Source organism: Cupriavidus sp. MPR-AND1C, assembly GCF_058809705.1.
Map to the genome: position 1 here is coordinate 1 of NZ_JBXASU010000034.1, position 55877 is coordinate 55877.

The window sequence follows — 55877 nt, forward strand, 5'->3', positions numbered from 1 at the left end:
CCGCTGCCGTGCAAGCTGCTCCGGCCGAGCCGGTGGCTCCGGTGCGGCTCACGCCGCCCAAGCCGCCGGCGGCCGGCGAAGATGGCACGCCGCCGGTGTTCACCGGCGCGTGGCCGGCACTGGCTGCCAGCCTGCCGCTCAAGGGCCTTGCGCAGCAACTGGCCTACCAGAGCGAGCTTGTCCAGGTCGTGGGCCGTACCTTCCACCTGCGCGCGCCGGTGGCGCCCATTACCGAGGCCGGCGTCGTCGAACGCCTGCAGCAGACGCTGGCCGAGCACCTCGGCGCCGAAGTGCGGGTGCAGTGCGAGATTGGCGCGGTGGCCGATACCGCCGCCGCCGCGGATGCGCAGGCGCGCGCCGAGCGCCAGCGCGAAGCGGAGGCCACCATCGAGGGGGATCCCTTCGTGCAGGGTCTGCTGCGCGAGTTCGGTGGCACGATCCTGGAGGGATCGATCCAGCCGCGCGCTGCCTGACCTCTTGTTTCGCCAGGCCGCCGGCGCCCATGACGCGCGGCGGCCCGTAACTTCTATCCAAACGCTAATCAGGAGCACTCCATGATGAAGGGCCAACTGGCCGGGCTGATGAAGCAAGCCCAGCAGATGCAGGAAAACATGAAGAAGATGCAGGAGCAGCTTGCCCTGATCGAGGTCGAGGGCCAGTCCGGCGCCGGCCTGGTCAAGGTGGTGATGACCTGCAAGAACGACGTCAAGCGCGTCTCCATCGACCCCAGCCTGCTCGCCGAAGGTGAAGACAAGGAACTGCTGGAAGACCTGGTCGCCGCTGCGTTCAACGACGCCGTGCGCAAGGCCGAGGCCACCTCGCAGGAAAAGATGGGCTCGATGACCTCCGGCCTGCCGTTGCCCCCGGGCTTCAAGCTGCCGTTCTGAGCCTGACACGGAGCCCGCATGATTCTCGAATCCGCAGTGCTGCCGGTGCGCCCCGGCCAGGAAGCCGCCTTTGAAGCGGCCTTCGGGCAGGCGCGTCATATCATCGCGGGCATGCCGGGCTTTCTTGGGCTTGAGTTGCATCGCGGCATCGAGCAGCCATCGGAGTACCTGCTGACAGTGCGCTGGCGCACGCTGGAAGACCACACCGAGGGTTTTCGCGGCTCGCCGGAATACCAGCAGTGGAAAGCCTTGCTGCATCATTTCTATGAGCCGTTTCCCGCCGTGCTGCATCACTTGCCGGTGGTGAGCATGACTGCATCCGGGGGGGCGGCATGAAGGGTGCCCCCCCGACCTCGCTGCAGGCGCTGATCGAGGCGCTGCGGGTCTTGCCGGGCGTGGGGCCGAAGTCCGCCCAGCGCATGGCTTACCACCTGCTGCAGCACGACCGCGAGGGTGCCCGCAAGCTGGGCGACGCCTTGCGCGGTGCGGCCGACGGCATCAAGCATTGTTCGCGCTGCAATACCTTCACCGAGCAGGAAATCTGCTCGACCTGCCTGGACGAGCGGCGCGACGCCTCGCTGCTGTGCGTGGTGGAGACGCCGTCCGACCAGATCATGATCGAGCAGACGCTGACCTACCGCGGCCAGTATTTTGTGCTGATGGGCCGGCTCTCGCCGCTTGACGGCATCGGCCCGCGCGAAATCCACCTGGACCGGTTGCTGGCGCGCGCCACCGACCCCGCCATGGGCGGCCCGGTGACGGAGGTGATCGTCGCCACCAATTTCACGAGCGAAGGCGAGGCCACGGCGCACTATGTTGGCGAGATGCTGAAAGCGCGCGGCCTCAAGGTGTCGCGCCTGGCGCGCGGCGTGCCAGTGGGCGGCGAGCTCGAGTACGTCGATGCCGGCACCATTGCCCGCGCGGTGATGGACCGGCGCACGGTGTAGCCGTGCCCGATCGCATTGCCATGCCCGGGTCCGTGCGCAGGGCCGCAACCGCATGAATCTCGCCCGTTTCGACCTTGTCACGCTTGGCCTGTTCGTGGCCGTGGCCCGCCAGGGCAGCATTTCCGCCGGCGCGCGCCAGTCTCACCTGGCGGTGGCGGCTGCCAGCAAGCGCATTTCCGACCTGGAGGCCGCCGTTGGCGCGCCGCTGTTCTTTCGCCATGCGGCCGGGGTGCAGCTGACCGAGGCCGGGCAGGCCTGCTTCCATCATGCGCTGACCATCCTGCAGGACGTGGAGCGCATGGCCGGCGTGATGTCGGACTACGCCAGCGGCGTGCGCGGCCAGGTGCGTGTGTGCGCCAATACCTCGGCCATCACGCAGTTCCTGCCCGACGACCTGGCGACCTTCATGGCGCTGCATCCCACCATCCGCATCGAGCTCGAAGAGCAGAACAGCAGCGAGATCGTGGCCGCGCTGGTGGAAAACCGCGCGGACGTGGGCATCTTTGCCGACCGCACGCCCAGCGCGGGCCTGGTCACGGTGGAGTACCGGCAGGACGAACTGGTGCTGGTTACGCCGCCGGGCCATCCGCTGTCCGAGCGCGGACCCGTGCGCTATGCGGACACGCTGGAGTATGACTTCGTCAGTTTGCCGCAGGTCACCTCGCTGGCGGCTCGCTTGCTGGAGGAAAGCAGCCGGCTGGACCGGCCTTTCCGCTTGCGCATCCAGGTGCGCAGCTTCGACGCCATGTGCCGCATGGTGATGGCTGGGTTGGGCGTGGGTGTGCTGCCGCGCATCGCGGCCGAGCCGCATGTGCAGTCGATGGGTTTGTCGCTGGTGGGGCTGCAAGATGCGTGGGCCCGCCGCACGCTGCTGATCGGCATGCGTGACCCCGCGGGGCTGACGGTGTCCGCGCGGCTGCTCATCACCCATCTCTGCGGCGACCGCGCGCCGTTCTGAAGCCCTGGCGGGCTTTGTCGTGGCTCGGTCGGGGCTTTCGCGTTCCGAGAAGGCCCGCTTCTCCGAATGCCGATTCCGCCAGCCGCCCGGCTGGGGCACACTGCGTCGAAACAAGGCGCGCTGCCAGCTGCGCCTGCCGCGGCGCTTCCCAACGGCATGCGCCTGCTGTAACCCACACCGCACGGAGACACCCCCGCCATGGCGCGACAGATCCTTGAAGGCATTCGGGTCCTCGAACTCGGGCAACTGATTGCCGGCCCCTTCGCCGCCAAGACCCTCGCCGATTTCGGCGCCCACGTGGTCAAGGTGGAGCCGCCCGGACACGGCGACCCGCTGCGCAAATGGCGCATGCTTTACGAGGACACCTCCGTCTGGTGGGAAGCGCAATCGCGCAACAAGCAATCCATCTGCATCGACCTGCGCAATCCGGAGGGGCAGGCCGTGGTGCGCAAGCTGGCCGCCGAGGCTGACGTGCTGATCGAGAACTTCCGTCCGGGCACCATGGAAAAATGGGGCCTGGGCTATGAAGCGCTGCGCGCGGAAAACCCCGGCCTGATCATGGTGCGCGTGTCCGGCTACGGCCAGACCGGCCCGAAGAAGGACGAGCCGGGCTTTGCGGCGGTGGCCGAGGCCATGGGCGGCCTGCGCTACCTCACGGGCGAGCCGGGCCGTGCCCCGGTGCGCGCCGGCCTGTCGCTAGGCGACACCATTGCTGGGCTGCATGGCGCGCTCGGCGTGCTGCTGGCGCTGTACGAGCGCGATGCGCGCGGCGGTGAAGGGCAGGTGATCGACGTGGCGCTGTACGAGTCGCTGTTCAACCTGAGCGAAAGCCTGCTGCCGGAGTATTCGGCGTTTGGTGCCGTGCGCCAGCCGGCTGGCGGCGCCTTGCCTGGCATCGCGCCGTCCAACGCCTATCCCTGCGCCAGTGGCGAGTACGTGCTGGTGGCCGCCAACGGAGACGCCATTTTCAAGCGCCTGATGCACGCGATCGGCCGCGCCGACCTGGGCGACGACCCGGCGCTCGCGCGCAACGACGGCCGCGTGAAACGCGTCGACGAGATCGATGCCGCCATCACCGCGTGGACCCGCACGCAAAGCGTGGAAGACGCGCTGGTGGTGCTCAAGCAGGCCGAAGTGCCATCCGGGCGCATCTACACCGTCAAGGACATCTCGGAAGACCCGCACTACCGTGCGCGCGGCGTGATCGAGAGCGTGACCGCGGCCAGCGGCCTGAGCGTCGAAGTGCCGGGCATCATCCCCAAGCTTTCGGCCAGCCCAGGCGCCATCCACGACCGTGCGCCCACGCTGGGCGAACACACGGACAGCGTGCTGGCGGCGGCCGGCTTCGACGCTGCCACCATCGCTGACATGCGCGCACGCGGGGTGGTGGCATGAACGCGTCATCCATGCTGCGCGGCCCGGCCCGCATCGAGATCAACGAAGTCGCACCGCGCGACGGCCTGCAGATCGAGCCGGCCGTGGTGCCGACCGATGCCAAGGTCGCCTTCCTCGACGCCTTGTCCGCCTGTGGCTTTGCACGCATCGAAGCCACGTCGTTTACCTCGGCCAAGGCCATCCCCGCGTTGGCCGATGCCGAGGCGGTCATGCTCCGCATGCAGCGCGGCGCGGGCGTGCGCTACACCGCGCTGGTGCCGAACCTGCGCGGCCTGGAGCGCGCGTTGTCGTGCCGGCCCGATGAGCTCAACCTGGTGATGTCGGCCAGCGAGACGCATAACCGCGCCAACCTGCGCATGACGCGCGCCCAGTCGCAAGCGCAGTTGCTGGCCATGATCGAGGCGGCTAACGCGGCAGGTGTGCCGGTCAATGTTTCGCTGTCCACCGTGTTCGGCTGCCCCTTCGAGGGCGAGGTCGATGCCGATGCCGTGATGGCGCTGGCCGAGTCCTTCGCCCATGCCGGCGCGGCCGGTATCACGCTATGCGACACCACCGGCATGGCGTATCCCACGCAGGTGGCGGCGCTGTGCGAGCGTTTCCAGCGAAGCCTGCCGCAGGCGGGCCTCACCATTCACCTGCACAACACCCGCGGCATGGGCCTGGCCAACGCGCTGGCCGCCTGGCAGACAGGCGTGACCCGCTTCGATGCCGCCGCCGGCGGTCTCGGCGGTTGCCCCTTTGCGCCCGGCGCCAGCGGCAACGTCAGCACCGAAGAGCTGGTGCATATGTTCGATGCCATGGGCGTGGACACCGGCGTAGACCTGGCGCGCCTGCTCGACGTGGTGGCGGGCTTGCCCGCGTTGGTCCAGCGTGACACCGACAGCCAGTTGCTGCGCGCGGGCACGCGCCTGCGCATGCACCAGGCGCCGGCCTGGCTGGCCGAGCATTTCGTCGGGCAGGGCTGACACCGGGGCTGATGCCAGGGCTGACAGCGGGCCCGCCGCAAGAATCCCGAAAGACGGGTGCGCACCGCACGGCGAGAGCTGGCGGGCGCTGAACAGAAAACCAAAATCAACAAGCACCAAGCAGGAGACACTTCATGCCTCGCAATCCGGCATCCGCCATCGCACGTCCCCAATCGTTCCAGTGTGCATCCGGCGCGCGCCGCAAGACGCTCGCCGCCGCCGTGGCGCTGGCTGCCGCCGGCCTGGCCGGCACCGCCGCATGGGCGCAGGACGGCGCCTACCCGACGCGCCCGGTCACGTTGGTGGTGTCCGCCGCTGCCGGCGGCACGACCGACCTGGCCGCGCGCATGATCTCCGAGCCCCTGTCCAAGGCCCTCGGGCAGCCGGTGGTAGTGGACAACCGCCCCGGTGGCTCGGGCGGCATTGCCGCGCAGACGGTGGCGCGCGCCAAGCCGGATGGCTACACCCTGATGGTGCAGTACTCGGGCTACCAGGTCATCTCGCCGCTGCTGGTGAAGAACGCGTGGGACCCTGTGAAGGATTTCTCCCCGGTCGCCAACATCCTCTCGGCGCCGCAGGTGCTGGTGGTGCGCCCGAGCTTGCCGGTGAAGACGCTCAAGGAACTGGTGGCCTATGCCAAGGCCAACCCCGACAAGCTCAACTACGCGTCGTCGGGCAACGGCTCGCTGCAGCATGTTTCCACCGAATTGCTGAACCAGATGGCCGGCATCCGGATCACCCATGTCCCATACAAAGGCACCGGCCCGGCCATGACCGACCTGCTGGGCGGTTCGGTGGATCTCACCATCACCACGCCGCCGCCCCTGATGGGGCATATCGCGGGCGGCAAGCTGCGAGCGCTGGTGGTCACCAGCAAGCAGCGCCTGCCCAGCCTGAAGGACGTTCCCTCCGCGCCGGAAGCGGGCTACCCCGATCTCGATGTGTCGTCCTGGTTCGCCATGTACGCGCCGGCCGGCACGCCCAAGCCGATCATCGACAAGCTCGCCGACGAGATCGAGCGCATCATGCAGACCGAGGCTTTCCGCAAGAAGGCTGAGGAGCTCGGCGCCGAGGCGAAGTTCATGGGCCCGCAGCAACTCGCGACCTATCAGCGCAACGAGCTGGTCCGCTGGGCCAAGGTCATCAAGGCGGCCGACATCCACGCGGAATGATGCCTGCGCCCAGGGCGCAGACAGTAAGCCGGCCGAAAGGCTCGCACTGTATCTTCGATGCCCACACGCTGGCGCGGACGCCGGCGTGGCATAGGTGTTGATCCCGATGCGGCCCTTTGCGGCATCGGCTAGCATCGCAACTTGCCGCTGCGCGGCACTACGCAAGCCGTAGCACATGCGGCATGCATCAGCGCGAGACGTGCAGTTGACGGGTAATCAGGTAGGAGAGAAAAATGTATAACAAGAAATTCTGGAAGCAGGCGCTGCTCGCGCTGGCGCTGTTCCTTGCGGGCTGGTTCACCTTTGGCGGCTACGCCCAGGCACAGGGCAAGCCCGAGAAGACCAAGGTCACCATCGCCGTGGGCGGCAAGAACCTGTTCTATTACCTGCCGCTGACCATTGCCGAGCGCCTCGGCTACTTCAAGGATGAAGGGCTCGACGTCGAGATCGTCGACTTCGCCGGCGGTGCCAAGGCGCTGCAGGCCGTGGTGGGCGGCAGCGCCGATGTGGTTTCCGGCGCCTACGAGCACACTATCAACCTGCAGGCCAAGGGCCAGCAGTACCAGGAATTCGTGCTGCAGGGCCGCGCCCCGCAGATCGTGCTGGTGGTCTCCAACAAGACCATGCCCAACTTCAAGTCGGTGGCCGATCTCAAGGGCAAGAAGATCGGCGTGACCGCGCCGGGTTCCTCCACCAACATGATGGCCAACTTCGTGCTGGCAAAAGCCGGCCTGAAGGCATCGGACGTCTCCTTCATCGGTGTCGGCGCCAGCGCTGGCGCGGTGGCGGCCATGCGCTCCGGCCAGATCGACGCGATGGCCAACCTCGATCCGGTGGTGTCGATGCTGACCCAGAAGAACGAAGTGCACATCGCCTCTGACACCCGCACGCTGAAGGACACCCAGGCTGTCTTCGGCGGCAATATGCCGTCGGGTTGCCTGTACGCGTCCACCGCCTTTATCCAGCAGAACCCGAACACCACGCAGGCCATGACCAACGCCATGGTGCGCGCGCTCAAGTGGCTGCAGAAGGCAGGCCCGTCGGACATCGTCAAGACCGTGCCGGAAAGCTACCTGCTGGGCGACCGCGCGCTGTACCTGTCCGCCTGGGAAAAGGTCAAGGAAGCCATCTCGCCGGACGGCACCATGCCGGCCGACGGTCCCAAGACCGCGCTCAACACGTTGCAACAGTTCGACCCGGACCTGAAGGGCAAGGCCATCAAGCTGGAAAACACCTTCACCAACACCTTCGTGCAGAAGGCGAACGCCAAGTACAAGTAAGGCATCGCCTGCGCCCCGGGTGCCGGCGGCCCGCTGCGTGCAGCGGGCCTTTGCATTGGCGCTTGCCGATGCCATCCATGGCATCCGGCGCGCCGTCCTGAACCTGTTCCCACGTCATTACTATCGCGCGGAGCCAGCGTGCCTGCATTCGCACCCGTTGCGCCATTCAGCACCGTATCCGCCAAGAGCCTGCCATGAGCACTCCCGCACTTTCCCTCGACAACGTCACCTGCACCTTCGTCTCCCGCGACGACCGTAGCCAGCGCTATACCGCCGTCAAGGAGACCACCCTGGACATCCAGCCCGGCGAGTTCGTCTCCGTGGTGGGGCCGACCGGCTGCGGCAAGTCCACCTTGCTGAATGTGGGGGCCGGCTTGCTGCAGCCTTCGATCGGCGAGGTACGGGTGTTCGGCGAGCCGCTGCGCGGCATCAACACCCGCGCCGGCTACATGTTCCAGGCCGAGGCCCTGATGCCGTGGCGCAGCGCGCTCGACAACGTCATTGCCGGGCTTGAGTTCCGCGGCATGGCGCGTGCCCAAGCGCAGCGGGAGGGCGAGGCCTGGCTGCGCCGCGTCGGCCTGGGCGGGTTTGGCGACCGCTATCCGCACCAGCTCTCCGGCGGCATGCGCAAGCGCGTGAGCCTGGCCCAGACGCTGATACTGGATCCGGACATCATCCTGATGGACGAGCCATTCTCCGCGCTCGACATCCAGACCCGCCAGTTGATGGAAAACGAGGTGCTGGAGTTGTGGGCGGCCAAGCGCAAGGCAGTACTGTTCATCACCCACGATCTTGACGAGGCCATCGCCATGAGCGATCGCGTGGTGGTGCTGTCGGCCGGTCCCGGCACGCACCCGATCGGCGAGTTCGCCATCGATCTGCCGCGTCCGCGCGACGTGGCCGAGATCCGCAACCATCCCCGCTTCATCGAGCTGCACGCGGCCATCTGGGACGTGCTGCGCGAGGAAGTCCTCAAGGGCTACGCGCAGCAGCGCAAAGTGGCCTGAGATGGCACGGCGCGCTTCGTTCCCATTCAATCCGGTCTGATTTCAATTCGAGTTTCGATTCCCATGGCTTTCCGTCCCGACTCCAAGGGCATGCTGCGATTCTGGCAGCTGCTCGTCCTCGTTGTGATCCTCGGTGCCTGGCATGCCGCCACGCGCTCGCAGCAGGTCGCCTTCTTCTTCGGTGAGCCGCTGATGGTGGCCCAGCGCATCTGGAACTGGTTCGTGGTCGAGCGCGACATCTACGTCCACCTCGGCGTGACCCTGATCGAGACGCTGCTGGCCTTCGGCATCGGCACGGCCGCGGGCCTCGGCGTTGGACTGTGGCTGGCGCTCAGCCCGCTCACCTCGGCCATCCTCGACCCCTATATCAAGGCGATGAACTCGATGCCGCGCGTGATCCTGGCGCCGATTTTCGCCGTCTGGTTTGGCCTGGGCATCTGGTCAAAGGTGGCGCTGGCAGTGACGCTGGTGTTCTTCATCGTGTTCTTCAACGTCTACCAGGGCGTCAAGGAAGTCAGCCCCGTGGTGCTGGCCAATGTGCGCATGCTGGGCGCGAACCGCAAGCAGCTGCTGCGCCATGTCTACCTGCCGAGCGCGACCAGCTGGGTATTTTCCTCATTGCATACGTCAGTTGGCCTGGCCTTCGTGGGCGCGGTGGTGGGCGAGTACCTGGGCTCGGCGCGTGGCGTCGGCTACCTGATCCTGCAGGCCGAGGGCACCTTCGACATCAACACCGTGTTTGCGGGCATCGTGGTGCTGACCGCGGCGGCGCTGATGCTGGATACGCTGGTCGGCAGCGTAGAGAAGCGGCTGATGAAGTGGCAGCCCAAGAGCGGGGAGACCGAGCGGCTGTAAGCCAGCTGTCGGCCTGGAGTCCGGACGATGGCGAGAGCGAGCCGGAGCACGGTGGAAGTTGGTTGAAATTATTGTTTTACAATAATATTTGTTTGTAAAGCAATCATTTCTACATAGAATCACGGCTTGCTCACCGTCGCCGGAGTTGCCATGCATCCCCCTGTTTCCTCACGCATCGTCGGTGTCAGCCAGCGCCTGGCTGCGCTGAGCCTGCTGGTGGTGGTCATGCTGTTGCTCAACGCTGCCAGTTGGCTGGTGCCGGTGGTTGCGCGCCCCGGTGGCCTTCGCTTTGGCCTGAGCGAGCGGATCGTGTCGCGGCTTGCGCTGGACCTGGTCAGCGACCTGGAGCAGGAACACCGCCAGTTCGTCTAAACCAGCGTGATGCCCAATGCTGAGCGCGGCGCGCACGCCACGCGCCGCCGGCAGTGGCTGATCGTGGTGGCACTGGTGCTGGTGGCGCATGGGCTGGTGCTGGGTCCTGTGCCCTGGCCGGCACGGCAGGCCTCGCTCTCGTTGCCTCGGCAGGGCGAGCAGGACCGGCGGGCCATGCAGTGGGTGGCTGTGTTGCCGTTCACCAGGCCGCCCACGCCCGCTGCCACCGCCAAGCCCGCTGCATCCTCCCGCAAGTCGCAGGCCTTGTCTGCGCCTCGGCCTGAGCGCGCGTCCGCTGTTGCGGATCGCGCCGCGCTGGCAACAAGGCCTGGCCGGGAGCCGGTCGCAGCGATGGCTTTGCCGCCCGGGGCGGGCGCACCTTTCAACCGTTCGAGCGCGGCCGGTGTGCCCATGCTGCCGCTGGCACCGATGCGTTCCGCAGATCCGGCATCTGCCAACAGCGTGGCGCGGGACAACATCGCCCGCAGTCGTCAGCGGGGCGAGGCCGTTTTCGAGCGCGCTGCCTCTGACGCGATGGCCTCGCCTGCGCAGCGGCTTGCCGCGGGCGTGGCCGCGGCCGCGCAGGGCGAAGCGCTTGTCGAGTCTCAGGTGGGCACGAATCGCACCGCGCGCGTGCGCAGCGCGGCAGGGACTTACTGCTTGCGCATGAAGGATCCAAGCCTGAAGGTCGATCCGTTTCGACAGGAGCTGGCGCTGCCGGCCAATTGCCCGCCTTAGAGGCCATTTCAAAAAGATCCTGGCGTCGTTGCGCAGCCTTGGCCGATCCAGTTGCACTGTCTGCGGCCGCGCGCCTGGCCAGAACCGCTTCGCTTCATTTTGAAACCTCTTGATGGTTCCGCCAGCTTTGGCGCGACGCGAGCCCGGCCCCGGCGCCCGCCACCGCGGTCACCGCAAAGCGCACGCTGACGGTCAGGCCGCCGCCGGGGGTATCCTCAAGCGCTACCGTGGCGCCATGGGCGCGCGCGATCTGGCGCACGATCGGCAGGCCCAGGCCGCTGCCGTCCTGCTCCGAGGTGGATTCGCCGCGATAGAAGCGCTGGAATACCTTGTCGCGTTCGCCGGCGGCAACGCCCGGGCCGCTATCCACCACTTGCAACAACGGCTGGTTCTCCGGACCCGCCACGCGGACCGTCACCTGCGCGCCGGGGCCGGCATAGCGGATCGCGTTATCCACGAGGTTGCCGGTCAACTCCCGCAGCAGTTCCGCTTGCCCCAAGACTTGCACCGGCGCATCGGCTTCGAAGCCCAGGTCGACCTGGCCGGCCCGCGCCACCGGTGTCCATTCGAGGGCCACGTCCCTGGCCAGCGTATCTAGGCGCAAAGGCAGCAATGCCGGCGCGTAGCCGCTGTCCGGTTCCAGGCGCGATAGCGAAAGCAGTTGCTGCACGCCCTTGGCGGCGTGGCGCACGGTATCGTGCAGCGGCCTTACGTGGCGAAGGATGCGGTCGCCATCGCGCTCGCGCAGCGCCAGTTCCGACTGCGCCTGCATGATGGCCAGCGGGGTCTTCAACTGGTGGGCGGCATCGGCAAAGAAGCGCTTGCGGGCCAGCAACATGCGATGCAGGCGTGCGACGTACTGGTTGATTGCCTCGACCAGGGGCTTCATTTCGGCGGGCAGGTCTTTTTGCTCCAGCGGCGCCAGGTCGTCGGCGCCGCGTTCGGCCACCGCGGCGCTGAGCCGGTGCAGTGGCCGCAGGCCGCGCCGCACGCCGAACCACACGATGCCCAGCGCCAGCGTGACCAGTACCATTTCCTGTTGCAGCGAGCCGGCCAGGATCTCGTGCGCCAGCGACTGGCGCGGCTCGATGGTCTCGCCGACCAGCACCCAGACCAGCCGCGCCTGCCCCGACGGCATGTCGCGCACCGGCAGCGGCTGCGCTGCCATGCGCACCGGCTCGCCGCGGAAAACGGCGTCGTAGAAGACGGTCTTGTAGAGCGGCTGCTTTGGCGCGGCCGGCATCGGCAGGTCGTCGTAGCCGGTCAGCGTGGCGCCGTGCTCGTCGCGAATCACATAGTAGATCCGGCTGCCGGCCTCGGACTCGAAGATTTCCAGCGCCAGGTAAGGCACGTCGATGGCGAGGCGGCCCTCATGCAGGCGGATGCCTTCGCGCATCGATTTGAGCGAGGCTTCCAGCGTGCGGTCGAACGCCACGTGGGCGGCGTCCATCGCACGGTGATAGGTCATCCATGCGTCCATTGCCAGCAGGGCGAGCAACGGCAGCAGCAGCCAGAGTGACAGTTGCAGGCGCAGGTTCGGGACTCTCATCGGGCAGCCGGCGTGGCCATGTTCGCTTGCGCGCCGGCATCGAGCAGGTAGCCCAGCCCGCGCAGGGTCACGATGGCCACGCCGCTGCCTTCGAGCTTCTTGCGCAGGCGGTGCACGTAGATTTCGATGGCGTCCGGGTTGACCGATTCGTCGATGCCGAAAATCTTCTCCGACATGGCTTCCTTGTTGACAGCGCGTCCGTCGCGCAGCATCAGCACCTCAAGCACGGCGCGCTCGCGCCGGGTCAGCGCCAGGGGCTCGCCGCCCAGCACGAAGGCGCGGCTGACGCCGTCATAGCACAGCGGGCCACATTGCAGTTGCGTGCTCTCGTGACCAAAGCTGCGGCGTATCAGCGCGCGCGCGCGGGCCTCCAGCTCAGACAGGTCGAACGGCTTGGACAGGTAGTCGTCCGCACCAAGGTTGAGCCCCTTCACACGGTCTTCGACCGAGCCGTGCGCGGTCAGGATCAGCACGGGCATGGCATTGCGCCGTTGCCGCAGGCGCCGCAGCACCTCCAGGCCATCGAGCTTGGGCAAGCCCAGGTCGAGGATGACCAGCGCGTAGTCCTGGGTCGAGAGCAGGTGATCGGCTGCGCGGCCATCGTGCATGCAGTCCACGGCGAAGCCCGCCTGGCTGAGCGCCTCGACCAGGGCATTCGCCAGCATCACATTGTCTTCAACGAGCAGGATTCGCATTCTCTTGGCGGGCAGGGCGCCCAGGTGAAATCGGTAAAAGCGGGGAGGGCCGCGAACGCGGGCCGCGCTGAGAAATACAGGTATCCGGCCCGACTTTGAAGCTAGGGAAACCCCCAACCCCGAACGCGGGCGCGGCGATGAAATCCGTCGAATTTCGAAAGCGAACTGAAAGTGCGCCTGCCATACCATGCGTGCCATCCCGGGCGCCTGCCCGGACATCACCACAACAATCACACGTCACAAATCACAAGAGGAGACAGCATGAAGCTGAAATCGATCGCGCTGGCGGCAGTCGGCATGAGCCTGGCCGGTGGCGCTGCGGCGCAATCCAGCGTGACCCTGTACGGCATCATGGATGCCGGCATCGAATACGCCAGCCATGCCGGCCCGAATGGTTCCGTGCTCAAGATGACCTCGGGCGGCAAGAACACATCGCGCTGGGGCATGCGCGGCAGCGAGGACCTTGGTGGTGGGCTCAAGGCACTGTTCCAGCTGGAGAGCGGCATCGCCATCGATACAGGCCGGCTGGATTCCGACGGCACGCTGTTCGATCGGCGCGCCATTGTTGGCTTGTCCGGCAAGTACGGCCAGGTGGTACTGGGCCGCACCTTCACCACCACCTACGATTTCATGCTGCCGTTCGACCCGATGGGCTACGCGCCGAATTACTCGTGGGCGACCTCGGCGACCGCTACCGGCGACCGCAAGGATGGCCTGTTCTCGCGCGCGTCCAACGCGATCCGCTACGACGGCACTTTTGGTGGCGTGAAGCTGGGCGCCACGGTGGCACTGGGCGAAGTGGCCGGCAGCTTCAAGCGTTCGTCCAAGTACGATCTCGGCGTGGGCTACAGTGCCGGCGGCTTTGCCGCGGCCGCCACCTGGGACCGCCAGAACGGCGCAGGCACCAGCACCACGCCCGCCGATGTCACGGACTACATTCAGGGCATCCACGCTGGCGCCAGCTATGACTTCGGCGACCTGAAGCTTTACGCGGGCTACCGCAACTACAAGCGGACCTTCACCACGGCAGCCGCGTCTCACCGCAGCGATATGTACTGGGGCGGCGCGTCGTATGACTTCACGCCGGCGTTCACGTTGTATGGCGCGGTCTACAAGCAGAATATCAAGGGCGGCAGCGATGCCGATCCGATCCTGTTCTCGATGCGCGCGCAGTACGCGCTGTCAAAGCGCACCACGGCTTACCTGTCGGGCGGCTATGCCAAGGCGCGCAACGGGCAGAATGTGAGCTTGTCCCGGGACTTCATCGGCTATGCAAACAATCAGGTGGGGGTGACCGCCGGCTTGCAGCATCGCTTCTGATGCGCGCGGTGGTGGTTGCGTGAAACGCCTCTGAGCAAAAAAAAAGCGCCTGGTGCTACGGCCCCAGGCGCTTTTTCTGCTCCTGCACGGCGCCAGAGGCGCGCAACGTCAGGGCACGATGACGATCTTGCCGGTGACCTTGCGGGCTTCCATGTCTTTCAGGGCTTGCGGCGCCTGCTCCAGCGGATAGCGCGCGGAGATATGCGGGCGGATCTTGCCTTCCTTCATCCAGCCCAGCATCTGCGCCATGTTGGCTTGGTTGGCCTTGGGCTCGCGCCGCGCGAAGTCACCCCAGAACACGCCCACCAGCGAGGCCCCCTTGAGCAGCGCCAGGTTCAGCGGGAGCTTGGGGATTTCGCCATTGGCGAAGCCCACCACCAGGTAGCGGCCGCGCCAGCCGATCGAGCGGAAAGCCGGCTCGGCGTAGATGCCGCCCACCGGGTCATAGATCACGTCGGGGCCGCGGCCATCGGTCAGCGCCTTCACGCGTTCGCGCAGGTCTTCGGTGCTGTAGTTGATCAGCGCATCGGCGCCATGGTCCTTGCAGACCGCGAGCTTTTCGTCGGTGGAGGCGGCAGCGATCACGCGCGCGCCGATGGCCTTGCCGATTTCGATGGCCGCCAAGCCCACGCCGCCAGCAGCGCCGAGCACCAGCATGGTCTGGCCCGCCTTGAGCTCACCGCGGTCGATCACCGCGTGGTGCGAGGTGCCGTAGGTGAGGGTGAAGGCCGCAGCGGTCTCGAAGTCGATGCCCGGCGGCATCGGCACCACGGCGGCGGCGGGGGCCTTGGCCTGCGAGGCGAATGCGCCGTTGCCCAGGTAGGCGATGACATTGTCGCCGGGTTTGACGTGCGTCACGCCCTCGCCCACCGCGTTGACCACGCCGGCCAGTTCCGAGCCGGGTGAGAAGGGCAGTTGCGGCTTGGCCTGGTATTTGTTCTGGATGATGAGGACGTCGGGGAAATTCACGCCAGCCGCCTTCACGTCGATGACGACTTCGCCCGCGCCGGGCACCAGGTCAGGCAGGGTTTCGAGCACCAGCGAATCAGGCGGGCCCCAGGCTTTGCAAAGTACGGCTTTCATCATGTCTCCGGTGATATGTTCGATGCCCGGCAGAAGACGGCGCAAAAGGGTGCATGCGCGGTGCACGCGTGGTCCATGCCAGTTGCGCCAGGCAGGCCCGGGCAAGTGTAGCGCAAAAATAGCACGATCGTTCTGTTACAAGCTGGCGAGGCGCCGGCGGGTACTGGTTTTGCGGCAGGATTTGCACTGCGGACAGGCCGCTTGCGGCAGCCTTGTCAGGTACAATCCCGGCCATGCATATCCTCCTCGCAAACGATGACGGTTACCTGGCGCCGGGGCTAGCCGCGCTACATGCCGCGCTGGCGCCGCTGGCGCGCATCACGGTGATTGCACCCGAGCAAAATCACAGCGGTGCTTCCAACTCGCTGACCTTGCAGCGGCCACTGTCCATCTATGAAGCCCGGGAGGGCGTGCAGAAAGGGTTCCGCTTCGTCAACGGCACGCCGACCGATTGCGTGCATATCGCGCTGACCGGCCTGCTGGACGAGAAACCCGACCTGGTGGTGTCCGGCATCAACCAGGGCCAGAACATGGGCGAGGACGTACTGTATTCCGGTACCGTCGCCGCCGCCATCGAGGGCTTCCTGCTCGGCATTCCCTCAATCGCCTTTTCGCAGGTGGACAAGGGCTGGACCCATCTTGACGCCGCCGCGCGCGTGGCACGCGACATCGTCGAGCGCTATATCGCCAGGCCCTCGGCCGAGCCGTTCCTGCTCAACGTCAATATTCCCAGCCTGCCGTTTGAACACCTCAAAGGCTACCGTGCCACCCGGCTCGGCAAGCGCCATCCGTCCCAGCCGGTGATCACGCAGGTCAACCCGCGCGGCGATACCAACTATTGGATCGGCCCCGCCGGCGACGCGCGCGATGCGAGCGAGGGCACGGATTTCCATGCCACGGGCGAAGGCTTCGTGTCGCTGACCCCTTTGCAGCTGGACCTGACTCATCGCGGGCAGCTCGAGCAGATCAACCAGTGGCTGGCATAAGCTCTTGCCCGCGTAGTAGCCGGCCGTCATGAGTTCCGTCCCGCGTCGCCCAAAATTTCCCCTGTCGCTGGACGCGGTGGTCGAGCGCAAGCCCGCGCCGGCGCGTACCGCTGGCATGCCTGCCGTGGGCGGCGCGCGCGGCGCGGCGATGGCCGCCAAATCGCGCGCGGCCAAGGCGCCTGCTGCGCCCACCCCGGCAGCGAGCGCCGTGCAGGCGCGCGCCAGTGCCGCCACGGCGGGCGGTGGCGGCATGGCCTCGGAACGCGCGCGTGGCGCGCTGGCGGCGCGGCTGCGCGCGGCCGGCATCCGCGACGACCGCGTGCTCGACGCGATTGCCACCATCCCGCGCCACCTGTTTGTCGAGCCCGGCCTGTCGTCGCAGGCGTATGAAGATGCGGCGTTGCCGATCGGCCACCAGCAGACCATCTCCAAACCGTCGGTGGTGGCTCGCATGATCGAGCTGCTGCGCGATGGGCTCGGCGCGGATGAGCCGCTGGAGCGTGTGCTGGAAATCGGCACCGGCTGCGGCTATCAGGCGGCCGTGCTGAGCCTGGTGGCGCGGGAAGTGTTCTCCATCGAGCGGATTCGTCCGCTGCACGAACAAGCCAAGGCGAACTTGCGGCCGCTGCGGGTGCCAAACCTGCGCCTGCATTATGGCGATGGCATGCTGGGTTTACCCCAGGCTGCGCCGTTTTCGTCGATTATCCTGGCGGCAGCCGGCATGGAGGTGCCTCAGGCATTGCTGGAGCAGCTTGCCATCGGCGGGCGGCTGATCGCGCCAGTGGCGGTGCCTCCCTCCGCCGGCGGGCCAGGGCAGACCGTCACGCAGCAATTATTGTTGATCGAGCGGCGTAACCGGCATCGATTTCACCGGACCGCGCTTGAAGCCGTTTTCTTTGTGCCATTAAAATCGGGCACTATCTGAGTCGAACTATGCACAATATCGTGAACACGGAACGTTTCGCCCGCGCCGGGCAGCTCGCTACCGCCTCCTTGCTGCTGGCCTTGCTGGCCGCCTGCGCCTCCTCGCCCATGCCGGCGCCCGTGGTGGATCGCACCTCCGGAGCCGGCGTCGCCGGTGTCGTCCCGCTGGAGCCCGCGCCGCCTGGGTACTATCGCGTCAAGCGAGGCGATACGCTTTATCGAATCGCGCTCGAGAACGGCCAGTCCTATCGCGAGGTCGCGGCCTGGAATTCGCTGGCCAACGCCAACCAGATCGAAGTGGGTCAATTGTTGCGTGTGGCGCCTCCTGGTGCCGACGTCAACGCGGGCACCGGCGTAGCCACCATGCCGGTGACGCCGGGCGGCGTGCAGGGTCAGCCGATCGACCAGGCGCGTCCTGTGCCCACGCCGGTTCCGCCGACAGCCACGGCTGGCGGGGCTTCCACGCCCGTGGCGGCGGCCTCCGCGCCGGCCGCCGACGGCTCGGTCAAGCTGGCTTGGCCGGTCACCGGCCAGTTGATCGGGCGTTTCGACGAAAAAGGCAACAAGGGCATCGATATTGCCGGCAAAAAGGGCGATCCGGTGCAAGCAGCCGACGATGGCCGCGTGATTCACGTTGGCCCCTTGCGCGGCTACGGGAATCTTGTCATCATCAAACACAACGATACATATCTCACTGCGTACGGCCACAACGACAAGGTGCTGGTGACGGAGCAGGCAACGGTCCGCAAGGGACAAAAGATTGCAGAGATGGGTAACAGTGACACCGATCGTGTGAAGCTGCATTTCGAGGTACGCAAGAACGGGAAACCAGTCGATCCGATGCGGTATCTGCCGCCACAGTGAGGGTTCATGCCACGCCAGAAAACTGTCTCCACCGGAAGCACCAGCCGCGCTCGGCATCCCAAGCAGCCGGAGTTGCCGCAGTCCACTGGCGTGGCGCAAGCCGATGCCGATGCAGATTCCGAGGCCTACGGCCAGGACCCGGCCGCCGACCTGGTGCCGCTTACCGATGAGCCCATCACCACGGGTACGGCGGTCGGCCTGCGCGAGGCCGACCTGATGGTCGAGGAAGTCGAGCGCCAGGCCCGCGACGAGGACGAAGAAGAGTCCGAGGACGAAGAAGAGGGCGAGGCCGCAGCCGAGCCAGCCGCGCCCGATCACGACGACTTCCGCACCGTGCTGCACACCGAACTGGCAGCCGACACCGTCCAGCACTACCTGAATCGCATCAGCATCAAGCCGCTGCTGTCCGCGCCGGAGGAACTGCATTTTTCCACCCTGGCCAAGGGCGGCGATTTCTCGGCGCGGCAGGTCATGATCGAGCGCAACCTGCGGCTGGTGGTCAGCATCGCCAAGGGCTATCTCAATCGCGGCGTGCCGCTGCTGGACCTGATCGAGGAAGGCAATCTCGGCCTGATGCACGCCATCGAGAAATTCGACCCCTCCCGCGGATTCCGTTTCTCGACCTACGCCACATGGTGGATCCGCCAGAGCATCGAGCGCGCCATCATGAACCAGGCGCGCACCGTGCGCCTGCCGGTCCACGTCATCCGCGAACTCAACCAGGTGCTGCGCGCCAAGCGTCATCTGGAGAAGGGCGGCACCGACGGCCGCGATGCCAGCCTGGAAGACATTGCCCACCTGCTGGGCAAGACCCCTGACGAAATACAAGACGTGCTCGCGCTCAACGAGCACACCACCTCGCTCGACACGCCATTCGATCTCGATCCCGGATCCAGCCTGCTTGATTTCCTCTCGGACGAGCACAACGCCGCGCCCGACCAGGAAGTCGCCCACCGCGAGCTGGAAAACCTGATGAAACAATGGTTGGCGCGTTTGTCCGAAAAGCACCGCTATGTTGTCGAGCGCCGCTTCGGGCTTAATCACATCGAGCCGGCCACGCTGGAAGAACTTGCCGAGGAAATGGGGCTGACGCGCGAGCGTGTGCGCCAGATCCAGCAAGAGGCGCTGGTCAAGCTCAAACGCCATTTTGCTTCGCAAGGCGTGCGCAAGGACGCTGTTCTATGACACCTGTGCTGGTATTCGACATCGAGACGATTCCCGATGTCGATGGTTTGCGTCGTCTGCACGACCATCCCGATTCCATGACCGATGCCGAGGTCGCCGAACACGCTTTCGCGGCCCGCCGCGAGAAAAACGGCACCGATTTCCTGCCACACTACCTGCAGCGCATCGCGGCCATTTCCTGCGTGCTGCGCCGCAACCAGCGCGACGGCACTCCGGTTTTTCACGTGGGCTCGCTTGGCACGCTGGAAGATGGCGAGGCGGTGCTGATCCAGAAGTTCTATGACCTGGTGGCGCGCTATTCGCCCCAGATGGTGTCGTGGAACGGTGGCGGCTTCGACCTGCCCGTGCTGCATTACCGCGGGCTGGTGCATGGCATCGTGGCGCCGCGCTACTGGGAAATGGGCGAGGGCAGCGAGTCCGACAGCCGCGAATTCAAGTGGAACAACTACATCAGTCGTTACCACATGCGGCACCTGGACCTGATGGACCTGTTGGCGATGTACCAGCCGCGTGCCAGTGCACCGCTGGACGATCTCGCCAAGCTGTGCGGCTTTCCCGGCAAGATGGGCATGGACGGCAGCAAGGTCTGGCAGGCCTACCGGGATGGCCAGTTGCCCGCGATCCGCGATTACTGCGAGACCGACGTCGTCAATACTTACCTGGTGTACTGCCGCTTTCAGTTGATGCGCGGCGGCCTGACGCCGAAGCAGTTCGATACCGAAATCGAATTCGTGCAGGAGTCGCTCGCCGAGTTGCCGGGCTCCCAGTGGATCCCGTACCTCCAGGCTTTCCGCGTCAAGCCGGTGTATGCCGGCGGCGATGACGACGAAGAGCCGGAAATCTAAGCGCCCCTGCGTTACAGGCCCTTATTCGTCCGCCAGCGACAGGTAGATCGGCTGGTGGTCGGATGCCCGAGTTTCGCCATCCACCTCGCAGCACAGCACGCGCGGCAGCAGGTCCTCCGTCAGGAATGCGAAGTCACAGGCAAACGGCGCCTGCGGCCATTGCTCCCTGTCATACAAGGCGCAAGTTGGCGCGTGGGGCTTGCCGGGGTGGGTATGCGTCCAGGCGTCGTGCCAGCCGATGATGCCGGTTTCGTGGCAACCGTCGTATGGCGCCAACATGCGCAGGTAAGCAATATCGTCCGGCGCGCCGTTGAAATCGCCACACAGCACGGCGGAAGCGGGCCGCGCTTCGGGCGTGAAGGGGCCGGGGCCGCTCTCGCGCAGGCCGGGTTGGCTGGCGTGCTCGCATGCCTCGCGGTGCCAGGCGCGCAGCGCGTCGGTCTGGGCAGCGCGCTGATGCGTCGAGTAATACTCCAGGTGGGTGCAGATCACACGCAGGCGACGCTCTCCCGCCATTACCGTCGCTTCCAGCGCCACGCGCGGCATCGACGGGACGGTCGGATCGGCGGGCCAGGGCAGGGCGTGGCGAAACACTTCGAGCAAGGGCAGGCGGGTGGCCATGAGATTGCCGAACTGGCGTGGCGCGCCGTCCATGGTGAAACGGTCCACCGCTGGCGCGTAGAGGATCCGGTAGCCGGGCAACAGCGCCGTCAGCTCGGCCACCTGGTCGGGCCCAGGCTCGCCTGCGAGCTCGGAGTAGCCGCGCGTTACCTCCTGCAGGCAGATGACATCGGCGTCGGCGATCGCGTGCAGCGTCCTGACGGTGCGGGCCAGGTCGACGCGCCCGTCGGCGCCACGACCCCACTGGATGTTCCAGGAAATCAGTTCCATGTCGCCCCCTGCTCGGTTGCCGCGGCGCGCGGTGCCGGTGTTCTGTGCCGGGAGTGCCACGCGCGTGCTGCACCCATGTTGCGCCTATCTCGCGCGCTTGTCCTGGTCTTCATGCCGCCGGACTTGGCACAGGGCCGCCCGGCTGTGCGTCTGGACTACAATCGCGCTTTTACAAAACAATACGTCAGGTTCCCCAGGTGTCTCAAGCCGTGACTCTTTCGCAAGCCCATTCTGCGCCGGAAGGTGGCGCTTTCGCCTCTCCGGGCGTACCCGCACCGGTCAAGCCTGTGCCCGTGCAGTTGCCCATCGTGCAGATCCACAGCCTCGATATGGAGGCGCGCGGCGTTGGCCGGCTGGTCAATGAGGACGGCAGCCCGGGCAAGGTGATTTTTGTCGAGGGCGCACTGCCGGGCGAGACCGTCAGTTACAGCAGCTTCAAGCGCAAGGCCAGCTTCGAGCAGGCCAACCTGGGCATGATCAAGAAGGCCTCGCCGATGCGTGTGAAGCCGGGTTGCGAGTATTTTGGCGTTTGCGGCGGTTGTTCGATGCAACACCTGGACGCACGCGCGCAGGTGGCCATCAAGCAACGCGTGCTGGAAGACGATCTCTGGCACTTGTCGAAGCTGCACCCGGATGTGGTGTTCCGCCCGATCGCCGGCCCTGACTGGGGCTACCGGTATCGGGCGCGCCTGACAGTGCGCTACGTGGCAAAGAAGGGTGTGGCGCTGGTCGGCTTCCATGAGCGCAAAAGCAGCTATGTGGCCGATATGACGAGCTGCAAAGTCCTGCCGCCGCACGTATCGGACCTGCTGGTGCCGCTGCGGGAATTGATCACGGGTTTGTCGATCCGCGACCGCCTGCCGCAGGTCGAGCTGGCGGTGGGGCAGGATGTGACGGTGCTGGTGCTGCGCATCCTGATGCCGCTGACCGAGCACGACGAGGCCTTGCTGCGCGCCTTTGCGGACCAGCACGGCGTGCAGTTCTGGCTTCAGCCCAAGGGCCCGGACACCGTGGTGCCGTTCTACCCGCTGGACCGCGAACTGGCCTACACGCTGCCGGAATTCAGTATCCGGATGCCGTTCAAGCCGACCGACTTTACCCAGGTCAACCACCAGATCAACCGCGCGCTGATCGGCCGGGCGCTGCGCCTGCTGGACGTCCAGCCGGATGACCGGCTGCTCGACCTGTTCTGCGGCATTGGCAATTTCACGCTGCCGCTGGCCACGCGCGGCCGCTCGGTGATGGGCATCGAAGGCAGCGAGGTCCTGACCACCCGGGCACTGGCCAATGCGGCCATCAACGGGTTGGACCACAAAACCGAATTCGCCTGCAGGAACCTCTTCGAGGTGGGGGCGCAAGACATCGCCGCGCTGGGCCGTTTCGACCGCTGGCTGATTGACCCGCCGCGCGAAGGTGCGCTGGCCGTCAGCAAGGCGCTCGGTGAACTGGCCCAGGCTGGCAGCGACGTGCTGCCCAAACGCATCGTCTACGTCTCGTGCAATCCGGCCACGCTGGCGCGCGACGCCGGCGTGCTGGTGCACGAGGCCGGCTACCGGCTTTCCGGTGCTGGCGTGGTCAACATGTTCCCGCACACCTCGCACGTGGAATCGATCGCGGTGTTCGACCGCGGTTGAGTGGCTGAGGAAGGCGGCCACGGCAAAGAAAAAGGCCAGCGCGGATGCGCTGGCCTTTTTAGTCCGGGGCAGGGCGGCCGCGCCGCCCGCCTTAGTCGCGGTTGCCGCCGAAAATGCCCAGCAGCGCCAGCAGGTTGGCGAAGACGTTGTACACGTCCAGGTAGATCGCCAGCGTTGCCGTGATGTAGTTGGTCTCGCCGCCGTTCAGCACGCGCTGCACGTCAAAGAGGATGTAAGCGGAGAAGATGCCGATGGCGATCACCGAAACCGTGATCATCAGCGACGGCAGTTGCAGCCAGATGTTGGCGACGCTGGCCAGGATCAGCAGGATCACGCCGACGAACAGGAATTTGCTCAGCCCGGAGAAATCGCGCTTGCTGACGGTAGCGATGGTGGCCATGGCGCCGAACACCGCCGCTGTGCCGCCAAAGGCATACATGATCAGTGCCGGGCCATTGGAAAACTGCAGCACCGACCCGATCAGGCGGGACAGCATCAGCCCCATGAAGAAGGTGAAGGCCAGCAGCAGGACCACGCCCATGCTGCTGTTCTTGGTTTTCTCGATGGCGTAGAAGAAGCCGAACGCGATGCCCAGGAACAGGATCATCGACAGGCCGGGGCTGCCTTTCATCAGGTTGAAGCCCGTGGTGACGCCGATCCACGCACCGATGACGGTGGGAATCATCGAAATGGCAAGCAACCAGTAGGTGTTGCGCATGACCCGATTGCGCACCACGACGTCGCTCGTCGCGGTGCCGCTGCCGAAACTGTATGTGTTCAGCTTGTTATCCATGGTGACTCCTGTCTCAAAACGGTGAGGCGCCGGGGTAACCCAGGCGGGCACAACGCCAATGTGGCATCGCAGTAACGGAATTGCAAGGGTTGGGGAAACGCATCAGCCACATTTTTGCAAAATCCGCGCTGCCAGCGATGATTGGATCGCAACCGGCCTCCTGCGTTCCCTGTATGTGGCGCGTCACTTTAAGTGATCTTTGGGTTGCTTCTTTGTGCGTGTCGTGCCTTGGCTGACTCCCGGGAACCTGCAGCCAGGGGCCTTCTCGAAACCATAACCGTCTCGTGCTAGAATTGCACGTTTACTTGAATTGTAACCCCTTCATTTTTTGGAGTTTTTATGGCGATCGAACGCACCCTGTCGATTATCAAGCCGGATGCCGTGGCAAAGAATGTCATCGGCCAGATTTACGCTCGTTTCGAGGCCGCAGGCCTGAAGATCGTGGCAGCCAAGATGGTTCACCTGTCGCGCGGTGAAGCCGAGCAATTCTACGCAGTGCACGCTGCGCGCCCGTTCTTCAAGGACCTGGTGGACTTCATGGTTTCCGGCCCGGTCATCATCCAGGCACTGGAAGGCGAAAACGCCATCGCCAAGCATCGCGACCTGATGGGCGCAACCGACCCGAAGAAGGCAGAAGCCGGCACGATCCGCGCTGACTTCGCTGACAGCATCGACGCCAACGCCGTTCACGGCTCGGACGCAGCGGAAACCGCTGCCGTCGAAATTGCTTTCTTCTTCCCCGGCATGAACGTTTACAGCCGCTGATTGTCTGGTCTATTCCACCAGACTAGACTGCCATAGAAGTTGATACTGTCGTCATGAACACTCTCGTCAACCTGCTCGATCTGGATGCGGACGCGCTTACCGCCTATTGCGGAGAGCTCGGCGAGAAGCCGTTTCGTGCGCGGCAGTTGCAGCGCTGGATTCACCAGTTCGGCGCCAGCCGTTTCGATGCCATGTCGGATCTCGCCAAGTCGCTGCGCGAAAAGCTCGCCACGCGCGCCGAGATCCGCTCGCCTGCCGTCATCACCGACAACCTGTCGGCCGACGGCACGCGCAAGTGGTTGCTGGACGTTGGCGCCGGCGATGCGGTGGAGACGGTGTACATCCCTGAGGAGACGCGCGGCACGCTGTGCGTGTCTTCGCAGGCGGGGTGCGCCGTCAATTGCCGGTTCTGCTCGACCGGCAAGCAAGGCTTCTCGCGCAACCTGTCCACTGGCGAGATCATCGGCCAGCTGTGGATGGCCGAGTTTGCCATGCGTGCCCAACTGGGCCGTGGTGCCAAGGACGACCGCGTCATCTCCAACGTGGTGATGATGGGCATGGGCGAGCCGCTGCTCAACTATGACCAGGTTGTGCCGGCCATGCGCCTGATGCTGGACGACCATGCCTACGGGCTGTCGCGCCGGCGCGTGACGCTGTCCACCTCCGGCGTGGTGCCGATGATGGACCGGCTGGCCAAGGATTTGCCCGTGGCGCTGGCGGTATCGCTGCACGCGTCCAACGATCCGTTGCGCGACATGCTGGTGCCGCTCAACAAGAAGTACCCGCTCGCCGAGCTGATGGCGGCTTGCCGCCGCTACCTGGAATTCGCCCCGCGCGATTTCATCACCTTCGAATACTGCATGCTGGATGGCGTCAATGACGGTGTCGAGCATGCCCGGGAACTGCTGAAGCTTGTGGCCGACGTGCCCTGCAAGTTCAACCTGATCCCGTTCAACCCGTTCCCAGAGTCGGGCCTCAAGCGCTCGAACAACGAGCAGATCCGCCGCTTCGCCCAGGTCCTGATGGATGCCGGCATCGTCACCACCATCCGCAAGACGCGCGGCGACGATATCGATGCGGCCTGCGGCCAGCTCGCGGGCGAGGTCAAGGACCGTACCCGCCTGGCCCAGCGCGGCAAGTTCGGCAAGATCACGCCGATCGTGGCGGCGCCCGCGGCCGGCCAGCCGCAAGAGGCCCGGCCTGCATGACCCGTCTGATAGTTGCGGTCCTGATGGGGCTGGCGCTGCTGTCCGCGTGCCAGTTGCCGCCGCCGGTCAAGCCCGAGTTGCAGACCGCATCCGACCAGACCGAGCTGAGCCGGCGTGCCACCATCCGTCTCCAGTTGGCTACCAGCTACCTTGAAGCCGGACAGTACACCGTCGCGCTGGACGAGGCCAAGCAGGCCATTGCCATCGACCCCACGCTGGTCGACGCGTACCATATCCGCGCGTTGATCTACATGAACATGAACGAGCGCGTGCTGGCGGAAGAGAGCTTCCGTAGCGCGCTTGCCATGCGCACCGATGATGGCGACGTGCTGAACAACTATGGCTGGTTCCTGTGCGTGAACGGGCGCTACGCCGAGGCCGTGCCTTACCTGGAGCGCGCGGTCAATGCGCCCTCGGCAAGCGGGCCCGGCAAGGCACTGACCAGCCTTGGCGCCTGCCAGCTGCGCAATGGCAACGGCGAGGCAGCCGAGAAGAGCTTGTTCGGCGCCTTGCGCTACGATCGCAACAACCCGGTAGCCAACAACAATCTGGCGCTGCTGTATTACCAGCGCGGGGACTACCAGCGTGCCCAGCAGTATGTCGGCCGCATCAACAGCAGCAATTTCGTCAGCGCGCAATCCCTCTGGCTGGGTGCGCGCATTGCCCGCCGTCAGGGAGATGTCGCGGCGCAGAATGCCCTGGTGGCACAGTTGCGCAGCCGTTTCCCCGATTCGCGTGAGTTGACCGCATACGAACAAGGAGCATGGGATGAGTGAGCACGAGCGCGCCGAAGGCCAGACTGCAGCGACGGGTCATGCGGGGGGTGCCCTTGCGGATGCCGGGCGCGAGGTGGTGGCGCGCGAGATTGGCGAGCGCCTGGCGCAAGCGCGCAATGATCAGCGTTTCTCGCTGGAGGATGTCAGCGCGCGGCTGAAGGTCGCCTCGCACAAGCTGGCCGCCATCGAGCAGGGCGACGTCGCGGCGCTGCCCGACGTGACCTTCGTCAAGGGCGTGATGCGCGCCTACGCGCGCATGCTCCAGATCGACATCGACGCCTTGCTGGCGCGTTTCCACGCGCAGGCTGTGCCGGTGGTGGAAATCGGCATGCGTCGCGAAGGTGGCCTGAACGAGAGCTTCGACGACCGCAATCGCTTTGGCTCCAGTGGCTCGGGCGGCCGGTGGATCTGGCTGGCCCTGGTGGTCGCCGTGATCGGTGGCGGGGTGCTGTTCGGGCTGGACCACTTCAAGCAATGGATCGAGGCGCGCAAGGAAACCCTCACGGCACCCCCGGCGGCGGAAGCCACGGTGCAAGGCAGCGAGCCCGGTACCGTCACGGCCGCACTGCCGCCTGTGATGGCCGCTTCCGATGCCCCCGCGCCGTCCGAGTCGCTGCCCGCCAGCGGCCCGGTGGCGGTGGCGGTGGCGCCTTCGGCAGCGCCCGCATCTTCGGCAGCACCCGCACCTTCGGCAGCGCCGGCTCCGGCCGCCGTGGCCGCGGTAGCGGCTTCAGCGGCAGTGCCTGCCCCCGCGGTGGCGGATGGCGCGGCCGAGCTGCGCATCCGTTTCGCATCGGATACCTGGTACGAGATCCGCGACCGTAGCGGCAAGGTCGTGCTCGGCGGTACTGCGCGCGCGGGCCAGGATCTCAGCGGCGGCGGTACGCCACCGTACAAAATCGTGATCGGCAACGTCAAGGGCGTCGAGTCGCTGACGCGCAACGGCACGCCGGTCGACCTGCAGGCGGCCAACCGCAATAACGTGGCGCGCCTGACGCTGCCCTGAACATCGTCTCTCCAGCCATGCGCAACGCCGCATCGCAAGGTGGTAATGCTATGAATCAACAGGCTTGTATGCCGGTGCTGCCCGGCCCGCTGCCCCGCCGCAAAACGCGCCAGGCGCGCGTGGTGTGGGGCGACAACGTGGTCACGATCGGTGGCGACGCTCCTGTGCGCGTGCAATCGATGACGAACACCGACACGGTGGACGCCATCGGCACCGCGATCCAGGTCAAGGAGCTGGCGCGTGCCGGTTCCGAAATCGTGCGCATCACGGTCAACACGCCGGAAGCCGCGGCTGCGGTGCCCGCCCTGCGCGAGCAACTGGACCGCATGGGCGTGAACGTGCCGCTGGTGGGCGACTTCCACTACAACGGCCACACGCTGCTGCGCGATTATCCCGACTGCGCCCAGGCGTTGTCGAAGTACCGCATCAACCCCGGCAACGTGGGGCAGGGCGCCAAGCGCGACACGCAATTCGCGCAGATGATCGAAATGGCCTGCCGCTACGACAAGCCGGTGCGCATCGGCGTGAACTGGGGTAGCCTGGACCAGTCGCTGCTGGCGCGCATCATGGACGAGAACGCCTTGCGCGCCGAGCCGTGGCCGGCGCAGAACGTGATGGTCGAAGCGTTGATCACCTCCGCGATCGAGTCGGCGAAGAAGGCCGAGGAAATCGGGCTTTCGGGTGACCAGATCATCCTGTCGTGCAAGGTCTCGCAAGTGCAGGAGCTGATCGCTGTGTATCGCGAGCTGACCAAGCGCTGCGACTACGCATTGCACCTCGGGCTGACCGAGGCGGGCATGGGCAGCAAGGGTATCGTGGCCTCCACCGCCGCGCTGTCGGTGCTGCTGCAGGAAGGCATCGGCGACACCATCCGCATTTCGCTGACACCGGAACCCGGCGCTGCGCGCGAGAAGGAAGTCTACGTGGGGCAGGAGATCCTGCAGACCATGGGCCTGCGCAACTTCACCCCGATGGTGATTGCCTGCCCGGGCTGTGGCCGTACCACCAGCACCACTTTCCAGGAACTGGCGTCCAGCATCCAGAGCTACCTGCGCGAGCAGATGCCGACCTGGAAGACCGCCTACCCTGGCGTGGAAGAAATGGATGTGGCCGTGATGGGCTGCATCGTGAACGGGCCGGGCGAAAGCAAGCATGCCAATATCGGCATCTCGCTGCCCGGCTCGGGCGAATCGCCGGCGGCGCCGGTGTTTGTCGACGGCGTGAAGGTTAAAACGCTGCGCGGCGATCGCATCGCCGAGGAATTCCAGGTGATCGTGGACGATTATGTGCGCACCCACTACGGCAACAAGGCCGGGAGCGCCGGCAATGAGGTGGCAGCCTGAGCCGTTGCGGCCAGGCGCTACAGGGAAAGACAAGACACAATGAACCAACCCGTGAATCCGGCGGCCGCCAGCGATGGCGCCAAGGCTGCTGACAGCAAGGCAGAGAGCAAGAGCAAGGCAGTGAAAGCACTGCAGGGCGTCAAGGGCATGAACGACATGCTGCCCGCCGACGCGCCGCTGTGGGAGCATTTCGAGAACGCCTCGCGTGCGATGCTGCGTGCCTACGGCTACCAGCAGGTCCGCACCCCCATCGTTGAGCACACGCAGCTGTTCGTGCGCGGCATCGGCGAGGTGACCGACATCGTCGAGAAGGAAATGTATTCCTTCACCGATGCGCTCAACGGCGAGCAACTGACGCTGCGCCCCGAGGGCACGGCAGCTGCGGTGCGGGCCAGCATCGAGCACAACCTGCTGTACGACGGCCCAAAGCGCCTGTGGTACACCGGCCCGATGTTCCGCCACGAGCGTCCCCAGCGCGGGCGCTATCGCCAGTTTCACCAGCTCGGCGCAGAGGCCCTCGGCTTTGCCGGCCCGGATGTGGACGCCGAGATCATCATGATGTGCCAGCGCCTGTGGGATGACCTGGGCCTGGTCGGTGTGCGCCTCGAGCTCAATTCGCTGGGCCAGGCTGAAGAGCGCGCCGCGCACCGCGAAGAACTGATCAAGTACCTGGAAGGCTTCCAGGACATTCTTGACGAAGACAGCAAGCGCCGCCTGTACACCAACCCGCTGCGCGTACTGGATACCAAGAATCCCGCGCTGCAGGAAATGGCGAGCAACGCGCCCAAGCTGATCGATTTCCTGGGCGAGGAGTCGCTTGCCCACTTCGACGGCGTGCAGCGCCTGCTCAAGGCCAACAACATCCCGTTCAAGATCAATCCGCGCCTGGTGCGCGGGCTGGACTACTACAACCTGACGGTGTTCGAGTGGATCACCGACAAACTCGGCGCGCAGGGTACCATCGCCGGCGGCGGGCGCTACGATCCGCTGATCGCGCAGATGGGCGGCAAGGCGGCACCGGCTTGTGGCTGGGCGATGGGCATCGAGCGCATCATCGAACTGCTGCGCGAGGAAAAGCTCGTGCCGCAGGCGGAAGGCGCCGACGTGTACCTTGTCCACCAGGGCGAAGCGGCTGGACAGCAGGCCATGATCATCGCCGAGCGCCTGCGTGATGCCGGCCTCGACGTGCTGCTGCATGCCACGCCCGACGGCAAGAGCGGCAGCTTCAAGTCGCAGATGAAGCGCGCCGACGGTAGCGGTGCGGCCTATGCCGTTATCATTGGCGAGGATGAGGTGGTGGCGGGTACGGCACAGGTCAAGGACCTGCGCCAGGGCGCTCAGGCCGAAGGCGGCGGCGCGCAGGTGACGGTTGCGGCTGAAAAGCTGGTCGACCACATCATCGACGCCATGGTTGGCGCCAGCGAGTAAGCCTGCGGGTCAGCAGGCAGCATCGGAACCACGGATCGCAAGAGCGCGGTCCTTCATACAAACAAACGCGGGTGGATCCCTCGACATGGCTTACGATCTAGAAGAACAGGAACAGCTTGAGAGCCTCAAGGCCTGGTGGCGCCAGTACGGCAATACCGTGACCTGGGCCTTGATCGCCGGCTTGCTGGCCTTCGCTGCCTGGAGTGGCTGGAACTACTGGCAACGCAAGCAGGCCGGAGAAGCGGCGCTGCTGTATGAGCAGGTGGTCAAGGCTGCCGAGGGCCGCGATGTCGAGCGGATCAAGCGCGCCGCCGGCGACCTCGAGGAAAAGTTCGGCAAGACCGCCTATGGCCCCATGACCGCGCTGGTATCGGCCAAGGTGCTGTACGATGCAGGCGACCTGGCTGGTACGAAGGCCCAGTTGCAATGGGCGATCGACCACGGCGATGGCGAGTATGCTCACCTGGCGCGCGTGCGCCTGGCTGGCGTGTTGCTTGACGAGAAGGCCTACGACCAGGGCCTGGCACTGCTCAAGGACGAGCCGCCGGCACCGTTCGTTGCGCTTTATGCGGACCGCCGGGGCGATCTGCTGGCTGCCCAGGACAAGCGCCCGGAAGCCCGCTCGGCCTACCAGAAGGCGCTCGACAAGCTGAGCGCCAACGATGCTGCCATGCGCCAGATCATTCAGTTCAAGCTTGACGCGCTGGGCACCGCCTGAAGGCGGTTTTAGCCCGGCTCGCCGACAGGCCCGCGGGATTCGCATGCCACGCATGCCCCGCTTGCCCGCACCCTTGCGCCTCAACTTAAATCAGGATCGGAACCTCATGAAGTCATTGTTTTCCGGCACGGCCCAGAACCAGCAACACGGCAATTTTGTCCGCGGCCTGGTGGTGGCCGCCGCTTGTGCGGCCAGCGTCGCCAGCCTGGGCGGCTGCTCGCTGTTCAGCAAGGCTGACAAGCGCACGCCGGTCGAACTCAAGCCGATCACCCAGACGTTGTCGGTGCGCCAGGCATGGAAGGCCAGCGTCGGCAAGAGCGGCCCGTACTCGCTGCAACCCTCCGTCTCCGGCGGCACCGTCTATGCATCTTCCAATGGCGGCAAGGTGCTGGCGCTCGATGGCGTCACGGGACGCACCTTGTGGGAGGCCAAGACCGATATCGACCTGACCTCCGGCCCCGGCAGCGACGGCACCGTCACGGCGGTGGCGGGCGAGAAGGGCGCGGTCTTTGCCTTCGACGCCAGCGGCAAGCAGATCTGGAAGAAGCAGGTCAATGGGGAGGTTCTCTCCGCGCCGCTGGTCGGCAACGGCCTGGTGGTCGTGCGCACAACCGATACCCGGGTGCTTGGCCTGGATGCGCAGACCGGCGAGCGGCGCTGGATCTACCAGCGCTCGCAGACCCCGCTCAACCTGCGCGCCTCGATGGGCATGGTGTTTGCCGGCGACGGCATCGTGATGGGCTTCCCCGGCGGCAAGCTGGGTGTGCTGGCTCCGGGCAACGGCGTGCTGCGCTGGGAGAGCACGGTTTCCTATCCGAAGGGCGTGTCGGAAATTGAACGGCTCAACGACGTGACCGGCCAGCCCATGGTCAATGGCCGCCAGGTCTGCGCGACCACGTTCCAGGGCCGGATCGCCTGCCTTGAGCTGGCCAATGGCCAGCCGCAGTGGGGCAAGGATTTCTCTTCGCCGACCGGCCCCGCGCAGGATGACACTTCGCTGTACGCCGGCGACGAGCGCTCCGTGGTCCATGCATTTGACCGCCAGAACGGCACGGAACGCTGGAAGAACGATCAACTGCTATACCGCCGTCTCGGTACGCCGCTGGCGGTGGGGCGTTCGGTGGTGGCGGGCGATTACGAAGGCTATGTACACTTCCTGTCGCGCGAGGACGGCCAGTTCGTGGCACGCCTGAAGACCGACGGCAGCGAGATTACCGCTGCGCCGGTGGTGGCGGGCCCGTCGCTGGTGGTACAGACACGCGACGGCAACCTCTATGGCTTCGTGCCGGACTGAGGCGGTCGACATTCATGGCGACTGTCCGTGCACCTGTCGGCACGGGCGGCGCCAATCCGGTAGCGCGGCCCTTCTGGCCGTGCACGTGAACGAGGTCGGGTTGCAATGCAAACCTGGCCACCCGACAGGAAAAGTGGCCAGGCGCGTGACGCCTGGCCGTCGGTCCCATATCACTCCGGAGTTCCTGGGGGGCGGCATCTGCCGGCCCCCATTTCCGTTTATTGCATGAAACCAGTTATCGCTCTGGTCGGCCGTCCCAATGTGGGCAAGTCGACGCTATTCAACCGCATGACCCGTTCGCGCGACGCGCTTGTCGCCGATCTGCCTGGGCTCACGCGCGATCGCCACTATGGCGAAGGCCGCATCGGTGAACGTCCGTTCATCGCCATCGACACCGGCGGCTTCGAGCCGGTGGCCAAGGAAGGCATCGTTGCCGAAATGGCCAAGCAGACCCGCCAGGCGGTGGTCGAGGCCGACGTGGTGATCTTCCTCGTCGACGGCCGCCTCGGGCTGGCGCCCCAGGACCGCGTGATCGCCGATTACCTGCGCAAGACCGGGCGCCGCGTCATGCTGGCCGTGAACAAGGCCGAGGGCATGAAGTACACGACCGTGGTGTCGGAGTTCTACGAGCTTGGCATGGGCGACCCCTATGCCATTTCGTCGACCCACGGCGACGGCGTGCGCGAACTGGTCGACGAGGCGCTGGAACTGGCGGTGAAAGAGCGCCCGGAACTCGCCGAGGAAGACGAGGGCGCTCAGCGCGGCGTCAAGATCGCTATCGTGGGCCGGCCGAACGTGGGCAAGTCCACGCTGGTCAACACCCTGATCGGCGAAGAACGCGTGATCGCGTTCGACATGCCTGGCACCACGCGGGATGCCATCTATGTAGAGTTCGAGCGTGGCGGCAAGCCCTATACGCTGATCGACACAGCTGGCCTGCGCAAGCGCGGCAAGGTGTTCGAGGCCATCGAGAAGTTCTCGGTGGTCAAGACGCTGCAATCGATCGCAGATGCGAACGTCGTGGTGCTGCTGCTCGACGCGCAGCAGGACGTGTCGGAGCAGGATGCGCACATCGCCGGCTTCATCGTGGAGTCCGGGCGGGCGCTGGTGGTTGGCGTCAATAAGTGGGACGGCCTCGACGGCCACAGCCGCGACCGCATCAAGCATGATCTGGAGCGCAAGCTGCAGTTCCTGGACTTCGCCAACTTCCACTTTGTGTCCGCGCAGCAGCGCACGGGCATCAGCGCGCTGCTGCGCTCGGTGGATGACGCGTATGCCGCGGCGATGGTCAAGCTGCCCACGCCGCAGCTCACGCGGATCCTGCAGGAGGCGGTCGAGTTCCAGCAGCCGCGGCGTGTCGGCGCAACCCGGCCCAAGCTGCGCTACGCGCACCAGGGTGGGTCCAATCCGCCCATTATCATCGTGCACGGCAATTCGCTTTCCGGCATCGCCGACACCTATCGGCGCTATCTCGAAAACCGTTTCCGCTCGGCTTTCAAACTGAAGGGCACACCGCTTCGCATCGAATTTAGAACGAACAAAAACCCATATGCCGACTCGAAGGATTGAGTCAGTCGACGGGAGTCCGGGCGGGCAAGTTTCGTTTGCGTTCGTTTGGAACTGAGGCTAAATTCACGGTAGCAGGGGGTTCCCTGCGAGGCGATGCTAGCTTGGTACCGTTTTGATCTTTTTTTGGCGCGGTTTGCGCCGTTTGACTTGAATCGGGGATTACCGTCCCCATCATCTATCACTAAATCTATAAATTTGGAGTGTGCCATGAGCAACAAAGGGCAATTGCTACAAGACCCGTTCCTGAACGCGCTGCGCAAAGAGCACGTACCGGTTTCCATCTACCTCGTGAATGGCATCAAGCTGCAAGGCAATATCGAGTCGTTCGACCAGTACGTCGTCCTGTTGCGCAACACCGTGACGCAGATGGTCTACAAGCATGCGATTTCCACCGTCGTGCCGGCCCGCGCCGTGAATTTCCGCGTGGACGAAACGGCTGAAGGCTGATCATTCGCGGATAGCACCGCAGTTTTCCGGCGGGCCTGTCGTACCACGACACGGCCGCCAGTGCCGGTGTCGCGCAGGGGCCAGATGCTCCGGCGCGACACCAAAAGACGCCAACCCATCCTGGCTGCAAAGTGGCCACGGGCACGGACATGCTTCACCCTGGTGCATTCCGCCACGGACAGCGCCCCCGCCTCAAGGTCTCCCCAGGCCAGGGCTCCTGCCTAACGGCGCCAGCCGCTGCCTCCCGGTAGCCCCCAACCCGTTCTCCTTTCTCGCGTTTCGCGATCCTCCCGTTTGCAATCTAGAGCCACTTCCAATTCCGAGTCTTCCCGCGCCATCCTCGTTGGTGTCGATTTCGGCAAGCATGATTTCCAGGAAAGCCTGAGCGAGCTGGCGTTGCTGACGTCGACCGCCGGTTCCACGCCGGTGCACACGCTGACCGGACGCAGGTCCCGTCCCGACCCGGCGTTGTTCATCGGTTCCGGCAAGGCGGAGGAACTGAAGGAGGCCGCCGATGCACTCGATGCCGACGTGGTGGTATTCAACCACTCGCTCAGCCCCGCCCAGCAACGCAATCTCGAGCGCTTTCTGCAGCGCCATGTCATCGACCGTACCGGGCTGATCCTGGACATCTTCGGCCAGCGGGCGCAGAGCCACGTCGGCAAGGTGCAGGTCGAACTCGCCCAGGTCCAGTACCAGGCCTCGCGGCTGGTCCGCGCCTGGAGCCACCTGGAGCGGCAGAAGGGGGGCATTGGCATGCGTGGCGGCCCGGGCGAGCGCCAGCTCGAGCTCGATCGCCGCCTGCTGGACGAGCGCGCCAAGCGGCTGAAAGCTGACCTGACGCGACTGCAGCGTCAGCACAGCACCCAGCGGCGCGCGCGCGCGCGCAACGACACCTTGAGCATCTCGCTGGTCGGCTATACCAATGCTGGCAAGTCGACGTTGTTCAACGCCCTCACCAAGGCTCGGGCCTACGCTGCCGACCAGTTGTTTGCCACGCTGGATACCACTTCGCGCCGGCTGTACCTGGAAGGCGTGGGCAACGTGGTGCTGTCGGATACCGTGGGCTTCATCCGCGACCTGCCGACCCAGCTGGTGGCCGCGTTCCGCGCCACGCTGGAGGAGACCGTGCACGCGGACCTGCTGCTACATGTGGTCGATGCTTCCAGCCCGGTACGCCATGAGCAGATCGAGCAGGTCAACCGTGTGCTGGCCGAAATCAATGCCGACGACATCCCGCAGATCGTGGTGATGAACAAGATCGACGCCTCGCCGGAACTGCTCGAGCAGGGCCCCCGCGTGGAGCGCAACGAGGAGGGTGTGCCGACCCGCGTGTTTGTCAGCGCGCGCGACGGCATTGGCCTGGATGCCTTGCGCGAGGCGCTGGTGGAAGTGGCGCGCTGGCTGGCCGAGCGCCCGCCGGAGCGCCCCCCGCTGGATCCGCGCCTTGCAGACGCGCAGCCTTACCCGGATGACGATCTCGACAACGATCTTGACGGCGATGACACCCGGGCGGATCCGGAAGAACCCGACACGCAGTGAGTCAGTTCGACGGAAATCGCAGCCAGATTGCCCCAAATGGGTAAAAGTGGCGTCGATGACTGTTAGAATCCCCTTGTTCCAACTATCCCGGACCCGTGCACTTCATGCCCCTGTTTCCCCGGAATTCTGAATCGAGCCATGCCTTTGGCAGCCGCGCAGGTGGCCGCAACGGCGGCCATGCACCGTCGCGAACGGCCTGGCAGCGTTTGCGCGCGATCCTGTCTTTGAACGATCCCCGTTGGGGCAGGGGCGGCCCGGATGACGAAGACAAAGACAAGGACAAGGATAGCCGCGACAACAATCGCCAGCAAAACCAACGTCCGCCTCAGGAAGGCCCGCCCGACCTCGACGAGCTCTGGCGCGATTTCAACCGTCGCCTGAACGGCCTGCTTGGCCGCAAGGAAAATGGCGGTGGCGGCAACCAGGGCTTTGGCGGCGGCGCGCGCACGCCGGGCAAAGGCTCGGGGATCGGCGCGGGCGTGGTGGTGATCGCCGCGGTCGGCATCTGGCTGGCCAGCGGTTTCTTCATGGTGCAGGAAGGCCAGACCGCCGTTATCCTCCAGTTCGGCAAGTTCAAGTACACGACGGGCCCGGGTATCAACTGGCGCCTGCCGTACCCGATCCAGTCCGCCGAAATCGTCAACCTGTCGGGCGTGCGCTCGGTTGAAGTGGGCCGTTCCACCTCGATCAAGGACAGCAACCTGAAGGACGCGTCGATGCTGACGCAGGACGAGAACATCATCGACGTCCGCTTCACGGTGCAGTACGACATCCAGGACGCGAGCGAATTCCTGTTCTACAACAAGACCGACCGTGGTGGCGACGAAGAACTGGTGACCCAGGCTGCCGAGACCTCGGTGCGCGAGATCGTCGGGCGCAACAAGATGGACGCGGTGCTCTATGAGAACCGTGAACAGATTGCCCAGAACCTGGCCAAGTCGATCCAGTCGATCCTGACCGCGTACAAGACCGGCATCCGCGTGATTTCCGTCAACGTGCAGAGCGTGCAGCCGCCCGAGCAGGTCCAGGCAGCCTTTGACGATGTCAACAAGGCCAGCCAGGACCGCGAACGCGCCATCAGCGAAGGCCAGGCCTACGCCAATGACGTGATTCCACGCGCCAAGGGTACCGCCGCGCGCCTGAACGAAGAAGCCGAAGCCTACAAGGCGCGAGTGACCGCCCAGGCTGAAGGCGATGCCTCGCGTTTCCGCCAGGTCCAGGCCGAGTATGCCAAGGCTCCGCAGGTGACGCGTGATCGCATCTATATCGAGACCATGCAGCAGATCTATACCAATTCGACCAAGGTGCTGGTGGATTCACGCCAGGGCAACAATCTCCTCTACCTGCCGCTGGACAAGCTGATGTCGCAGTCGGCGGTGGATGCGCGCGCGCCGGCTTCCGGCACCGCGCAGGCGCCTGCCGCGGGCAGCGGCACGTCTCCCGCGCCCGATGCCAGCGGCGATAACCGGTCGCGCGAGCTGTTGCGCAACCGTGACCGCGATTCGCGCTGAGGAGACCCGACATGAACCGACTGATTTCCGTAGTAATCGGCCTCTTCATCGTGCTGGCGATCGGCTCCTCGATGGTGTTCGTGGTGGACCAGCGTCAGTACGCCGTGGTGTTCGCCTTTGGCCAGATCAAGCAGGTAGTGAACGAGCCGGGCCTGCACTTCAAGTTGCCGCCGCCGCTGCAGAACGTGATTTTCATGGATCGACGCCTGCTGACGATCGACGTGGCCGCTTCGGAGCGCTTTCTCACGGCCGAGAAGAAGAGCATGGTGGTGGACTGGTTCGTCAAATGGCGCATCACTGATCCGCGCAAGTTCTACGTGGCCTTCAATGGCAACATCCGCGGCGCGCAGGACCGCATGACCCAGCGTATCGACTCCGTTGCCCGCGAGGAATTCGGCAAACGCACGGTGGCGGAGCTTGTGGCTGGCGAGCGCGAGAAGGTGATGCAGAATATCCGCTCCGCGATGGCTGACTACGCGCAGTCCGTTGGCGTCGAGATCATCGACGTGCGCCTCAAGCGTGTCGACCTGCTGCCCGCAATCAGCGAATCGGTGTATCGCCGCATGGAAGCCGAGCGCAAGCGCGTGGCCAACGAGCTGCGCTCCACCGGCGCGGCCGAGGGCGAGAAGATTCGCGCCGATGCCGATCGTCAGCGTGAAGTCGTGCTGGCGGAGGCTTACCGCGATGCGCAGAAGATCAAGGGCGAGGGCGATGCCCGCGCATCGCAGATCTATGCCGAATCGTTTGGCCGGGATCCCCAGTTTGCGCAGTTCTGGCGCAGCATGGAGGCTTACCGCAATACGTTCCGCGACAAGCGCGACGTGCTGGTGCTGGAGCCCAATTCCGACTTCTTCCGCTATATGCGGTCGTCGGGCGGCGCAGCGGCGCCGGCGGCAGCGCCACCGGCGAGCCGTCGCTAAGCTAGGCGGCTCCATCCGCCAGGCGCTTCGACAAAACCCCGGCTTGCCGGGGTTTTGTCCGGCTGGAGGGGCGGCAAGAGAGGCGCCTGAGGGGCGTCGCTGCCGTCTCATCCGCCATGCCAGGTGACTGGCTCCCCGCTTGCGGCTGGCGCTCCCGGCACAGCGCGCGGCGGGGCCGAATTTCAACGGGTGGCTCAAGGCCCCCGGCAACTGTGTGAAGTGAAGAGATTTACCATGTCCAATCACTGGCTCCTGCCCGAAAACATCGCCGACGTGCTGCCGTCGGAGGCCCGCAAGATCGAAGAACTGCGCCGCCGCATGCTGGACTTGTTCCGCACCTACGGCTACGAGCTGGTCATGCCGCCGATGCTGGAATACCTGGAATCGCTGCTCACCGGGACCGGGCACGACCTCGACCTGCGCACGCTCAAGCTAGTCGACCAGCTCTCCGGCCGCACCATGGGCCTGCGCGCCGACATTACCCCGCAAGTCGCCCGCATCGATGCCCACTTGCTGAACCGCTCCGGCGTGACCCGGCTGTGCTACGCAGGCAATGTGCTGCACGCTCGCCCGGCCGGCTTTCGCGCAACCCGCGAGCCGATCCAGGTTGGCGCGGAGATCTACGGCCACGCCGGCCTGGAAGCGGATGTGGAAATCCAGGCCCTGATGCTGGCCGCGCTGCAGGTTGCCGGCCTGACCGAGATCCGCCTCGATCTTTGCCACGCGGGCATCCTGGAGGCCTTGCTGGACGGCTTGCCGTCCAGCCGCAAGATCGAAGATGTGCTGTTTGCGGCCCTGGAAACCAAGGATGTGTCGGCGCTGCGTGAGCTGACTGAAGGCATGCCGCAGGCCGAGCGCGATGCGCTGCTGGCGCTTCCGACGTTGTACGGCGGCGTGGAGGTGATCGAGCGCGCCCGCGCGACGCTGCCGGCGAGCCCGGCGATTGGCCGTGCGCTGGACGAACTGGCGGCACTGGCCGCGGAAGTGAGCGGGGCGAGCGTCAATATCGACCTGTCCGACCTGCGCGGTTACCACTATCACAGCGGCGTGATGTTTACTGCCTATGTGGCGGGCTTGCCCAACTACGTGGCGCGCGGTGGCCGCTATGACAAGGTCGGCGAGGCCTTTGGCCGCGCGCGGCCGGCAACCGGTTTTTCGCTGGATTTGCGCGAAGTTGCCTCGCTTTCTCCGCTGGAAGTGCGTGCTTTTGCCATTTTCGCGCCGTGGGATGCGGATCCTGCCTTGCGTGCCGCGATCAACGCGCTGCGCGCTGCCGGCGAGATCGTCATCCAGTCGCTGCCGGGGCACACGCACCAGCTCGACGAGTTCAACTGCGACCGCCAACTGGTCCGCCAGGATGGCGGCTGGACGGTGATTCCACGCAGCGCCGGGGCCTGAGCGCAAGCGCCAGGCCGCGGAATTCCCCCGCGTTGCAGGCCGATCTCCCCAAAATCGGGGAGTTGACCTGCAACGAGAGTAAAATACGTTTTTAACCCACTGACCAAAATCAACATGTCCGCTTCTGCAGTAAGCCAGGGACGCAATGTCGTCGTGATCGGCACCCAATGGGGTGACGAAGGCAAGGGAAAAATCGTCGATTGGCTTACCGATCATGCAAAGGGCGTGGTGCGGTTCCAGGGCGGCCACAATGCGGGCCACACGCTCATCATCGGCGGCAAGAAGACCATCCTGCGCCTGATCCCTTCGGGCATCATGCGTGAAGGCACGATCTGCTACATCGGCAACGGCGTCGTGCTGTCGCCGGAGGCGCTGTTCCGTGAGATCGAGGAACTGGAAACCGCCGGCCTGCAGGTGCAGAACCGCCTGCGCATTTCCGAAGCGACCACGCTGATCCTGCCGTACCACGTGGCCATCGACAAGGCCCGTGAAGTGCGCCGTGGTGCCGACAAGATCGGCACGGCGGACACGCCCCCCCCCCCCCCCCCGGCCGCGGCATCGGCCCTGCCTACGAAGACAAGGTGGCCCGCCGCGCGCTGCGCGTGCAGGACCTGTTCGATCCCAAGTGCTTCGCCGAGAAGCTGCGCGAGAACCTCGACCTGCATAACTTCATGCTGACCCAGTACCTGGGCGCGCAAGCGGTCGACTTCCAGCAGACCCTGGACGAAATGCTGGCCTACGCGCCGCGCCTGGCCCCGATGGTGGCCGATGTGTCGGCCGAGCTTTACGCGGTCAATGCTGCCGGCGGCAACCTGATGTTCGAAGGCGCGCAAGGCACGCTGCTCGACGTTGACCACGGCACTTATCCGTTCGTCACTTCCAGCAACTGCGTGGCCGGTGCGGCCGCCGCCGGCGCTGGTGTTGGCCCGGGCCGCCTGAACTACATCCTGGGCATCACCAAGGCCTACTGCACCCGCGTGGGCGCAGGCCCGTTCCCCAGCGAACTGTACGACAACGACAACCCCAAGCGCCAGGACCCGGTGGGCGTGCGGCTGGCCAACGTTGGCAAGGAATTCGGCTCGGTGACCGGGCGACCGCGTCGTACCGGCTGGCTCGATGCCGCCGCGCTCAAGCGCTCGGTGCAGATCAACGGCGTGTCGGGTCTTTGCATGACCAAGCTCGACGTGCTGGATGGCCTTGAAACCCTCAAGCTGTGCGTGGGCTATGAGCTGGATGGCAAGACCGTCGATATCCTGCCGCGTGGCTCGGATGCCGTGGCGCGCTGCGTGCCGGTGTACGAGGAATTCCCTGGCTGGAACGAATCCACCTTCGGCGTGAAGGCCTGGGATGCGCTGCCGGAACAGGCTCGCACCTACCTGAAGCGCGTCGAGGAAGTGGTCGGCATCCCGATCGACATGATCTCGACCGGCCCGGACCGTGACGAAACCATCCTGCTGCGTCACCCGTACGTGGCCTGATGCTGTCTTGCCAGTAATGGCGCCGCGCGGCTGAACGAAGCTGCGCCGGCTAAAAGACGGCAGCTGCACAAGAGCAAATCGGCCCGCGCAAGCGGGCCGAAACTTTATCGGTCGACAGACCTTATGCCTAAAGCCGAAGAGCTAAAGAAATCATGACCCTGCCATCGAACGACGAAGAGAACCTGTGGATCTCGTGGGACGACTACCACAGCCTGATCGCGCGCCTGGCGCTTAACGTCCACGAGTCGGGCTGGAAGTTCGACAAGATCCTGTGCCTGGCCCGTGGCGGCCTGCGCGTTGGCGACCAGATGTCCCGTATCTTCGATGTGCCTCTCGCCATCCTCGCCACCAGCAGCTACCGCGAGGCAGCGGGCACGCAGCAGGGCGACCTCGATATCGCGCAGTACATCACGATGACCAAGGGCGACCTCTCCGGCAAGATCCTGCTGGTCGATGACCTGGTGGATTCCGGCGTTACGCTGGAGCGCGTGGGCCGCCATCTGCAGGAGCGCTATCCCGCCGTGACGGAAGTGCGTTCGTCCGTGCTGTGGTACAAGGCCTGCTCCAAGGTCAAGCCGGACTACCACGTGACTTTCCTGCCGACGAATCCCTGGATTCACCAGCCGTTCGAAGAGTACGACACGCTGCGTCCTCACAACCTGGCGGCCTGGCTCAAGCGCGGCAAGCACGCCGCCGGCAGCTCGCAGGCCTGATTCCCGATGCGGTGACGCGGCTATGCCAGCAGCCCCCTTGCCGCACGGCTGAAGAACAGGCGAGGGCGGCTTGCCGCTACCCCCGCCGTTGCGGCGCGTTTCCTGCTCAGTAAGCAACCGTGTAGCGCTGGCGCGAGTGCGCCGGTTTTTCCACTTCGTCGATCATGGCGATGGCATAGTCCTCCATCGAGATCCAGCTCTTGCCGCTGGCGTCGGAGAGCAGCGTCTCCTCGCCCACGCGGAATTTGCCTGTGCGCGTGCCCGGCTCGAACAGGGCTGCGGGGGACAGGAAGGTCCAGTCGATCGCTGTCTCGTTGCGCAGGGCGTTGAGGAAGTCGCGTCCGGCCAGGGCCTCCGCCTTGTAGGCTTCCGGGAACTGCGGCATATCGACCAGTTGCGCGCCCGGTGCGACATAGAGGCTGCCCGCGCCGCCCACCACCAGCAGGCGGGGCACGCCGGCGCCCTTGACCGCGGAGGTGATCTGTTTCGCCGTGGTCTGCAGGAAACGTACCGTGCTGATTGCCACGTTGTGGCCGGCGATGGCGGCCGCCAGGGCCTCGGTGTCCGCGACATCTGCATTGATCGTGGCGAGGCCCGGCCGCGCGGCCAGCTTGTCGGCCTGGCGCGCGATGGCGGTGACCGTGTGGCCGCGGCTCAGGGCTTCGTCGATGAGGCGGGTGCCGACACGGCCGGTGGCGCCGATGATTGCGATCTTCATGTTGACTCCTTTGTTGCGCTGTTGAATATCGATATGAAACTATTCCAGTTACATATCGGGATAAAAATTTTTTACGGCTTGCGTTGCCGCGCTGCACGCTCCACGTCGGCGAGCATGCCGGCAATCGTGATCTCTGCCAGCGCACCATCCATCGCGGCCTGGGCGCGGTCCGCGGCGTGCTTCAGCGCGCCGGTAATTTCCCGTCCCACCATGCACGCCGGATTGGGCACGCTGTGGTGCGGCGCGATCAGCGTGGCCGACTCCACCGCACGGAACACATCGAGCAACGTGATCGATGCCGCCGCGCGCGCCAGCGAGGCGCCGCCGTTGCTCCCCATCACCGTGCTCACCAGCCCCGCCTCGGCCAACTGGCTGACCAGGCGGCGGATCAGGACCGGGTTCGTGCCCACGCTGCCCGCGATCAGCGACGACGGCAAGGGCTCCGCGGCGCTGGCCAGCAAGGTGAGGATATGGACGGCGACGGCGAATCGGCTGCTGGTGGTCATGGTGGGTGAGGCGATATGAAACCATGTTAGTTACAGATGGCCATCGCTGTCAAGCGACTGGCGGGCCACGCAGGCATGCCGGTGTGGCATACGCCCGCAGCAATAGGGGGTTTGCGCCCGAAAACATCGGAAAACGCGACATTCCCGCGTGCGAATGGCGGAAGAATGCCGGGAGCGCCACTGAAACTGATACACTCACCCGCAGCGCAGCAGTCGGCTGCTGCTCCGGCCGCGCCCTGGCAGTTCGTGTGAGCGCCAGGCCGTGTGGATGCTTCTGCCTCTATAGGCAAGAACGGATTCCACACCCCGGGGCGGTCGTTGCTGCGACTGGTATTTAGTCAATTGTTAAGTCGCGCAGTCGCGCCAATATCGAATCGGGAGTGCCAAGTTGCAAGATCAGACGCCGGAAAACAAAAAACCCGCAGGGCTCGAAAGCGCTGCGGGTTTTCCGTTTGATCTGGTGCCCAGGAGAGGACTCGAACCTCCACAGTGTTGCCACCGCTAGGACCTGAACCTAGTGCGTCTACCAATTTCGCCACCTGGGCGGGCGTCGAAACAACCGAAGCGCTCATTATAGCGACCGCAAATTGTTTGTCAAATAATTCTAGAAAAAATTGAATCAGAATAACTATCCGATCCCTAGTCGGGAAGAAATCCTTGGTGTCCTGCGGACGTCGGGGTCGCCCTTGTCGGGCGGCGATATCGCCAAGGCGCTCGCTGTCACGCGCAAAGAACACGACGGCTTCCAGAAACGCCTCGCCGCCATGGAGCGCGACGGCCAGATCGAACTCAACCGCAAGGGCCGCTACGAGCTGGCCAACCAGCCTAACTTTGTGGTCGGCCGTGTGCAGGGCCACCGCGATGGCTTCGGCTTCCTGATCCGCGACGATGGCGATGACGACATCTTCCTGCCGGAGCGCGAGCTGCAGAAGGCCATGCACAACGACCGCGCCCAGGTGCGCGTGATCGGCTACGACCGGCGCGGCCGGCCCGAAGGCCAGATCGTCGAGATCCTCGAGCGCGCCAACCGCTACGTGATCGGCCGCCTGCTGAGCGAAGGCGGCGTGCTGGTGGTGGCGCCCGAAGACAAGCGCATCAGCCAGGACATCCTGATCCCGCCGAAATCGCAAGGCAAGGCGCAAGTCGGGCAGGTGGTCAGCGTCGAGATCATCGACTACCCGGATCGTTACGTGCAGCCCGTGGGCCGTGTGGTGGAAGTGCTAGGCGACTTCGACGATCCCGGCATGGAAATCGAAATCGCCGTGCGCAAGTACGGCGTGCCGCATGAATTCTCGGATGCCTGCGCCAAGGAAGCCGCCGGCCTGCCCGACGAGGTGCGCGAGTCCGACCTGGAGCACCGCATCGACCTGCGCGACGTGCCGCTGGTGACGATCGACGGCGAAGACGCGCGCGACTTCGACGACGCTGTCTACTGCGAACCCGTCAAGATCGGCCGCTCGAAGGGCTGGCGCCTGGTGGTGGCAATCGCCGATGTGTCGCACTACGTGCGCCCAGGCACGGCGCTCGACGCCGATGCGCTGGATCGTGCCACCTCGGTGTACTTCCCTCGCCGCGTCATCCCGATGCTGCCGGAAAAGCTCTCCAACGGCCTGTGCTCGCTGAACCCGCAAGTCGACCGCCTGTGCATGGTGTGCGATGCGGTGATCACCGCCAAGGGCGAGCTCAAGGGCTATCAGTTCTATCCCGCCGTGATGCATTCGGCGGCGCGCCTGACCTATAACGAGGTCTGGTCGGTGTTGTCCAACACCAAGGGCCCGGAGGCGCACAAGCGTGCCGACCTGGTGCCGCACCTGCAGAACCTGTACGAGTTGTTCCAGGTCCTGCTCAAGGCGCGGCGCGAGCGTGGCGCGATCGACTTCGATACCACCGAAACCTACATCGTCTGCAATGCGCAGGGCAAGATCGAGCAGATCCTGCCGCGCACCCGCAACGATGCCCACCGCCTGATCGAGGAATGCATGCTGGCCGCCAACGTGTGCGCCGCCGACTTCCTCGAACGCTTCAAGCATCCCACGCTGTACCGGATCCACGCCGGCCCGGGCGAGGAAAAGCTGAAGAACCTGCGCGAGTTCCTGCGCACCGTCGGGCTTTCGCTGGCCGGTGGCGACAAGCCGCAGGCGGGCGACTACGCGGACGTGATGGACAAGATCAAGAGCCGTCCCGACGCGCCGATGCTGCAGACCATGCTGCTGCGCTCGATGCAGCAGGCGGTCTACAGCCCGGACAACATCGGCCACTTCGGCTTGTCGTACGAGGCTTACGCCCACTTCACCAGCCCGATCCGCCGTTACCCGGACTTGCTCACGCACCGCGCCATCAAGGCCGTGCTGGCCCATACCAAGTACCGGCCGGCATTCGCCCCGGGCACCGCGCTGAACACCGCGATCGCGCCCAAGGCGCGCCGCATGCAGGCCAAGGATGCTGCCGAGAAGGCAGAGCGCAGCGCCGCGCGCGCGCAGCGCAACGAAGCCATCTGGGACGAGCTCGGCCTGCACTGCTCGGCCAACGAGCGTCGCGCCGATGAGGCCTCGCGCGATGTGGAAGCCTGGCTCAAGTGCTACTTCATGCGCGACAAGCTTGGCAGCGAGTATTCGGGCACCATCAGCTCGGTCACCTCGTTCGGCATCTTCGTGCAGCTCGACGAGCTCTACGTCGAAGGCCTGGTCCATGTCACCGAGCTGGGCAGCGATTACTTCCAGTACGACGAAGCGCGCAATGAGCTGCGCGGCGAGCGTACCGGCATCCGCTACCGTCTCACCGACCGCGTTCGCGTGCAGGTTTCGCGCGTGGACCTCGATGCGCGAAAGATCGACTTCCGCCTGGTGCAGGAGCCCTCAGCCAAGAACCTGCGTGGCCGTGCCCCGACCGTCGATGCCGCGCCGCGCGTGCCCGCCGCGCACGCCGTGCCCGCGCGCAAGAAGGGCCGTCAGCTGGCCGCGCTGCTGGGTGGCAGCTCGAAGCCGGAAGAGTCGTTCGACGAAACGCTGGACCGCGTGATCGAAGAGCAGCCGGTGTTCGAAGCTGTCATGACGCCGGTCAAGCCGCACGTGGGCCATGGCGCCAAGGCCGGCGGCAAGCCGGCCAAGCGCGCCGCCAAGCCCAAACCGCAGCATCTGGGCTCGACGCACAAGGGCGGCGCCAAGCCGGCCGGCAAGAGCAGCCGCGCTTCGCGCAAGCGCACCTGACGGCCATGGCGCCGGCGCCGGCTTGCCCGGTTCTGGCGCCATGGCTGCGGACACGGGGCAAGCCCTGGCGGGAATGTACAATCTCGCCATGGCTAAACAAAAACTCCTGATCGGCTTTCACGCCGTCACCGCGCGCCTGCGCCAGGACGCCGCTGGCGTCACCGATGTCTATGTAGAATCCGCGCGGCGTGACCGCCGCATGCAGGACTTCATCCGCCTTGCCGAAAGCCTCAAAGTCCGCCTGCACCCGGTGGATGCCGAGCGCCTGCGCGGCATGGCCGGCACCGACCGCCACCAGGGCGTGGTCGCCCGCGCCGAAGATGTGGCGCTGGCACTCAATCTTGACGAACTGCTCGACGGCATTGAGGGCACGCCCTTGCTGCTAGTGCTCGATGGCGTCACCGATCCGCACAATCTGGGCGCTTGCCTGCGCGTGGCCGATGGCGCCGGCGCGCACGCCGTGATCGCTCCGAAGGACCGCAGCGTGGGTGTGAACACCACGGTGGCCAAGGTGGCCAGCGGCGCGGCGGAGACCGTCCCCTACATCACTGTCACCAACCTGGCGCGCACGTTGCGCGAGTTGCAGGAACGCGGCATCTGGGTGATCGGCACGGACGACGGCACGGAAAAGACGCTCTATGACGTCGATTTCAAGGGGCCGGTTGCCCTGGTGATGGGCGCCGAAGGCGAGGGCATGCGCCGCCTCACCCGCGAGACCTGCGACGAACTCGTCAGCATCCCGATGGCCGGCGGCGTGGAAAGCCTGAACGTTTCCGTGGCCAGCGGCGTGTGCCTGTATGAGGCGGTGCGCCAGCGCCGCCTGAAGCGCTGAGCGCTGGGACGGCATCCGTGACGGCGTACATCGACGCACAGGCGCTCGCGGCATCGCGCCGCCTGATCGGCGAAGCCACCAATATCATGGTGCTTACCGGCGCGGGCGTATCCGCCGAGTCCGGCGTGCCCACGTTCCGCGATGCCATGACCGGCTTGTGGTCGCGCTTCAATCCCGAGGAGCTGGCCCAGGAAGACGCCTACCGGCGCCAGCCCGCGCTGGTCTGGGAGTGGTACCTGCACCGGCGCGAGCTGGTGGCGGCCACCGATCCCAACCCGGCGCATATCGCCCTGGTGGCGCTCGCCGCGCAGAAGGCCGTGACCCTGGCCACGCAAAACGTCGATGGCCTGCATCAGCGCGCCGGCAGCCGCGACGTGATCGAGCTGCACGGCAACCTGTTCGCCAACAAGTGGCTTGACGGCTGCGGCCGTTGCGACCCGGCGGCCGCCGTGCCGGGCATGCCGCCGCGCTGCTCCCTTTGCAATGCCATGATGCGCCCCGGCGTGGTGTGGTTCGGCGAGGAACTGCCGCGCGTGGCCCGCTATCGCGCCGAGCATGCGGCCGAGCAGTGCGATCTGTGCATCGTGGTGGGCACGTCCGGCCTGGTCTATCCGGCAGCCGGCTTGCCCGGCGCAGCCAAGGACCATGGCGCGCATGTCATCGTGGTCAATCCTGAGCCATCGGCGCTGGATCAGACCGCCGACATCGTGTTGCGCGGCCCGGCCGGCGTGGTCTTGCCCTTGCTGTGGGACGGTGTGAGCGCGGCGTCAGCTTGAGCCGGCTCGCCGCCTGGATTCCCGGGCGGCTTCTGTTTTCGCCTTCTCAATTCCCCTCTCAAGCCGTAATCATCGCCTCCAGCTTGACCGCATCCGCCGCAAATGCGCGGATCCCCTCAGCCAGCTTTTCCGTCGCCATTGCGTCTTCATTGAGCTGCCAGCGGAAAGCCGCCTCACCGCACTCGATGCGGGCGATATTGCCAGCCTGTGCCTGATCGACCGACAGCTTGCGCTCCACGGTGTTTTCGCTGGCGGCCAACTTCTCCAGCAGGTCCGGGCTGATGGTGAGCAGGTCGCAGCCGGCCAGTGCCAGGATCTGCTCGGTGCTGCGGAAGCTGGCACCCATCACTTCGGTGGGGTGGCCGAACTTCTTGTAGTAGTCGTAGATCTGGCGCACGGAACGCACGCCGGGATCGTTGTCGCCCGCGTTGGCGGCGGCGTCCCATTTGTCGCCGGCTTGCTTCTTGTGCCAGTCCAGGATGCGGCCAACGAAGGGTGAGATCAGTTGCGCGCCGGCCTCGGCGCAGGCAACGGCCTGGGCCAGCGAGAACAGCAGCGTCATATTGCAGTTGATGCCTTCTCGCTGTAGCACTTCAGCTGCGCGGATGCCTTCCCAGGTCGAGGCGATCTTGATCAGCACGCGTTCGCGGGCCACGCCGCGCTGCTCATACAGCGAGATCAGGTGGCGGGCCTTGGCCAGTGTGGCTTCCGTGTTGAAGGACAGGCGGGCGTCGACCTCGGTCGACACACGGCCCGGCACGATGGCCAGGATCTCGCAGCCAAAGGCGATCAGCAGGGCGTCCATCACGGCGTCGGTGCCTTCATTGCCGCGCACGGCCTTTTCCAGCAGGGGACGGTACTCGTCCTTCTGGACGGCCTTCAGAATCAGGGAAGGATTGGTGGTAGCGTCCTGCGGCGTGTACTGTTTCATCACCTGGAAATCGCCGGTGTCCGCCACCACGGTGGTGAACTGCTTGAGCTGATCGAGCTGGTTCATGGTCAGTGAGTTGCTTTTAAGGGTTGGTGATGGCGCAGGACCAAAACGGCAGGCCCCGGGCGCCAAGCTGATGCATGCCTCGGGTCATTGTACCGTCGGCTCGCGCCCATGCCGGGGATGTCACGGCATTCCGGTACACTATGCGGTTTCCCCCAAAGCAGATGGGCTGTTGTCATGACACAGGATGAACTCAAGGCGCTGGTGGCGCAAGCCGCGGCCGACTATGTCAAAGAGGTAGTGCCGGCGGGTGCGGTGCTGGGCGTGGGCACGGGCTCCACGGCCAACCTCTTTATCGATGCGGTGGCGGCGTTCAAGGAACGCTTTTCCGGCGCGGTCTCCAGCTCGGAGGCGTCCACGCGCCGCCTGCAGCAGCACGGCTTCCAGGTCTTGGACCTGAATGAGGTCGACGAGATCCCCGTGTACGTCGACGGCGCGGACGAGATCGACGCCAGCGGCGCCATGATCAAGGGCGGCGGCGGCGCGCTGACGCGCGAGAAGATCGTGGCCTCGGTGGCCAAGCGCTTTGTCTGCATCGCCGACGGCAGCAAGCTGGTGGATGTGATGGGCGCGTTCCCCCTGCCGGTGGAAGTGATTCCCATGGCACGCGCCGCGGTCGCCCGCCAACTGGCCGCATTCGGTGGCCAGCCGCGCCTGCGCATGACCAAGGAAGGCGGCATCTTCAAGACCGACAACGGCAATGTGATTCTGGATGTGGCCGGCCTGAAGATCAGTAATCCGAAGTCGATGGAAGAAGCCATCAATCACATGCCGGGCGTGGTCACGGTGGGGTTGTTTGCCCTGCGCGGCGCGGACGTACTGCTGCTGGGCACGCCGGAGGGCGTGAAGCGTAGCGACTATTGAATCTGCCGGTCCCGTTGGAGGACCGTTGCATGAAAAAGGGTGCCGTAACAGGCAAAAAGGGTGCCGTAACAGGCACCCTTTTTGTTTTCCAGCGCGCGGCGCAAAGCCGCGCCCAGCCAGATCAGGCGGCCGGCGGCGGCACGTAGCCCTGTGCCTGGTCCGCGCCTTCGCCGAAGAAGTACTTCTCGGTCTGCTTGAGCAGGTACTGGCGAGCGCGGGCGTCGGCCATGTTCAGGCGGTTTTCGTTGATCAGCATGGTCTGGTGCTTGAGCCAGCCAGCCCAGGCTTCCTTCGACACGGTTTGCCAGATCTTCTTGCCAAGTTCGCCTGGCAGCGGCGGCAGGTCGAGCCCTTCGGCTTCTTTGTTGAGCTTGACGCATTGAACCATGCGGGCCATGGGGAACTCCTTGTTGTCGTGTGATGTAGCCGGCGCGGCGAGAGACCGGCCGTTGCGGTGCCGCTATTGTAACGAAGCGGGGGCCGGCCTTCAGGCTACCCCCACCGCCGTCACAGCTTCTTCATCAGCACCATCGACTTGCGCTGCCAGTTGTAGAGCTTGCGCTTGTCTTCCGGCAGGTCGTCCACAGTGGCGTGGACAAAGCCGCGTTTCAGGAACCAGTGCTCCGTGCGGGTGGTGAGCACGAACAGGCGGTCAAGGCCGAGGCTGCGGGCGCGGCGCTCGATGCGCTTGAGCAGGCGCTCGCCGTCGCCGGTGCCCTGGGCTTCGGACGACACAGTCAGGCAGGCCATCTCGGCCATGCCTTCGCGCGGGTAGGCGTAGAGCGCGGCGCAGCCAAACAGCACGCCATCGTGCTCGATCACCGAGAAGTTGGCGATGTCGCGCTCGATCAGGTGGCGCCCGCGTGGTACCAGCGTGCCGTCCTGCTCCAGCGGGGCGATCAGCTGCAGGATGCCGCCGACATCGTCCAGCGTGGCTTCGCGCAGGCTTTCCAGGTCGGTGTCGGAGATCATGGTGCCGACGCCGTCGTGCAGGAACAGCTCCAGCAGCACCGAGCCGTCCAGCTGGAAGGGGATCAGGTGGGCGCGCGGCACGCCGCCCTTGAGCGCCTTGACCAGGTGTTCCAGGTAATAGGAGACATCGGGCGGCAGGTGGTTGTTCTGCAGCCGCTCGATGGCGGTGCGCAGCGACATTTCCGGCATCAGCTTGCCGACCGGGTCCTGCACGCCGGGGACTTCGGTGATGAAGACCAGCTTGTCGGCCTTCAGTGCGATGGCGGTGGCGCTGGCCACGTCTTCCATCGACAGGTTGAAGGCCTGGCCGGTGGGCGAGAAGCCAAGCGGCGAGAGCAGCACGATCTTGCCGTGCGACAGCGACATGCGAACCGACTCGCCGTCGATCTTGCGCACCAGCCCGGTGTGCTGGTAATCCACGCCGTCGACGATGCCGAGTGGGCGGGCGGTGACGAAGTTGCCGGAGATCACCGACAGCTGGGCGCCAGCCATGGGCGTGTTAGGCAAGCCCTGGCTGAAGGCGGCCTCGATATCTAGGCGCAGTTCGCCGGCGGCTTCCTTGGCGCACTCCAGCGCCGCGTTGTCGGTCACGCGCACGCCGTCGGCGAATTGCGACTCGACGTGGCGCAGCGCCAACTGCTCTTCCACCTGCGGGCGCGAGCCGTGCACCAGCACGATCTGCATGCCCATGGCGTGCAGCAGGGCCACGTCATTGACCAGGGCGTCGAGGATGTTGGCCTTGACCAGCTCACCGCCGAAGGCGATCACGAAGGTCTTGCCGCGGAAGGCGTGGATATAGGGCGCAACCGCTCGCAGCCAGTCGACGAACTGCTGGTGGTCGGGGCCGCCACGCTCGACGGGGTCGGCGCCGGTGGCAGGCGCGGGCAGCGTGGAAGGGGCGGTGACGGGCAGGGGCTCGTCCATTTCGGACGGCGCGGGCGCGTCGGCTGGCGTGTCGGTTCTTGCATTCATGCCGCGGATTATAATCCCGGCCAATGTCAGCACAACGCCCCGCCAAACCTTTGTCGCCGGATCGGAAAACCGATGCCGGCCTCCCCACGCCCAAGGCCGCCCCCTCGCCAGCCCAGCCCGCTGTCCAGCCTGTCGCCAGGCCGGCGCGGGGGGCGGGCGCGCCGGCCGTGGCCGCCACGCCGGTCGCCGGCCCGCCGGCCGAGCGCCAGCCCCGGCAGCCGGGCCAGACCCGGCAAGCCAGGCCGCAGCCGGCAAACGGCACGCCCCGGCCGCCGCGCCCGGAGCGCACCGAGCGAGCGCCCCGCGAGGCACGCCGCCCGGTGCGCCAGGCCAACCCGCTCCCGCCCATCACCTTCCCCGAGGCACTGCCGGTATCCGGCCGCCGCGAGGAGATCGCGCAGGCGCTGCTGGCCAACCAGGTGGTGATCGTCTCCGGCGAGACCGGCTCCGGCAAAACCACTCAGTTGCCCAAGATCTGCCTGTCGATCGGGCGCGGCCCGGGTGCCGACGGCAGCGGCGGCCTGATCGGCCACACGCAGCCACGCCGGATTGCGGCCACCTCCACGGCCAAGCGCATCGCGCAGGAGATCGGCACGCCGCTCGGCGAGCACGTGGGCTACCAGGTGCGTTTCAACGACACCATGTCGGCGGGCGCGTCGGTCAAGCTGATGACCGACGGCATCTTGCTGGCCGAGACGCAGAACGATCCGCTGCTGCGTGCCTATGACACCATCATCATCGACGAGGCGCACGAACGCAGCCTCAATATCGATTTCCTGATCGGCTACCTGAAGGAGATCTTGCCCAAGCGGCCAGACCTCAAGCTGGTCATCACCTCGGCCACCATCGACGCCAACCGCTTCGCCGAGCACTTTGCGCAGGGCGGCAAGCCTGCGCCGGTGATCGAGGTCAGCGGGCGTCTGTATCCCGTGGAGATCCGTTACCGGCCGATCGAGAAGGACAAGGTGGGGCCTGGCGAGGGCGCGCCCAAGTCCGCGCAATCGAAAGATCGCGACCTGTTCGACGGCATCGTCGAGGCCGTGGACGAATTGTGCCGGCTCGGCCCGGGCGATGTGCTGGTGTTCCTGCCCGGCGAGCGCGAAATTCGCGAGGCTGCCGAGGCGCTGCGCAAGCACCATCCGCCGCATACCGAGATCCTGCCCCTGTTCGCGCGCTTGTCGGTGCAGGAGCAGGAACGGGTGTTCCGGCCTTCCAATGCGCGGCGCATCGTGCTGGCCACCAACGTGGCCGAAACCTCGCTCACCGTGCCCGGCATCCGCTATGTGGTGGATACCGGGATGGCGCGGGTCAAGCGCTATTCCTACCGCAACAAGGTCGAGCAGCTGCAGATCGAGGCGATCTCGCAGGCCGCCGCCAACCAGCGCGCCGGGCGTTGCGGCCGGGTGGCCGACGGCGTGTGCATCCGGTTGTACGAGGAGGCCGATTTCATCAGCCGGGCGCGCTTTACCGATCCGGAGATCCTGCGCTCGTCGCTGGCCGCGGTGATCTTGCGCATGAAGGCACTGAAGCTGACGGCGATCGAGGAATTCCCCTTTATCGAGCCGCCGCTGGGCCGGGCCATTGCCGACGGCTACCAGCTGTTGCAGGAGCTGGGCGCGGTGGAAAGCGTGGGCGATGACGTCAACGCGCTGACCCAGGTCGGCCGCCAGCTGGCCCGCCTGCCGCTGGACCCCCGCGTGGCCCGCATGACGCTGGCCGCGCGCGAGCACCATTGCTTGCGCGAGGTGCTGATCATCGCCAGCGCGCTGTCGGTGCAGGATCCGCGCGATCGTCCGCAGGAGGCGCAGGAAGCGGCCGACCAGGCCCACCGCAAGTTCATGGACGAGCGCTCCGAGTTCCTGGGCTGGGTCAAGATGTGGAAGTGGTTCGAGGACGCGGTGGCGCACAAGAAGACCAACCGCCAGCTGCAGGACCAGTGCCGCGCCAGTTTCCTGTCGCATGTGCGCCTGCGCGAATGGCGCGACGTGCATTCGCAGCTGCTGACTACCGTCACCGAGCAGGGCTGGAAGCTCAACGAGAGCGAGCCCACCTATGAGCAGGTGCACAAGGCGCTGCTCACGGGATTGCTCGGCAACGTAGGTTGCAGGATTGAAGACGCCGACGGCCGCGGGCGCGAGTACCTGGGCGCGCGCGGCATCAAGTTCCACCTGTGGCCAGGCTCGCTGATCGCGCGCAAGGTCGGCCGTTGGATCATCGGCGCCGAGCTGATCGAAACCAGCCGGTTGTTTGCACGCACGCTGGCCAAGATCGAGCCGGAATGGCTGGAGCAGGTCGGCCGCCATTTGCTCCGCATCAGCTGGAGCGATCCGCACTGGGAGAAGAAATCCGGCCAGGTGATGGCGATGGAGCGCGCCACGCTGTACGGGCTGGTGGTCTACCAGCACCGGCGCGTGCACTACGGGCCGATGAACCCGGCCGAGGCACGCGAGCTGTTTATCCGCCGCGGGCTGGTGGAAGGCGAGTTCGATACCAAGCTGCCGTTCTTCGCCCATAACCAGCGCCTGACGCGCGAGATCGAAAACCTGGAGCACAAGGCGCGCCGCCAGGACGTGCTGGTTGACGATGAGCTGATCTTCGCGTTCTACGATCGCCTGATCCCCGCCGAGATTCACCAGCAGGCCACCTTCGAGCAGTGGTACCAGGCTGAGAGCGCGCGCGAGCGCAAGCTGCTTTACCTGAACCGCGAAGAACTGATGCGGCACGAGGCGGCTGGCATCACCACCGACCTGTTTCCCAAGCTGATGCCGGTGGCGGGCGTGGATATGTCGCTGACGTACCACTTCGAGCCCGGCAGCCATCGCGATGGCGTGACGCTGACGGTGCCGCTGTATGCGCTTAACCAGGTGCGCCAGGAGCGCGCGGACTGGCTGGTGCCGGGCATGGTCAAGGAGAAGGTGCACCTGCTGCTCAAGTCGCTGCCGCAGAAGCTGCGCCGCCATTGCGTGCCGCTGCCGGATTACGCGGCGGGCTTCGTCGATCGCAATGCCTTTGGCGAGGGCGAGTTGCTGGATGTGCTGATTGCCGACATCCGCGAGCAGACCGGCACCATGGTCAAGCGCGCCGACTTCAAGCTGGAGACCTTGCCCGCCCATCACGCCATGAACTTCAAGGTGGTGGACGAGCACGGCCGGCAACTGGACATGGGCCGCAACCTGGCGCAGTTGCGCGCCGAGTTTGGCGGGCAGGCGCAGCAGTCGTTCCAGAACATCGCCGCGCGCGATGTGCCGGCGGCCGAGGCGGGGCAATACGAGAACCTGACCAGCTGGTCCTTCGGCGAATTGCCCGAGCTGCTGGAGGTCCGCAAGGGCAACCAGACGCTGTACGGCTATCCTGCGCTGGTCGATCACGCCACGCATTGCGACGTGGAGGTGTTCGACGATCCGCAGGAAGCCGCGCGCATCCATCAAGCCGGGCTACGCCGCCTGTTTGCGCTGCAGTTGCGCGAGCAGGTGAAGTTCCTGGAGAAGAACATCCCCGGCATGCAGCAGATGGCGATGCAGTACATGACGCTGGGCACGCAGGAGATGTTGCGCGACCAGATCGTGATGCTGGCGCTGGAGCGGGCCTGCCTGCAGGCGCCGCTGCCGCGCAACGAGGCTGAGTTCGCCGCCCGCAAGGAAGAAGGGCGCTCGCGCCTGAGCCTGCTGGCGCAGGAGATCGCCCGGCTGGTGGGGGCAGTGCTGGCCGAGTATGCGACGCTGCCGCGCAAGCTGATCCAGGCCAAGCCGTTCGCCGCGGCGCATGCCGACATGCAGGCGCAGCTCACACGGCTGATGGGCAAGCATTTTGTGGTCGATACGCCTTACCTGCAGTTGGTGCATTTCCCGCGCTACCTGAAGGGCATCGCCATGCGCGTCGACAAGATCAAGGGCGACCCGGCGCGCGACACCCAGCGGCTGCAGGAAATCACGCCGCTGCTGCAGCAATGGCAGCGCGCCGAGACGCAGTTGCGGCAGCAGGGGCGGGGCGTGGAAGACGCGCGCCTGGATGAGTTCCGCTGGATGCTGGAAGAGCTCCGCGTGGCGCTGTTCGCGCAGGAGTTGCGCACGCCCGTGCCGATGTCGGTCAAGCGTCTGCAAAAGGTGTGGGAAGCCATGCAGCGCTGAAGCCAGGGTTGCCGGCCTTTCGCGCGAACGCTCCCCCGCGCGGAGATTGTGACCAAATGTTAGTTTGTTGCGCCAGGTCATCGGATCGCAGTCCGAAAACGTTAGAATGGTCGATTAAGTCATTGTTTAACAGTCTTATGCTCGCATTGCGTCGTGTAGTTTCCGGGTTTGCCGCCATCGGCACCCTGGCCCTGGGGATGGTAGCGGCGCCGGCGTTGGCGGAAGTGGTGGTGGTGCTCAATTCGGGTGATGCTACCGTCACCTTGATCGACAAGGACACCCAGAAGGTGCTGGAGACGTTCCCGATCGGGAAGGAGCCGCACCACCTGATCGCCACGCCCGACGACAAATCGCTGATCGTTGCCAATGCGGTCGGCAACGACCTCGTGTTCCTCGACCCGGTCACCGGCAAGGTCCAGCAGCGCCTGCCCAATATCGACGATCCCTAC

General features: G+C 65.6%; 51 protein-coding genes, 1 tRNA gene and 1 pseudogene (1 of these 53 running past the window's edge). 42 read left to right on the forward strand and 11 right to left on the reverse strand.

What is annotated here, in order from left to right; translation table 11 throughout:
• The 13 genes from AC1RWI_RS19000 to AC1RWI_RS19060 all read left to right on the forward strand — a co-directional run.
• Positions 1-473 (forward strand): DNA polymerase III subunit gamma/tau C-terminal domain-containing protein (locus AC1RWI_RS19000; protein ID WP_492868009.1); only part of this gene is annotated, 473 nt, incomplete at its 5' end.
• Positions 474-554: 81 nt separating this feature from the next.
• Entirely contained in the window at positions 555-887 is a 333-nt protein-coding gene (locus AC1RWI_RS19005) for a YbaB/EbfC family nucleoid-associated protein (RefSeq protein WP_006157727.1), read from the forward strand.
• An 18-nt stretch (positions 888-905) separates the two neighbouring features.
• Positions 906-1223, forward strand: coding sequence for an antibiotic biosynthesis monooxygenase family protein (locus tag AC1RWI_RS19010; protein ID WP_043347520.1), 318 nt, complete (start codon positions 906-908; stop codon positions 1221-1223).
• A complete protein-coding gene (gene recR / locus AC1RWI_RS19015; RefSeq protein WP_043347517.1) occupies positions 1220-1834 on the forward strand; it encodes a recombination mediator RecR in 615 nt (204 codons plus the stop codon). Before AC1RWI_RS19010 ends, recR begins: the two co-directional genes overlap by 4 nt.
• 52 nt (positions 1835-1886) lie before the next feature.
• The gene (locus tag AC1RWI_RS19020) at positions 1887-2792 is read left to right on the forward strand and encodes a LysR family transcriptional regulator (protein ID WP_043347514.1); all 906 of its coding nucleotides are present in this window, start codon (positions 1887-1889) and stop codon (positions 2790-2792) included.
• Positions 2793-2990: 198 nt separating this feature from the next.
• Entirely contained in the window at positions 2991-4187 is a 1197-nt protein-coding gene (locus AC1RWI_RS19025) for a CaiB/BaiF CoA transferase family protein (RefSeq protein WP_043347511.1), read from the forward strand.
• Complete coding sequence (locus AC1RWI_RS19030; protein ID WP_492868012.1) at positions 4184-5152, forward strand: hydroxymethylglutaryl-CoA lyase; 969 nt, start codon at positions 4184-4186, stop codon at positions 5150-5152. Before AC1RWI_RS19025 ends, AC1RWI_RS19030 begins: the two co-directional genes overlap by 4 nt.
• A 134-nt stretch (positions 5153-5286) precedes the next feature.
• On the forward strand, positions 5287-6324 hold the full coding sequence (locus AC1RWI_RS19035; protein ID WP_492868014.1) for a Bug family tripartite tricarboxylate transporter substrate binding protein: 1038 nt from the start codon (positions 5287-5289) through the stop codon (positions 6322-6324).
• 233 nt (positions 6325-6557) lie between these two features.
• Positions 6558-7604 (forward strand): ABC transporter substrate-binding protein, encoded by a 1047-nt coding sequence (locus AC1RWI_RS19040; protein ID WP_043347505.1) that lies wholly within the window; start codon positions 6558-6560, stop codon positions 7602-7604.
• Between the two features lie 194 nt (positions 7605-7798).
• On the forward strand, positions 7799-8611 hold the full coding sequence (locus AC1RWI_RS19045; protein WP_043347502.1) for an ABC transporter ATP-binding protein: 813 nt from the start codon (positions 7799-7801) through the stop codon (positions 8609-8611).
• A gap of 63 nt (positions 8612-8674) precedes the next feature.
• The gene (locus AC1RWI_RS19050; protein ID WP_043347500.1) at positions 8675-9466 is read left to right on the forward strand and encodes an ABC transporter permease; all 792 of its coding nucleotides are present in this window, start codon (positions 8675-8677) and stop codon (positions 9464-9466) included.
• A 150-nt stretch (positions 9467-9616) separates the two neighbouring features.
• Entirely contained in the window at positions 9617-9838 is a 222-nt protein-coding gene (locus tag AC1RWI_RS19055) for a hypothetical protein (RefSeq protein WP_043347497.1), read from the forward strand.
• A gap of 9 nt (positions 9839-9847) precedes the next feature.
• Complete coding sequence (locus tag AC1RWI_RS19060) at positions 9848-10576, forward strand: hypothetical protein (protein ID WP_043347494.1); 729 nt, start codon at positions 9848-9850, stop codon at positions 10574-10576.
• A gap of 94 nt (positions 10577-10670) precedes the next feature.
• Here AC1RWI_RS19060 and AC1RWI_RS19065 read toward each other — a convergent pair whose 3' ends face one another.
• On the reverse strand, positions 10671-12125 hold the full coding sequence (locus tag AC1RWI_RS19065; protein ID WP_492868018.1) for a sensor histidine kinase: 1455 nt from the start codon (positions 12123-12125) through the stop codon (positions 10671-10673).
• Complete coding sequence (locus tag AC1RWI_RS19070) at positions 12122-12820, reverse strand: response regulator (RefSeq protein WP_043347491.1); 699 nt, start codon at positions 12818-12820, stop codon at positions 12122-12124. The genes AC1RWI_RS19065 and AC1RWI_RS19070 overlap by 4 nt, the downstream gene beginning before the upstream one ends.
• Before the next feature lie 261 nt (positions 12821-13081).
• Between AC1RWI_RS19070 and AC1RWI_RS19075 the strand changes: the two genes are divergently transcribed.
• A complete protein-coding gene (locus tag AC1RWI_RS19075; RefSeq protein WP_492868020.1) occupies positions 13082-14140 on the forward strand; it encodes a porin in 1059 nt (352 codons plus the stop codon).
• A gap of 108 nt (positions 14141-14248) precedes the next feature.
• Here AC1RWI_RS19075 and AC1RWI_RS19080 read toward each other — a convergent pair whose 3' ends face one another.
• On the reverse strand, positions 14249-15223 hold the full coding sequence (locus AC1RWI_RS19080) for an NADPH:quinone oxidoreductase family protein (RefSeq protein WP_043347483.1): 975 nt from the start codon (positions 15221-15223) through the stop codon (positions 14249-14251).
• Positions 15224-15456: 233 nt separating this feature from the next.
• Here AC1RWI_RS19080 and surE point away from each other — a divergent pair, with 233 nt between their 5' ends.
• From surE to AC1RWI_RS19105, 5 genes are read left to right on the forward strand one after another with little or no spacing between them, the layout of a single operon-like run.
• The gene (gene surE, locus AC1RWI_RS19085) at positions 15457-16209 is read left to right on the forward strand and encodes a 5'/3'-nucleotidase SurE (RefSeq protein ID WP_043347480.1); all 753 of its coding nucleotides are present in this window, start codon (positions 15457-15459) and stop codon (positions 16207-16209) included.
• A gap of 28 nt (positions 16210-16237) precedes the next feature.
• A complete protein-coding gene (locus tag AC1RWI_RS19090; RefSeq protein WP_043347478.1) occupies positions 16238-17134 on the forward strand; it encodes a protein-L-isoaspartate(D-aspartate) O-methyltransferase in 897 nt (298 codons plus the stop codon).
• A gap of 8 nt (positions 17135-17142) precedes the next feature.
• Positions 17143-17997 carry a peptidoglycan DD-metalloendopeptidase family protein gene (locus AC1RWI_RS19095; protein ID WP_492868023.1) on the forward strand — a complete coding sequence of 285 codons (855 nt, stop codon included), beginning with the start codon at positions 17143-17145 and terminating at the stop codon, positions 17995-17997.
• Positions 17998-18003: 6 nt separating this feature from the next.
• Positions 18004-19182: an RNA polymerase sigma factor RpoS gene (rpoS, locus tag AC1RWI_RS19100; protein WP_043347474.1), complete on the forward strand. Its 1179-nt coding sequence runs from the start codon at positions 18004-18006 to the stop codon at positions 19180-19182.
• Positions 19179-20027: a 3'-5' exonuclease gene (locus AC1RWI_RS19105; protein WP_492868025.1), complete on the forward strand. Its 849-nt coding sequence runs from the start codon at positions 19179-19181 to the stop codon at positions 20025-20027. The genes rpoS and AC1RWI_RS19105 overlap by 4 nt, the downstream gene beginning before the upstream one ends.
• A gap of 21 nt (positions 20028-20048) precedes the next feature.
• Here the strand turns inward: AC1RWI_RS19105 and AC1RWI_RS19110 are convergent, their stop codons facing one another.
• Complete coding sequence (locus AC1RWI_RS19110) at positions 20049-20918, reverse strand: endonuclease/exonuclease/phosphatase family protein (protein ID WP_492868027.1); 870 nt, start codon at positions 20916-20918, stop codon at positions 20049-20051.
• Positions 20919-21223: 305 nt separating this feature from the next.
• Between AC1RWI_RS19110 and rlmD the strand changes: the two genes are divergently transcribed.
• Positions 21224-22552, forward strand: coding sequence for a 23S rRNA (uracil(1939)-C(5))-methyltransferase RlmD (rlmD, locus tag AC1RWI_RS19115; RefSeq protein ID WP_043352054.1), 1329 nt, complete (start codon positions 21224-21226; stop codon positions 22550-22552).
• Positions 22553-22643: 91 nt separating this feature from the next.
• Here the strand turns inward: rlmD and AC1RWI_RS19120 are convergent, their stop codons facing one another.
• Positions 22644-23345: a Bax inhibitor-1/YccA family protein gene (locus AC1RWI_RS19120; RefSeq protein ID WP_492868029.1), complete on the reverse strand. Its 702-nt coding sequence runs from the start codon at positions 23343-23345 to the stop codon at positions 22644-22646.
• A gap of 339 nt (positions 23346-23684) precedes the next feature.
• Here AC1RWI_RS19120 and ndk point away from each other — a divergent pair, with 339 nt between their 5' ends.
• From ndk to AC1RWI_RS19200, 16 genes and pseudogenes are all read left to right on the forward strand, one after another.
• Complete coding sequence (ndk, locus tag AC1RWI_RS19125) at positions 23685-24110, forward strand: nucleoside-diphosphate kinase (RefSeq protein WP_006157747.1); 426 nt, start codon at positions 23685-23687, stop codon at positions 24108-24110.
• A 53-nt stretch (positions 24111-24163) separates the two neighbouring features.
• Positions 24164-25318: a dual-specificity RNA methyltransferase RlmN gene (rlmN, locus tag AC1RWI_RS19130; protein ID WP_006157748.1), complete on the forward strand. Its 1155-nt coding sequence runs from the start codon at positions 24164-24166 to the stop codon at positions 25316-25318.
• Complete coding sequence (gene pilW, locus AC1RWI_RS19135; RefSeq protein ID WP_492868031.1) at positions 25315-26094, forward strand: type IV pilus biogenesis/stability protein PilW; 780 nt, start codon at positions 25315-25317, stop codon at positions 26092-26094. The genes rlmN and pilW overlap by 4 nt, the downstream gene beginning before the upstream one ends.
• Positions 26087-27100: a RodZ domain-containing protein gene (locus tag AC1RWI_RS19140; protein ID WP_043347465.1), complete on the forward strand. Its 1014-nt coding sequence runs from the start codon at positions 26087-26089 to the stop codon at positions 27098-27100. The genes pilW and AC1RWI_RS19140 overlap by 8 nt, the downstream gene beginning before the upstream one ends.
• 50 nt (positions 27101-27150) lie before the next feature.
• Positions 27151-28443 (forward strand): flavodoxin-dependent (E)-4-hydroxy-3-methylbut-2-enyl-diphosphate synthase, encoded by a 1293-nt coding sequence (gene ispG / locus AC1RWI_RS19145; RefSeq protein ID WP_492868033.1) that lies wholly within the window; start codon positions 27151-27153, stop codon positions 28441-28443.
• Positions 28444-28590: 147 nt separating this feature from the next.
• Positions 28591-29871, forward strand: a complete 1281-nt coding sequence (gene hisS / locus AC1RWI_RS19150; RefSeq protein ID WP_492868057.1) for a histidine--tRNA ligase — start codon at positions 28591-28593, stop codon at positions 29869-29871.
• 85 nt (positions 29872-29956) lie between these two features.
• The gene (locus tag AC1RWI_RS19155) at positions 29957-30589 is read left to right on the forward strand and encodes a YfgM family protein (protein ID WP_043347453.1); all 633 of its coding nucleotides are present in this window, start codon (positions 29957-29959) and stop codon (positions 30587-30589) included.
• 106 nt (positions 30590-30695) lie between these two features.
• Positions 30696-31883 carry an outer membrane protein assembly factor BamB gene (bamB, locus tag AC1RWI_RS19160; RefSeq protein WP_052494621.1) on the forward strand — a complete coding sequence of 396 codons (1188 nt, stop codon included), beginning with the start codon at positions 30696-30698 and terminating at the stop codon, positions 31881-31883.
• Positions 31884-32108: 225 nt separating this feature from the next.
• The gene (gene der / locus AC1RWI_RS19165) at positions 32109-33452 is read left to right on the forward strand and encodes a ribosome biogenesis GTPase Der (protein WP_043347450.1); all 1344 of its coding nucleotides are present in this window, start codon (positions 32109-32111) and stop codon (positions 33450-33452) included.
• Between the two features lie 207 nt (positions 33453-33659).
• Positions 33660-33899, forward strand: a complete 240-nt coding sequence (gene hfq, locus AC1RWI_RS19170; protein ID WP_006157757.1) for an RNA chaperone Hfq — start codon at positions 33660-33662, stop codon at positions 33897-33899.
• Positions 33900-34193: 294 nt separating this feature from the next.
• Complete coding sequence (gene hflX / locus AC1RWI_RS19175) at positions 34194-35441, forward strand: GTPase HflX (RefSeq protein ID WP_043347447.1); 1248 nt, start codon at positions 34194-34196, stop codon at positions 35439-35441.
• Between the two features lie 104 nt (positions 35442-35545).
• Positions 35546-36952: an FtsH protease activity modulator HflK gene (gene hflK, locus AC1RWI_RS19180; protein WP_492868036.1), complete on the forward strand. Its 1407-nt coding sequence runs from the start codon at positions 35546-35548 to the stop codon at positions 36950-36952.
• A gap of 11 nt (positions 36953-36963) precedes the next feature.
• Positions 36964-37872, forward strand: a complete 909-nt coding sequence (hflC, locus tag AC1RWI_RS19185; protein WP_441640352.1) for a protease modulator HflC — start codon at positions 36964-36966, stop codon at positions 37870-37872.
• A 234-nt stretch (positions 37873-38106) separates the two neighbouring features.
• Complete coding sequence (locus AC1RWI_RS19190; RefSeq protein ID WP_043347438.1) at positions 38107-39270, forward strand: ATP phosphoribosyltransferase regulatory subunit; 1164 nt, start codon at positions 38107-38109, stop codon at positions 39268-39270.
• Between the two features lie 114 nt (positions 39271-39384).
• Positions 39385-40748, forward strand: a pseudogene (locus AC1RWI_RS19195) (adenylosuccinate synthase).
• Positions 40749-40900: 152 nt separating this feature from the next.
• Complete coding sequence (locus AC1RWI_RS19200) at positions 40901-41461, forward strand: phosphoribosyltransferase (RefSeq protein WP_043347431.1); 561 nt, start codon at positions 40901-40903, stop codon at positions 41459-41461.
• A 106-nt stretch (positions 41462-41567) separates the two neighbouring features.
• Here AC1RWI_RS19200 and AC1RWI_RS19205 read toward each other — a convergent pair whose 3' ends face one another.
• From AC1RWI_RS19205 to AC1RWI_RS19215, 3 genes are all read right to left on the reverse strand, one after another.
• On the reverse strand, positions 41568-42179 hold the full coding sequence (locus AC1RWI_RS19205; RefSeq protein ID WP_492868039.1) for an NAD(P)-dependent oxidoreductase: 612 nt from the start codon (positions 42177-42179) through the stop codon (positions 41568-41570).
• 71 nt (positions 42180-42250) lie between these two features.
• Positions 42251-42685, reverse strand: a complete 435-nt coding sequence (locus AC1RWI_RS19210) for an Rrf2 family transcriptional regulator (RefSeq protein ID WP_043347423.1) — start codon at positions 42683-42685, stop codon at positions 42251-42253.
• A gap of 458 nt (positions 42686-43143) precedes the next feature.
• A tRNA-Leu gene (locus AC1RWI_RS19215) sits at positions 43144-43230 on the reverse strand.
• A gap of 69 nt (positions 43231-43299) precedes the next feature.
• Between AC1RWI_RS19215 and rnr the strand changes: the two genes are divergently transcribed.
• From rnr to AC1RWI_RS19230, 3 genes are all read left to right on the forward strand, one after another.
• Positions 43300-45891 carry a ribonuclease R gene (gene rnr / locus AC1RWI_RS19220; RefSeq protein WP_043347419.1) on the forward strand — a complete coding sequence of 864 codons (2592 nt, stop codon included), beginning with the start codon at positions 43300-43302 and terminating at the stop codon, positions 45889-45891.
• An 88-nt stretch (positions 45892-45979) separates the two neighbouring features.
• Positions 45980-46723: a 23S rRNA (guanosine(2251)-2'-O)-methyltransferase RlmB gene (rlmB, locus tag AC1RWI_RS19225; RefSeq protein ID WP_492868041.1), complete on the forward strand. Its 744-nt coding sequence runs from the start codon at positions 45980-45982 to the stop codon at positions 46721-46723.
• Positions 46724-46809: 86 nt separating this feature from the next.
• Positions 46810-47499 carry an SIR2 family NAD-dependent protein deacylase gene (locus AC1RWI_RS19230; RefSeq protein ID WP_236702047.1) on the forward strand — a complete coding sequence of 230 codons (690 nt, stop codon included), beginning with the start codon at positions 46810-46812 and terminating at the stop codon, positions 47497-47499.
• A 58-nt stretch (positions 47500-47557) separates the two neighbouring features.
• Here AC1RWI_RS19230 and tal read toward each other — a convergent pair whose 3' ends face one another.
• Entirely contained in the window at positions 47558-48496 is a 939-nt protein-coding gene (tal, locus tag AC1RWI_RS19235; protein WP_492868043.1) for a transaldolase, read from the reverse strand.
• A gap of 174 nt (positions 48497-48670) precedes the next feature.
• Between tal and rpiA the strand changes: the two genes are divergently transcribed.
• A complete protein-coding gene (gene rpiA, locus AC1RWI_RS19240; protein WP_043347413.1) occupies positions 48671-49357 on the forward strand; it encodes a ribose-5-phosphate isomerase RpiA in 687 nt (228 codons plus the stop codon).
• Positions 49358-49478: 121 nt separating this feature from the next.
• Here rpiA and AC1RWI_RS19245 read toward each other — a convergent pair whose 3' ends face one another.
• Together AC1RWI_RS19245 and argA are read right to left on the reverse strand one after the other, a co-directional pair.
• Positions 49479-49754 (reverse strand): oxidative damage protection protein, encoded by a 276-nt coding sequence (locus AC1RWI_RS19245; RefSeq protein ID WP_043347409.1) that lies wholly within the window; start codon positions 49752-49754, stop codon positions 49479-49481.
• Between the two features lie 110 nt (positions 49755-49864).
• The gene (argA, locus tag AC1RWI_RS19250; protein WP_492868046.1) at positions 49865-51301 is read right to left on the reverse strand and encodes an amino-acid N-acetyltransferase; all 1437 of its coding nucleotides are present in this window, start codon (positions 51299-51301) and stop codon (positions 49865-49867) included.
• A 23-nt stretch (positions 51302-51324) separates the two neighbouring features.
• Here argA and hrpA point away from each other — a divergent pair, with 23 nt between their 5' ends.
• Both hrpA and AC1RWI_RS19260 read left to right on the forward strand, forming a co-directional pair.
• The gene (hrpA, locus tag AC1RWI_RS19255; protein ID WP_492868048.1) at positions 51325-55428 is read left to right on the forward strand and encodes an ATP-dependent RNA helicase HrpA; all 4104 of its coding nucleotides are present in this window, start codon (positions 51325-51327) and stop codon (positions 55426-55428) included.
• 197 nt (positions 55429-55625) lie between these two features.
• Positions 55626-55877, forward strand: the 5' end (the start) of a protein-coding gene (locus AC1RWI_RS19260; RefSeq protein ID WP_419188886.1) for a YVTN family beta-propeller repeat protein. Its footprint extends 675 nt past the window's final position; only the first 252 of its 927 coding nucleotides appear in the window; it begins with the start codon at positions 55626-55628; the stop codon falls past the right edge of the window.

What these genes read in the sequence shown, in the direction of transcription:
- AC1RWI_RS19005 (WP_006157727.1), top strand. Translation starts at nt 555, where the DNA reads ATGATGAAGGGCCAACTGGCCGGGCTGATGAAGCAAGCCCAGCAGATG.
- AC1RWI_RS19010 (WP_043347520.1), top strand. Translation starts at nt 906, where the DNA reads ATGATTCTCGAATCCGCAGTGCTGCCGGTGCGCCCCGGCCAGGAAGCC.
- recR (WP_043347517.1), top strand. Translation starts at nt 1,220, where the DNA reads ATGAAGGGTGCCCCCCCGACCTCGCTGCAGGCGCTGATCGAGGCGCTG.
- AC1RWI_RS19020 (WP_043347514.1), top strand. Translation starts at nt 1,887, where the DNA reads ATGAATCTCGCCCGTTTCGACCTTGTCACGCTTGGCCTGTTCGTGGCC.
- AC1RWI_RS19025 (WP_043347511.1), top strand. Translation starts at nt 2,991, where the DNA reads ATGGCGCGACAGATCCTTGAAGGCATTCGGGTCCTCGAACTCGGGCAA.
- AC1RWI_RS19030 (WP_492868012.1), top strand. Translation starts at nt 4,184, where the DNA reads ATGAACGCGTCATCCATGCTGCGCGGCCCGGCCCGCATCGAGATCAAC.
- AC1RWI_RS19035 (WP_492868014.1), top strand. Translation starts at nt 5,287, where the DNA reads ATGCCTCGCAATCCGGCATCCGCCATCGCACGTCCCCAATCGTTCCAG.
- AC1RWI_RS19040 (WP_043347505.1), top strand. Translation starts at nt 6,558, where the DNA reads ATGTATAACAAGAAATTCTGGAAGCAGGCGCTGCTCGCGCTGGCGCTG.
- AC1RWI_RS19045 (WP_043347502.1), top strand. Translation starts at nt 7,799, where the DNA reads ATGAGCACTCCCGCACTTTCCCTCGACAACGTCACCTGCACCTTCGTC.
- AC1RWI_RS19050 (WP_043347500.1), top strand. Translation starts at nt 8,675, where the DNA reads ATGGCTTTCCGTCCCGACTCCAAGGGCATGCTGCGATTCTGGCAGCTG.
- AC1RWI_RS19055 (WP_043347497.1), top strand. Translation starts at nt 9,617, where the DNA reads ATGCATCCCCCTGTTTCCTCACGCATCGTCGGTGTCAGCCAGCGCCTG.
- AC1RWI_RS19060 (WP_043347494.1), top strand. Translation starts at nt 9,848, where the DNA reads ATGCCCAATGCTGAGCGCGGCGCGCACGCCACGCGCCGCCGGCAGTGG.
- AC1RWI_RS19065 (WP_492868018.1), bottom strand. Translation starts at nt 12,125, where the DNA reads ATGAGAGTCCCGAACCTGCGCCTGCAACTGTCACTCTGGCTGCTGCTG.
- AC1RWI_RS19070 (WP_043347491.1), bottom strand. Translation starts at nt 12,820, where the DNA reads ATGCGAATCCTGCTCGTTGAAGACAATGTGATGCTGGCGAATGCCCTG.
- AC1RWI_RS19075 (WP_492868020.1), top strand. Translation starts at nt 13,082, where the DNA reads ATGAAGCTGAAATCGATCGCGCTGGCGGCAGTCGGCATGAGCCTGGCC.
- AC1RWI_RS19080 (WP_043347483.1), bottom strand. Translation starts at nt 15,223, where the DNA reads ATGAAAGCCGTACTTTGCAAAGCCTGGGGCCCGCCTGATTCGCTGGTG.
- surE (WP_043347480.1), top strand. Translation starts at nt 15,457, where the DNA reads ATGCATATCCTCCTCGCAAACGATGACGGTTACCTGGCGCCGGGGCTA.
- AC1RWI_RS19090 (WP_043347478.1), top strand. Translation starts at nt 16,238, where the DNA reads ATGAGTTCCGTCCCGCGTCGCCCAAAATTTCCCCTGTCGCTGGACGCG.
- AC1RWI_RS19095 (WP_492868023.1), top strand. Translation starts at nt 17,143, where the DNA reads ATGCACAATATCGTGAACACGGAACGTTTCGCCCGCGCCGGGCAGCTC.
- rpoS (WP_043347474.1), top strand. Translation starts at nt 18,004, where the DNA reads ATGCCACGCCAGAAAACTGTCTCCACCGGAAGCACCAGCCGCGCTCGG.
- AC1RWI_RS19105 (WP_492868025.1), top strand. Translation starts at nt 19,179, where the DNA reads ATGACACCTGTGCTGGTATTCGACATCGAGACGATTCCCGATGTCGAT.
- AC1RWI_RS19110 (WP_492868027.1), bottom strand. Translation starts at nt 20,918, where the DNA reads ATGGAACTGATTTCCTGGAACATCCAGTGGGGTCGTGGCGCCGACGGG.
- AC1RWI_RS19120 (WP_492868029.1), bottom strand. Translation starts at nt 23,345, where the DNA reads ATGGATAACAAGCTGAACACATACAGTTTCGGCAGCGGCACCGCGACG.
- ndk (WP_006157747.1), top strand. Translation starts at nt 23,685, where the DNA reads ATGGCGATCGAACGCACCCTGTCGATTATCAAGCCGGATGCCGTGGCA.
- rlmN (WP_006157748.1), top strand. Translation starts at nt 24,164, where the DNA reads ATGAACACTCTCGTCAACCTGCTCGATCTGGATGCGGACGCGCTTACC.
- pilW (WP_492868031.1), top strand. Translation starts at nt 25,315, where the DNA reads ATGACCCGTCTGATAGTTGCGGTCCTGATGGGGCTGGCGCTGCTGTCC.
- AC1RWI_RS19140 (WP_043347465.1), top strand. Translation starts at nt 26,087, where the DNA reads ATGAGTGAGCACGAGCGCGCCGAAGGCCAGACTGCAGCGACGGGTCAT.
- ispG (WP_492868033.1), top strand. Translation starts at nt 27,151, where the DNA reads ATGAATCAACAGGCTTGTATGCCGGTGCTGCCCGGCCCGCTGCCCCGC.
- hisS (WP_492868057.1), top strand. Translation starts at nt 28,591, where the DNA reads ATGAACGACATGCTGCCCGCCGACGCGCCGCTGTGGGAGCATTTCGAG.
- AC1RWI_RS19155 (WP_043347453.1), top strand. Translation starts at nt 29,957, where the DNA reads ATGGCTTACGATCTAGAAGAACAGGAACAGCTTGAGAGCCTCAAGGCC.
- bamB (WP_052494621.1), top strand. Translation starts at nt 30,696, where the DNA reads ATGAAGTCATTGTTTTCCGGCACGGCCCAGAACCAGCAACACGGCAAT.
- der (WP_043347450.1), top strand. Translation starts at nt 32,109, where the DNA reads ATGAAACCAGTTATCGCTCTGGTCGGCCGTCCCAATGTGGGCAAGTCG.
- hfq (WP_006157757.1), top strand. Translation starts at nt 33,660, where the DNA reads ATGAGCAACAAAGGGCAATTGCTACAAGACCCGTTCCTGAACGCGCTG.
- hflK (WP_492868036.1), top strand. Translation starts at nt 35,546, where the DNA reads ATGCCCCTGTTTCCCCGGAATTCTGAATCGAGCCATGCCTTTGGCAGC.
- hflC (WP_441640352.1), top strand. Translation starts at nt 36,964, where the DNA reads ATGAACCGACTGATTTCCGTAGTAATCGGCCTCTTCATCGTGCTGGCG.
- AC1RWI_RS19190 (WP_043347438.1), top strand. Translation starts at nt 38,107, where the DNA reads ATGTCCAATCACTGGCTCCTGCCCGAAAACATCGCCGACGTGCTGCCG.
- AC1RWI_RS19200 (WP_043347431.1), top strand. Translation starts at nt 40,901, where the DNA reads ATGACCCTGCCATCGAACGACGAAGAGAACCTGTGGATCTCGTGGGAC.
- AC1RWI_RS19205 (WP_492868039.1), bottom strand. Translation starts at nt 42,179, where the DNA reads ATGAAGATCGCAATCATCGGCGCCACCGGCCGTGTCGGCACCCGCCTC.
- AC1RWI_RS19210 (WP_043347423.1), bottom strand. Translation starts at nt 42,685, where the DNA reads ATGACCACCAGCAGCCGATTCGCCGTCGCCGTCCATATCCTCACCTTG.
- rlmB (WP_492868041.1), top strand. Translation starts at nt 45,980, where the DNA reads ATGGCTAAACAAAAACTCCTGATCGGCTTTCACGCCGTCACCGCGCGC.
- AC1RWI_RS19230 (WP_236702047.1), top strand. Translation starts at nt 46,810, where the DNA reads ATGGTGCTTACCGGCGCGGGCGTATCCGCCGAGTCCGGCGTGCCCACG.
- tal (WP_492868043.1), bottom strand. Translation starts at nt 48,496, where the DNA reads ATGAACCAGCTCGATCAGCTCAAGCAGTTCACCACCGTGGTGGCGGAC.
- rpiA (WP_043347413.1), top strand. Translation starts at nt 48,671, where the DNA reads ATGACACAGGATGAACTCAAGGCGCTGGTGGCGCAAGCCGCGGCCGAC.
- AC1RWI_RS19245 (WP_043347409.1), bottom strand. Translation starts at nt 49,754, where the DNA reads ATGGCCCGCATGGTTCAATGCGTCAAGCTCAACAAAGAAGCCGAAGGG.
- argA (WP_492868046.1), bottom strand. Translation starts at nt 51,301, where the DNA reads ATGAATGCAAGAACCGACACGCCAGCCGACGCGCCCGCGCCGTCCGAA.
- hrpA (WP_492868048.1), top strand. Translation starts at nt 51,325, where the DNA reads ATGTCAGCACAACGCCCCGCCAAACCTTTGTCGCCGGATCGGAAAACC.